This is a genomic window from Pseudomonas sp. Root401 (assembly GCF_001425105.1).
Lineage (GTDB): Bacteria > Pseudomonadota > Gammaproteobacteria > Pseudomonadales > Pseudomonadaceae > Aquipseudomonas > Aquipseudomonas brassicacearum.
In genome coordinates this window covers 1-56408 of record NZ_LMDO01000019.1, presented here as the reverse complement: position 1 = coordinate 56408, position 56408 = coordinate 1, and the positions used below count along the sequence as shown (strand labels likewise).

Below are 56408 nucleotides of genomic sequence, written 5' to 3'. Positions count from 1 at the left end.
GAAGTAGGGTCGGTATGGCGAGTAGAAAATCTTGCTGTCGGGGTACAGGCCGAATCCGCCGGACTTGCCCTCCATCATGTCCTTGGCTTTCTGGATCCGGTGTTCTGGCACGAAAGCGTTGTCGATGATCAACGTCTTGCTGCCACTGCCGCGCATGCCCACCGCGAACCAGTCATCGCGAATCGCATAGTCGCTGCGCGGCAGCACCGCAAAGCAATAGTCCTGGGCACCTTCGGCGTTTTTCCGGCGAAACCCCACGATCGCCCATTCGGCAAGATCGCAGCCGCTGCTCCAGCCCATTTCACCGCTGAACATCACACCGCCCTCGACTTCCTCGGTGCGGCCAAACGGCGCGATGCTGCTGCTGGCGGTGGCATCGGGATCATCGCCCCAGATTTCCTGCTGGGCCTTGGCCGGGAACATTGCCAACTGATGGCTGTGGGTGCACAACAGGCTCATGGCCCAGGCCGTGCTGGCGCAGGCACCGGCCAGCAGCGCGATGCAATCGGCAAACTGCGGCAGGGAAATCTCCATGCCACCGTAGGGTTTCGGTTGGAAGGCCCGGTGCATGCCGATGCTTTTGAGCAAGGCTATATTCTCGGCAGGCACGCTACGGTCTTTCTCCGCCTGGAAGGCGTTGGCGGCAATGACCGGCAGGATGGGCTTGAGGTCTTCGAGCAGCGGGTTTGGCTTTTTCATGGACAGGCTCTTTTATTATTGGCATCTGCCGATCCCGCCTCTGCCCGGCAACCTGAGGTTGCACAAACAGCGGGATCAGTGATTAAGGCCGGTCCAGTATGGGCAATCACAGGCGGATGAAAAATGCACCTTCCAGATTCAAAATTGTACTTTTCATGGGCAGGTTTCGGCTCCATGACGCGCTCGGTCAAATACCCCGGCACGGATGATCAAGACAGGTGCCCCCATCCGGGCTCTTAATAGGGCCATCCCCTGCAATGCCTTGCGTAGGCGTTGCAACGGAGTTTCCTTTCACTTTGTCAGGTTGCGTCATGATCAATATCGAAACGCCCACCTATTACACGGCCACCAAGAAATACAACCTCAGCTTCCCCACCCTGGAACAGGACGTGGAAGCCGATGTTGTGGTCATTGGCGGCGGTTTCTCCGGCATCAATACCGCGCTGGAGCTCGCCGAAAAAGGCATCACCAACATCGTGGTGCTGGAGGCGCGTTACCTGGGGTTCGGTGGCACCGGGCGCAATGGCGGGCAGATCATGGCCGGTATCGGTCATGACCTGGAAAAGATCAAGCAGGATGTGGGTGAAGACGGCCTGCGCCAGATCTTCGAGATCAGCGACCTGGGTGCCGACATCATCAAGGACCGTATCGCCAAGTACGCCATCGATGCCGACTTCTGCCACGGCTACGGCTACATGGGCTTCAACGCGCGCCAGGAGAAAACCCTGCGGGCCTGGGAAAAAGACTTCAAGTCAGTCAACAGCAAACACGAGATCCGCTTTCTCGGCGGCTCCGACGTGCAGCAGATCATCGGTTCCAAGGCCTACGGCAGCGCGTTGCTGCACATGGGCGGCGGGCATGTGCACTCACTGAACCTGTTACTGGGTGAAGCCAAGGCCCTGGTCAGCCACGGCGTGCGGATTTTCGAGAACAGCCCGGCCCTGGAGGTCAGTTATGGCGAGCGCATCACCGTGCGTACCGGGCGTGGTTCGGTCAGGGCCAGCAAGTTGCTCTGGGCCTGTGACAGTTTCCTCAACAAGCTGGAACCGGAGCTGCATCGCTCGACCATCAACACCTACGCCTTCCAGATGATGACCGAGCCGTTGTCGGACGAACTGATCCAGCGCATCAGCCCGATTCGCGGTGCCTACAGTGACATTCGCCCGGTGATCGACTACTACCGCGTCACCAACGAAAACCGCCTGCTGTTCGGTGCCGCGACGCCGTTGGTGGAGCACATCCCCCAGGATCTGAAGGGCTGGAACCGGCGCCTGATGCTCAAGATCTTTCCGTACCTCAAGGACGTGAAGATCGACCTGGCCTGGGGTGGCCCGATGGCGTGCAGCCCGAACCTGTTCCCACAGATCGGCACCCTGCCCGGCCGCAGCAACGCGTTTTTCGTCCAGGGTTACTCAGGCTTTGGCGTCACCCCGAGCCACATCATCTGCAAGGTGCTGGCCGAAGGCATGAGCGAAGGCTCGGCGCGCTACGACCTGGTCAGCTCGATCCATCGCCCGACCATCATCGGCAAAGACGCCATTCGCCCATTGCTGCTGACCGCCGGCAAGTCCTGGCATCAGCTGTCGGGCTACTGGAACGGCCGTCGCTGAGATGAGCGACTGAACATAAGCCCTGTGGCGGGGGAACCCCCCCGCACCGCCGAACCGGGCCGTAGGAGCTGACGAGTGAAACGAGGCTGCGATCTTTCCCTTGACCATTGAGTTGAAAGCGAACGATCAAAATCAAAAGATCGCAGGCTTCGCCAGCTCCTACAAGTCCAGCGGTGCGATGTGATGGTTCATCAACCCCCACGTCACAAAAGCCCCACCCAACCTCGCTGTTTTTTTTAATCATCAGGAGTCACTGCAATGCCCCTTATCACCCTCGAAAAAGACATCCAGCTGTCCGACCTGGACGCCTGGGGCACCGTCGCCGATCTCGGTTCGCAGATTCTCGAAGGCGAAGTCAAAGCCTTCGGCAAGATGACCTTCGGCGCACCGACCGATCCCGTCAGCAGCGCCTACTTCGGCACCACCCAAGGCAAGTTCCGGATGGTCTACCCCTTCGCCGAACAAGCCACCGTGGTCACCGGTGAAGTAGTGCTCACCGACGAGGCCACCGGCCAGAGCACCCGCTACAAGGCCGGCGACAGCTGGTTCGTGACCAAGGGCACGCCAGTGCTGTGGGAAGTGGTCAGCGAGAGTTTCGTCAAACACTACTTCGCGGTAGCCTGATCGGACTTGGCTGCCGGCCCCACCGGCAGCCCTCTCGGCGAAGGTGCGACCATGAACGTCATCCCCACCCAGGACATCGCCGGCCAGTGCCTGCACGCCTTTACCCAGCTGGTTCCCGTCAGCCGGGCGGCGTTCTACTGCGTTGATCGGCAGCTGCAGGTCCATGACTTCAGCCTGCATAAGATGAGCGGCGAGATGCACCGCGACTACCTGGACAACTATCGCCAATTCGACCCGCTGCACCCGCGCCACTGCGTGTCCAGCGAGTTGGCCGTGGTGCCGTTGGGCCTGGCGATGGCCCGCCAACCGCGACGTGACAACCATCGTTATCACGACTTCCTGCAGCGCTACGGCGTGGTCGACGTGGTGGAAGTCTTCGCCCATCGGGACGGTCAGCCCCAAGCCGCGATTTCGTTGCTGCGCACCGCCGAGCAAGGTGTATTCACCAGCCAGCAGTTGAGTCAACTCAGCGCGTTGCAGACTTTGCTGCAACTGGCCGTGGCCCATTTACCAGCCCATGAGGACCCACTGGGCGACCTGACGCCCAAGGAGCGCCAGATTGCCTGGCTACTGCGCCAAGGCGTCAGCAACAAGCAATTGGCCCGGGAGCTGGAAGTGGGCTTGCCGACCATCAAGACTCACCTGATCCACCTGTTTCGCAAGGTTGGCGTGAGCAGCCGTACCGAGTTGGTCAGCGCACTGTTCCTCTGATCAACCATTTGGTTGATAGGCTGCCGTTGCCCGGCACCGCATGATCCGAGTGGCTAATTCAACCACCGGAGCCTTGCAATGAGCACATCTTCAGACTGGATCACCGTCGGCGCCCTGGCCGATGGCTTTGCCCCCGAAGCCTTCATCCTGCCAAACCTGGCCGACCTGGACGGCAAGACCTTCACCCTGCATTTCGCCAATGGCTGGCAGATCGAGCATCGCTTCGAGCAGGACACCGTGTCCTGGAACGCCGCCGATGGGCACTCCAGCGGCACCGCGACCTACCGGGCCACATCCGTACGCCCGGGCCTGTACCTGGTGGACTTCATCAAGCGCGAAGGCGAGCTGACGCTGTCGGTAAGCCTGGTGCTCGATACCGCCAGCGCCGCCTTCACCGCCGTGATCGGCCGCATGCCGAGCCAGCAAGAAACCGGCGAAGGCCTCTACAGCCGGGCGCTGGCCGGCAAGCCCCTGACCTCGGTTCAAGCGCAGTTCCTGCACGGCAGCCTCGATCGTCCCTGGCAGCCTGGCCTGTGCCCGCACGCACCGACCACCGAACTGGTGGGGCTGCGCAACCTGTATCGCTACAGCCCGAGCGAAGTCTACGAACACATTTACCTCAACGACCAGTTCTACTCGTGGCAGTGCCTCAAGGGTGTTGAACAAGGCCTGTGTGACACCGACCGCTGCGACACCTACAAGATCGCCGATCAGCTGTATCTGTTCGTATGGCGGGAAAAAATCATCCCGACCCTGGGCCTGGTGCTGATCGACCTGCAACAGCATCGCAGCGACGGCAAGATCTTCGGCTACGCCGGTGCATCGTTCGATGAGTTCTCCAATTTCCCGGTCAGTTCGTACTGCCAGGTGCTCAACCAGACGGAGTATCCCGATGCCTGAATTACGCACCGTCGTGATCACGGGGGCCGGCACCGGTATCGGCGCAGCTTGCGCCCGCCTGTATGCCGCCGAAGGCGCCAACCTGGTGCTGATCGGTCGACGCCGCGAGCCCCTGGAAACACTCGCCGAGGACATCGGCGGCCTGGTGCTGGTGGGCGATGCAGCCTGCCCGGCCACCTGGGACAGCTTCGTCGAGCAGATTCGCACGCGTTATGGCCGACTCGACGTGCTGCTGGCCTGTGCCGGTGGCATGGGCATGGGAAGCGCCACCGAGACTCAGCCATCGACCTGGGAAGCGGCCTTGCGCAGCAATCTCGACAGTGCCTTCTACAGCGCCCGGGCGTGCCTGCCCCTGCTGCAGGAAAGTGCCGGCAACATTGTGCTGATCGCCTCCATTGCTTCCTTGGCGGCAGGCCCGCACGTGTGCGGCTACACCACCGCCAAGCATGCGCTGTTGGGCCTCAACCGCTCCCTGGCAAGGGATTACGGGCCTCACGGCGTACGAGTCAATGCGATCTGCCCAGGTTGGGTCCGCACGCCCATGGCCGATGAAGAAATGCAGGCATTGATGCAGTTCCATGGCGAAACGTTGCAACAGGCGTATGACCGGGTCTGCGCCGACGTGCCGTTGCGCAGGCCGGCCAGTGCGCTGGAAATCGCTAACGTCTGCCGTTTCCTGGCCTCGCCTGAGGCGTCGATCATCACCGGGGCGACGCTGGTGGCCGATGGCGGCTCCAGCATCGTCGACGTACCGACACTGGCCTTCAGCCGGATGGAGGCCAGCGATGCCTGAGGATCTGGATTTCAGCGGCCAGACCGTACTGGTCACGGGCGGCGCCCAGGGCATTGGCCGGGCCATCGTCGAAGCGTTTGCCCTGCGAGGGGCTCGCGTGGTCATTGCCGACCTGGGCCTGGCCCGGGCCGAAGCAGTGGCCGGCGAATTGACCGCCGTGGGCTGTCAGGTGCAAGCGCTGGGGGTTGACCTGGCCGACGCAACGGCGGTCTTCGGGATGATGGCCGAGCTGGAACAACGCTTGGGAAGGCTGGACATCCTGGTGCACAACGCCGGGTATTTTCCGCTGACACCGTTCGCCGAGATCACCCCGTCGATGCTTGAGCGAACGCTGGCGGTGAACCTGTCGGCGCTGTTCTGGCTGACCCAGGCGGCGTTGCCGATGTTCCGGCGCCAGGGCCAAGGCTGCGTGCTGGTGACCTCCTCGGTCACCGGCCCGCGGGTGGCGTATCCAGGGCTCAGCCACTACGCGGCCTCCAAGGCCGGGGTCAATGGTTTCATTCGCAATGCCGCGCTGGAGCTGGCGGCCGAGAATGTCCGCGTCAATGGCGTCGAGCCGGGCATGATCGCGACACCGGCCATGGCGAATCTTGGCGACGATGAGGTCAACCAGGACATCGCCCGCCGGGTGCCGCTGGGTCGATTGGGCCAACCGAGCGACATCGCTGGCGCCATGCTGTTCCTGGCATCGAGCCTGGCCAGTTATGTGACCGGGCAGACTTTGGTGGTCGATGGGGGTTCGACTTTGCCGGAGGTGTGAACCTGTGTGGGGGTGAGTCAGTTTGTGGTGAGGGTGGATGGACCACCGTCATCGCGAGCAGGCTCGCTCCCACATCTATCCCGCCTACCTAAACCCTGTGGGAGCGAGCTTGCTCGCGATAGCGGTCGTCCAGCCAGCGACGACCTTGCTCAAGCCACCCCCTGCCCCACCTGCAAACGACTGGAACGAAACTCCTTGGGCGACAGCTCGAACTGCTTCTTGAACGAACGGCTGAAATGCGCCGAATCGGTAAAGCCCCACTTGTAGGCAATCGAGGTGATGGACTCGTCCCGCAGGAACGGATTGGTCAGGTCATCAGCGCTGCGCTTGAGCCGGGCCCGCTGGATATAACGGCAAACGCTGTCATCCTGCTCTTCGAACAAACGATACAGATGCCGCACCGAAATATTCAGCCGATTGGCCAGGCCCACCGGGCTGAGGCCGGGCTGGGTCAGTGATTCGTCGATGACCTTCTGCACATAGCTGCGCAAGTGACTACCCTGCAACGCCACCCCTTCGTCACGGCCATCGCTACCCTGTTCAAGGGCCGAGCCCAACAGCGAAACGAAGGCACTCTGCAAGGCTTCACCCTCTCCCGCCGCGCCCTCGCCGTCCGGTGTATCCCTGCATAGCTGGTCCATCAAGACATGCAGCATCCGCCCACACGCCTTGCTGGACGAAACCTTGCCGAAGGTCTTGGCTTGCCCGCCCAGTTGCCTCGACACGTCCTGGCGAGACAAGGACAGCACCGCGTGCTCGATCAGGCCGAACGGGCTTATCTCAAGCGCGCCCACGGAATCCATCAACAACAGTTCACCGGGCGCCAATTGGAGGCTCAGGCCGTTCTGGGTAATGCGGCAGTAGCCGCTGCGCTGACTGACCAGGAAGCAATCCTGGTCATCATCGTGATCGGCGTTGGGCGAGTGACGCTTGATGCTGCCGGCGTTGGTACGCAGGTTCGCGAGGGCAAGGCCACCCCGATGGAAGTTCGACACTTCACCGATAAACAGCGAACGATTGAAGGCCAGCTCGGTATCGAAGTGGCCGCAAGTCGCCCGCAGATCCCGGTTCCAGATGTCCAGACCGTCCTGCCCAACCTGTTGCATGCTCATGGCATTCTCCGCAGTGGCTTATTGTTTTTGTACGGCAATAGTTAACATGTTATCTATATGCGCGCAACAAGTACCTGATCGCCAGAGCAGTAGCAGGAATGATGCCAGGGTAGAACAAAGGAATCAGAGCGTTGCCAACACCCGCTGCAGGCCGCTCAAGGTCGCCAGCAAAACAGTGCGCTGCTCCCGGCTCAACGGGATATAGCGACGAAAGGCCGGCATGCGATTCACCACTTCGCTACCGCCCATGTGCTCCAGGCGCACGCACCACTGGCGTCCTTGCAGATCGATGCGCAGACGCTTGAAATCCAGCGGCATGAGCGCCTGGTACAGCACAGGATCCTGCTCCACGGCCACCTGCAACCGGGCCGCCAGGTCACTGCGCCCGTCCCGCTGCCGGCAACGAATGCCGCTACGCCGGACAGCCCCGCCGTGGTGCAGTTCCAGGCGCGCCGTGCCCTCTCGGGAGGCAGGCACGCGCAGGACGAACTCGGTCATCACCAGGTGCATCAACAGCTGCGACTCGGTGCGTTCGACAATCTCCAATTGCAAGCTGCCGTCGTCGGTGGCTGCCGTCGCCGTAGCCGGACCCACCACCTCGAATCGCGCCAGCGCCAGGTTCCGTCGCAAGTGTTCCAGGGTCGCCCCAGGCCGATAACCGGCCGGGGCGCGCTGGGCGCTGAACAACTCAGACAGTTTTTGCAGCAGGGTCGACAAACTCGCCCGCAGGTTGCCCTGGCTCATGGGAGAACTCCTTGGCCAGCACGTCATCTACCGACGCTGGCTTGAATGGATTGACCTTCTGCACCGCCAGGGTCCAGAACAAGGCATACGCCGCGGTGCCACCGAGCATCACCGCGAAGGGCACGTAGATGTCTGCCGGATTCATGCCGGGCGGGGTGATGAACCACATGCCCAGCACAATGCCGACACTGGACAGGATCTGTGGCAACGGGAACCACGGCGAGCGATAGGCCCGCGGCAGATCAGGGCGACGAATCCGCAGGCTGACCACCGACACGGTCACAAGCAGGTAGGCAAAACTCCAGGCGCACACCGCCGCCAGCACCAGGTGCATGATGTTGTCGGTATTGCCGCCCAGCCACCACGCATGCAGGCACGGAATCAACATCGCCACCAGGATGCACAGCAACGGCGTCTTGAAGCGTGGGTGCAGATAGGTGAAGACTTTCGGCAGAGCACCGTCCACCGCCATGCCGTAGAGAATCCGCGGTACGCCAGCCATCAGGGTGTTGATGGTCGCCGCACCGGCAAACAGAAAGCCGATCCCCAGCCACATCGGGCCGATATCGCCCATGACCTGTTCGGCGAAGCGTGGAATCGCCATGGGGGTGTCGAGCAGATGCACGCCAGTGGTGGCATCGAGCAGCACGTTTTCCACCTGGCGCTTCATCGCCGCACCGTAGATGAACATGCAAGTGGCGACGCTGAACAAGCCCAGCATCATCGCCCGAGGCATGGTCCGGGCGGACTGGCGCAGGTCCGGCGCCAACGGTGTGACGAATTCGCAGCCGACAAACATGAACATGGCCATGCCCACCAGCGACAGCACCGTGACCATATCGGTGCCCACCACGGACGCGCCGAACCAGCCCTCCAGTTCCACTGCCGGTGCGGCGATCAGGCCCAGCACGCCGAACACCATCAGGGTGGTCCACATGCCGAACGTCAGGATGATTTCGGCCCGGCCAAAGGCACTGACACCGAACGCATTGAGTACGCCAAACACCACCACGAACCCCACGCCCAGCAACCAGGAACCGCCTGCCGATTCGGCCAGGGTGTTGAGGTGTTCGAAGTTCACCAGGGCCATGACCCCGGCCAGGATTGTCTCGGCGGTGCCGGCGAACACATGGACAATCAGATAGGCCGACAACGTCCCGGTAATGGCGAAGAAACGGCCCATGCCACAGTTGATGTAGTCATAGACCGAGCCGGTGGTCGGGAGAATCGACGCCGCCTCGGCAAACGTCGTCGCCTGGGCCAGCATCATTACCACGGCGATCAGCATCGCCACGGCAAAGGCGCTGCCGCCAATGCCAAAGCCCATGGTCGCGGTGAGAATCACGGGGCTTGCCATGATCAGGCCAATGGTGCTGGCCAACGCGGTGGGAAAGCCCACCGAACCCCGGTTCAAGTGCTCGGTGAGCCTGTCATTGATCGACATGGTGCAAGGTCCTCGAAAGCGGATTTTTAGTATGGATGCCACAGCCGTCCAGGAACCGGCGATCATGCCTTCCCCAACCAGTCCCTGATCGAAACGGCGTTGCGTGCAGCCTTACTCTGCGCTGCCCCGCCCCAGGCGTCTTGCCCATGTCTGCCGCCGGTTTTGTTGCTGCCTGCCAACACCGCCGCGCTGGCGGCCTGAGTCAACTCGATGGCAGGCAGGTGAAAGACTTCCCCGGGTACCACTCCCCTTAATGCGCGCTCTACTGTCCTATAACACTGGGGAATCCACCATGGAGCACACACGTCGTACACCTTTGCTGCGCAACGCCATCGGCCTGGGCATTGCCCTGCTGGTCGCCGATTCATCAGCCCAGGCCTATGAGCTTTACACCGACGAAGACACCACCGTCACCGGCAACTTCCTGGCGGTCTACGGGCTGTTCAACAGCCGCAAGAACTACGACGGCACCGCCGGCGGTTCGAGCTGGCGCGAAGGTTTCATCAAGTATGGCCTGAGTATCGACCAGACACTCGGCGGCCTGGGCAGTGTCTACGGGACGGCCAACCTGGTCAGCTCCGGCACTTGGGGCGATGGCGACGCAGCCGGCTTGAGCGACGGCTCCGAACGCACCACCAAGTTCGATGAAGCCTTTGCCGGCTGGCGTTCGGGGGAGCTGTTCCCGGCATTGGGCAAGGACGGTGTCGACCTGTCCTACGGCCGCCAGGTGATCACCCTCGGCGACGGCTTCATCATCAACGACGATGGCCTGAACCTGGGCAAAGGCGTGGCCGATGGCGAGCTCAACCGCGGTGGCGCCTATTACCTGGCGGCCCGGCATGCCTTCGACGAGACCGCTGTCGTGCGCCTGGGTGGCAAGGAAGGCGTGCATGGCAGCCTGATGTGGATCAAGTCCGACAACCGCGCCCAAGCCAACACCGAAATGGCCGCTGGCACCCTGGAATACACCGCCGCGCCTGGCACCCTGGGGCTGACCTACATCCACGGCATCAAAGTCGATGACCGCTACGCCAGCGACTTCCAGAAACAGCGCGAAGGCATGGACATCTACAGCCTGCGCGGCGCCGGGAATGCTGGCATCGAGAATGCCCACTTCTCCTTCGAGTATGCCTGGCAGGACAAGGACGCGGGCCCGGAGAAAGCCTGGTACACCGAAGCCGGCTACACCTTCGCCGACCTGCCCTGGACGCCGGACCTGACCTATCGCTACAGCCGCTATTCCAAGGATTGGGACTCGATGTTCAACGGTCAGAACCGCGGCTATGGCACCTGGTTCCAGGGTGAAGTGGCGGGCAACTATGCCGGCCCGTTCAACAGCAACACCGCCATCCAGCACGTGGGCCTCAAGCTCAAGCCGGCAGAGACCGTGACCATTGGTGCACTGTTCTTCGACTACCAGACCCTGCATACCCGTGAAGCGCTGAACCTCGATGCGCAGGAGCTGGACCTGTACGTGGAATGGGCGGTGAATGAACACCTGATCGTCACGCCGCTGGTGGGCCTGTACAAGCCTGAGAAGGATGCGGACAGCGGTGGCAATCAGGTTGGCGGCAACGGCACCAACGTCTACAGCCAGTTGGTGGTGGCGGTTCCGTTCTAGACGACCGACCGTAGGAGCTGCCGTAGGCTCGGGCCGCGTTCGGACGATCTTTCGCTTGGGACTCAAGTGTCCGGGGAAAGATCGCAGCCTCGTTGCACTCGTCAGCTCCTACACAGCTCCTACGCGGGTCCTACGCAGCCCCTACGGGATAGCGATTGGTCTGTTATTTGTGCTGATGCAACATGGTCTGGATCTGATGGGTCGCCTGCCGGGTACTCTGCGCCAGCTTGCGCACCTCATCGGCCACCACTGAGAAACCGCGCCCGACATCTCCGGCCCTGGCCGCCTCAATCGCGGCGTTCAAGGCGAGCAGATTGGTCTGGTCGGCAATGCCCTTGATCACCCCCACCACGGTGGCAATCTGGGCGTAGGTCACCTGGTTCTGTTCGAGCATGCGCTGATGGGTGGACTGGGCCGAGCGCTCATCGCTGATATCACGCACCGCACCAATGACTCGCACCAGTTGCCCATGCGGGTCGCGTACCGCCCGACCGCGTTCGCGGCACCAGATGTAATCCCGGGTCTTGTGGCGCATCCGGTATTCGAAGACGTATTCACCGCTGCCCTGGGAGCCAAGGATTTCCCGGTCGAAAATGGCCATGATCTTGGGTAGGTCGTCCGGGTGGGTGATGCCGACCTGGGCATCCCAGCCATCGGGCAAGTCGTCCGGCCCATAGCCCAGCAGCGCACGGAACTGACTGGAAAAGCGCATGCCACTGGCCGGGTGCTGGAGATCACCGTTGACGACCGTGATATCCCAACAGCCTTCTGTCAGGGTCGACTGCAGCAACTCCCAGATCTGCGCATCCTGGCGTTGTTGCTGCAGCTGCCTGCTGAGTTCGTCCAAGCGAATTTCAAGCACCTGCTCGCGCTCAAGGGTTTGCTCCAATTGCTGGCGAACCCTGTGCAACTCACGCTCGTCGTGCTGCCATTGCAGGGTTTGCGCCTGTACTTGTGCTTCGACCTGATGCAGATGTGCAGTCGCGCTCGCCATCTGCCGTGCATGCTGCTCAAGGACGGTGCGCAGTTGCGGATACGCGTCGAGCTGCGGCGTGTCCTCCGTTTCGCCGGTCAGCACGCGTTGCACCTGTGCAGTCAACGCCAGTTTCTGTTTGTTGGTCTGGAGAAACATCGCCCGCCCCTATGCCATCAAGTCGAAACCCGGATCTGATCGCAAACCGTCCGGGCTGGCTTGTCCCTGCCTGCACGGGGCCTTGCTCCTGGCTGCCAACCACCCAGGTTGGCAGCCACAGACATACGGCGCGGCAGGCACAGTCAAGCTGGACGGTCCTGCCGGGATTACCCTCGGAGCTTTCCCTATTCATGATCAGGAAACCCTCATGAGCGATATTGCCCTGCTGCCTCAGGTCGAAGCCTTCCTCGGTAGACATCACGCCCTGTTCATCGACGGTGGCTACGTCGAAAGCCAGAGCAACCAGACACTGGACGTCGTCAACCCCGCCACCGGCCAAGTCATCGCCCAGGTCAGCGACGCCACTCCCGGCGACATTGATGCGGCGGTGGAGTCGTCCCGCCGCGGCTTCAAGCAGTGGTCCCAAACGGCACCCGCAGTCCGCGGCCATGTGCTGCTCAAGTTGGCAGACCTGCTGGAACGCAACCGCGAAGAGCTGGCGCAGATCGAGACCTGCCAGTCGGGGAAGATCATCCACATCTCCCGGGCCTTCGAAGTCGACCAGGCCGCCCATTTCCTGCGTTACTACGCTGGCTGGGCGACCAAGATCAACGGCGAGACGATCACCCCATCACTGCCCTCCTTCGCTGGCGAACGCTACACCGCATTCACCTTGCGCGAACCGGTCGGAGTGGTGGTCGGTATCGTGCCGTGGAATTTTTCCACCATGATCGCCATCTGGAAACTGGCCTCAGCCCTGGTGACCGGTTGCAGCATCATCATCAAGCCCAGCGAGTTCACCCCGCTGACCATCCTGCGCGTCGCTGAACTGGCCATCGAGGCCGGCCTTCCAGCCGGCGCGCTGAATGTGTTGACCGGCGGCGGACAGGTGGGCAAAGGGCTGATCGAGCATCCGGGCACCAACAAGGTCTCGTTCACCGGTTCCGTGCCCACCGGCCTGGCGGTGGGCCAAGCGGCCATGGGTGCCGGGTTGACCCGTGCAACCTTGGAGCTGGGCGGGAAGAATGCGGCGGGATTCCTGCGTGATGTCGATCCCGAGGTAGCGGTCAACGGCATCATCGAGGCGGGCTTTCTGCATTCGGGACAGATCTGCGCTGCAGCGGAACGGTTCTTTGTCCATCGCTCGCAGATCGAGTCGATCATGGACAAACTGGCCCAGCGCCTGAGCAAACTCAGCATCGGCTCGCCTCTGGACGAACGCACCGAGTTCGGCCCCGTGACCAACCGCCAGCACCAGCACAAACTCGCAGAATTCTTCGCCAAGGCCCGCGCACAGAACAACACCATCGTCCACGGCGGCAAGCTGATCGATGGACCGGGTTGCTATGTCGAGCCGACCATCATCCTCGCCAATCGCCGCGACGACAGCCTGCTCAACGAAGAAACCTTCGGCCCGATCGCCACATTCTTCCCTTACGACAGTGAAGAGGAACTGCTGGAGCTGATGAACGACACCCCCTACGGCCTGAGCGCCAGCCTCTGGACCAACGACCTGGGCAAAGCCCTGCGCATGGTCCCCGCCATCGAAGCGGGCACGGTCTGGGTGAACATGCACACCCTGCTCGACCCGGCGGTGCCTTTTGGCGGCAGTAAATCTTCTGGGATAGGCCGTGAATTCGGCAGCGCATTCATTGATGACTACACCGAACTGAAGTCGGTGATGATCCGTTACTGACTTTCAAGGGCTCTGGGACAACCCCAGAGCCCTATCCAGCAAAAATCCCCTTGTGGGAGCGAGCTTGCTCGCGATAGCGGTCTATCAGCCAGCGATGATGCTGGATGTGCCGACGCCTTCGCGAGCAGGCTCGCTCCCACAGTTTTTTTCCGAGTCGCCCAAGACACCAGCGACCACCACAAATCCCCACTGTGGGAGCGAGCTTGCTCGCGATAGCGGACTATCAGCCAACGATGATGCCGACTGACCCAACGCCTTCGCGCGCAGGCTCGCTCCCACAGTTTTACCGCCGGCAGGCGTTGACCGGTGGGACTCGGCCGCGCCAGGGATGGGCGCGTTCCAGTTGAGCGGCCAGGGCCAGCAAGGTGCTTTCCTCGCCAAAGCGACCGGCAAAATGCGCCCCCATCGGCAGGCCATTGACGCTCCAGGACAACGGCACCGACATCGCCGGCTGACCGCTGGCATTGAACAACGCAGTGAACGGCGCATAGCTGTGGTAGCGCTCGTGCAGTTGATCCAGGCTCATGCACACATCCTGCAGATCCAGTTCGCCAATCGGCATCGGTTCACGGGTCAGGACCGGGGTCAGGATCACGTCGTAATCCTGCATGAACACCGCCAACTGCCGGCCGAGGGCATGAATCCATTCCACCGCCGCGACATATTGGGCGCCGCTGACGTTGCCCTTGTCCCGCAGGATGATCCGGGTACGCACCTCCAGTTCTTCGGCCTGCACGGCGAACCCACGCATCTGGCCCAGCAAATCGACATAGCGACGGGTGCTTGCACCAATAATGCTGAACACGTGGTCGAGAAACTCCAGCAACCCTACCGGCAGGCTCACCGGTTCGACACGGTGCCCCAAGGACTCGCACAGCCGCGCGGCCTCGCCCACCGCCTGAAGGCTCTGGGGTGACGTAGGCCAGGGCTCGAGTTGCTCGACCAGGGCAATGCGCAGCGGCTTGGGATCAGCCTGCACCGCCATCACATACGGCAACGCCTGGACCGGTGCGGCGTACGGCGCGCCCAGGTCCATCCCGGCGGTGGCATCCAGCAGCGCCGCACTGTCGCGCACCGACACAGTGATCGCATGAGGCGTGCCCATCCCCGCCCAGCCCTCGCCCATTATCGGCCCCGACGGCATCAGGCCACGGCTGGGCTTGAACCCGAACACGCCACAGCAAGACGCCGGCACACGCAATGAACCGCCACCGTCGTTGCCGTGGGCAAACGGCACCACGCGGGCCGCCACCAGTGCCGCCGCGCCACCACTGGAGCCACCGGCGCTATGATCGGTGCTCCAAGGGTTGCGGGTGGCGCCGAAGCGCGCGGATTCAGTGGTGTACGAGGTGCCGAACTCCGGAGAAGTACTGGTGCCCATCACCTGGCACCCGGCACGCCGCAACCGCGCCACGACTTCCGATTCAAAATCCGCACGACAGTCGCCCAGCGCCCGCGAACCGTTAGTCATCGCCGCACCGTCGACTGGTGAAAACAGGTCTTTGATCAAGGTCGGCACGCCCGCCAGCAGGCCTTGTGCAGCCTGAGGCTTGCGCGCCGCCTCCCGGGCCGAATCGTACAAGCGCTCGGCCACCGCATTGAGCTGCGGCTCGACCCGCTCCAGGCGCTCGATGGCCGTTTCCAGCAGTTCGCCGGGCTGAACCTCGCCACGCCTGACCCACTCGGCCAGCGCCGTAGCATCTTCAGTGTCCATCAGGTGGTGGATGTCTTGCATACCCATGTCTCAGGTTCCTTATGTCATGACGATTGATGTGATCCGAGAGTGCTTGCCTGCCCCTGGCCCCGTGCTCGCAGGCCGGCAACGACCCAGAGCAGCGCCAAGGCAAGACTGGCCAGGGCCAGCCACTGGATGGCGTGACGCAGGTCACCGGCGAAGACAACCACCAAGGCCACCACCAACGGACTGACGAACTGGCCGATATACAGGCATGAGGTAAACCCGCCCAAACCGCGGCCACGGGTGCTGGCGGTCAAGGCATTCATCACCGGCGCCATCACGTTGGGCACCAGCAGGCCGGCCCCCAGGCCCTGGATGAAAACCGCCACCAGCACGGCGTTGTAGCTCTGCCCGCGCATCAGCAGCCACAGCCCCAGGCCCATCAGCCCGAGCAACAGTGCGTTGCAACCAGCGATGCCGAAGCGGCGGCGCAGCAACGGCCACATCAGCGAACCGCCCAAGGTCGCCAACAGGCTCAACCCCGCGGCCAGGCCGATCATCGTGCTGGAGGTGATACCCAGGCTGACCAACAGCATCGGCGCCTGGATCGGCATGACGAACGTCAGGACCATGCCGCCCAGGATCATCAGGTAACCGACCAGCAGTTGCCGCACGGCGACCTTGGCCGGTCCCGACTCATCGACGCGCTGCTCGACCCTCTGTAGCTTCGCCACCGGCGGTTCCCAGAGCACTTTCATCATTACCGGCACCAGCAGCAGTGGCAGCAAATACAGGAGGAACGGCGCACGCCACGAATGCTCGCCGAGCACACCGCCCACCACAAAAAACAGCGCCCCCACCAGGCCGATGGTCACCACCTGCCGATTGACGTAGCGCAACCGCTCCTCGCCTTGCCAATAGTCCGCGATCAAGGTTGCGCAGCAGGTCATCACCGCCGCCTCCGTGCAACCGAACAACAGCCGCGCACCGACAATCGACGGCAGGCTATCGAGTAGCGCCGGCAAGGCGCCGAGCAAGGCGTAGAGCACCGTGGCGATCACCAGCAAGGCTTTGCGCCCGACGCGGTCGGCCAACCAGCCAGCCAACGGTGCGCACACGGCAATCGCCAAGGCCGGGCCGGTAATCGCCAACGGCACCAGCAGATCGGCGCGCGGTTCCAAGGGCCCAAATTCGGCGCCCAACCTGGGCAGGATGGGCGTGACCATCACCGACCCCATGATCGTCAGGCTGCTGCCCAGCATCAGCACCAGCCCTTCACGCCAACTGGCCTGGCGGGACGGGGTGGCCGCCGTTGAAACGGAACTTGATTGGTTCATGGCGAGCCCCTTTTAGAAACTTTGAGAAATACGCAGCGCCGCGGTGTAGCCCTCGGCGCGGTTTCGCGCATCGAGCTCCTTGTAGACATGCAGCCACACCGGGGGGATGCCGGGCTTGAAGTAGCCCACTGCCGGCCCGACCGCCAACACCCGGGCGCGATTGCCCGCTTCCAGGCCCGGCGCATCGTCATCGGTGAATTGCCGGTAGTAATAGCCGCCCACACCCACGGTCCACGGGCCAACGTGTTGACCCACGGCGAATTCGTGGCGGTACTCGACGCCATTCTTGTAGTCGGTGGCGTGGTTGCGGGTGTTGATGTCGGCTTCGAAACTGGAAGACACCTCGAAGCCGCTGTCGGAGAGGTAGGTAGCGTTGAGGATCGGCGAGAAGGTCCAGTGGTTGACGCCCGGCGAGATCAAGCGATTCTTGTCGTAGTCGCCTGTGGGGGTCTGGATCTGGAACTGGGCGTTGACGAACAGGTTCGGCGACAGGGTCCATTGCAGGATCACCGGCAACACCTGGATATCAGCCAGGCGAAACGGATCGGCCGCAAGGTCCAGCGGGCCGACAGGCGTCTGCACCTGTACCGAGGCATCCATCTGGAAAAACGGCACGACGGCGCCGAAGCCATACTTGGCGCCCAGCACGGTGTAATCGGTCATGCGCATGTAGGCGACGGCGATGGACAACACATCCAGGGATAAATTGTTGTCCACGGACTTGCCGTGGCGATCTTTCTGCACGTTGGCCGAATAGAACGCGGTGCGCAGGCCGACAGTGCCAAAGGGCGTGGCCGGCGGCATCATGCCCGCACCGAAGTCGTAGACCCCGACCGCCGTGGTCGGCGCGCCGTTTTCGGTGCCATGGGCAGCGCCACAAACAGCAATCAACCCCAGGCTTAACCAGGTACAGCGCAAGACGTTGGTTTTATAATTTTTTTGATACATCGAATGCCCCTCCAACCAAGTGGTGTTGGGGTCATCCTAGGGAGCTGGCCGGTCAGCCGTTATCCGTTTTCAGCACAGATGCGTGCGACGCAGGGTTTGTGAAGGGGTCTCGCCGAACAGCACCCGATAGTCGCTGGAAAACCGGCTCAAATGCCAGAAGCCCCAGCGTGCCGCCACCTCCTGTACACCCCGGGCATGGCCGCCGCTACGCAGTTCACGACGCACGGCATTGAGGCGCAACGCCCGCAAATAGGCCACGGGGTTGATGCCCAGCGTCTCCTGGAAGCAATACTGCAGTTTTCGCCGGCTGGCACCGATGTGGTTGCACAGGTCGAGGATCGACAGCGGCTCATCGACATGGGTCAAGGCATATTCCCGGGCACGGTCGACCATGCGCTTGCGCGCAGTGGGGTTGAGCGGCGGCGCCTCATCCGGTGCCACCAGTTCCAGTATGTGCAGCATCACCGTGTCACGCAGGCCACGGCGAATCGATTCGTAACCCAGCAATGAATCACGCCCCTGCCCGTCGCCTTCAAGTTCATCGAACAACGCCGCAAGCTCGGCTGGCAGCGTCGAGTTGCCGAGACGGTAACACTTGGGAAGATCGGTAATTCGAAAGCGACTGCCCTGTCGTTCCAGCACATGCTTCAACGCCTGCTCTTCGATGGCAACACTGAGCAGATCGAGATGCTGGGGCGTGCGCAACTCGGGCAGATTCTGGCCACGGGCGACCATCAGGCTGGGCTCGATGATCGGGTGCCCGGAGCAAAAGACCGGCCCATCGGCACTCAGTGGCACGCTGAAGGTGATGGCCCCCTCCCAGGCCATGCCTTGCTTGGCCAGTGCCTGATTAGAGCGGTCGCGCACCAGTTGCATCCAGTCCGAGCGGAACTCGACCAACTCGCCTTCGAAGCGTCCGGGGGTCAACTGGTCATAGCAAACCTGCCAGCCGCCCATGTTGCGGGCGTGCTCATCGATGTCTGCGGTGCGGAACCGATTGATCGGCAGCGTCGGCAACAGGTCCGACGAGATCGCTGGCTGCGCCATGTTGGAGTTGTTCATTGACCCGACCTTTGAGGATTCCAGGGCTGATGGACCAAAGCTCAGGCAAGTTCCATTCCGCCCCGCGGGCCGGTCGTTCAATTGTGCCGAAAACGGATAGACTCCCTGATCGTCCCTGAAGAACCCAGTGCGAAACGACCATGAACGAGATGACCCTGGATGTCGGCATCGCCGCCGAGCCCATTTCCCAACCGCGCACACTGGTATTCCTGGCTTATCCGCAGATGGGCCTATTGGACCTGACCGGTGCCCAGACCGTTTTCTGGGCCGCCACCAAAGCCATGACTGAGCGCGGCCTGCCCGGCTACACCCTGCACACCGCAAGCCTGAAAGGCGGGTTGACGCAGACCGCCGAAGGCTTGGTCGTGGATACCCGCGCCCTGCACGAGCTCGACGGAACGCTCATCGACACGTTGATCGTGCCTGGCGCACCGGACATACGGCAGGCGATGATTGACTGCATCGACCTGGTGCAATGGCTGCGCAACGCCTCGGTCAAGGCCCGGCGCACCGCATCGGTATGCAGCGGCACCTTCCTCATGGCCCAGGCTGGTTTACTGGACGGACGCCGCGCCGCCACCCATTGGGCCATGTGCGACATGCTCAAGAGCGGCTTCCCGTCGATTGAAGTGGACCTGGACGCGATCTTCATCCAGCAGGACGCCGTGTGGACCTCGGCCGGGGTCAGCGCCGGCATCGACATGGCCCTGGCACTGGTCGAAGCCGATTGTGGGCGCGACGTGTCCCTGCAGGTGGCCCGTGAGCTGGTGGTGTTTCTCAAGCGCCCCGGCGGACAAGCGCAGTTCAGCCAACTGTTGCAGTTGCAGATGCAGGACAGCGCCGGGTTCGACGAACTGCACGCCTGGATGACCGAACACCTGGATGACGACAACCTCACCGTCGAACGACTGGCCCGCCAGGCAAGGATGAGCCCACGCAATTTTGCCCGGGTCTACAAACGCCAGACCGGACGAACCCCGGCCAAAGCCGTCGAGATGTTCCGACTTGAAGCCGCGCGTCGAATGCTCGAAGACTCCCGGCGCAACATCGACCAGATCGCCCGATCCTGCGGCTTCGGTGACGAGGAACGAATGCGTCACACCTTCCAGCGCCATCTCTCGATTTCCCCCCGGGAGTATCGCAACCGGTTTTCTCGCTGAGCGCGAATTCCTTACGGTACGGTCCCGTCAGGCCACTCTCCTCGAGTGCTCCCGCGGGTCGGCCTGCTCGGCCAGGAACGCGCTGCAACGCGAACGCAGCCAGCGCTCCCCCGGATCATTGTGCGAGGCGCCGCGCCAGACCATGGAAAGCTCGTACTGTGGTAAGCAGATCGGGGCCGCTTGCGCCCTCATGCCGGTCGTCACCGCCATCGCCTGGGCAACGTAATCGGGCACGATGGCGATCATGTCGCTCTGGGCCAACAGCACGGGCAAGGCGCTGAATTGCGGCACGGTCAATACCACCCGGCGCTGTCGGCCCATCAGGCATAACGCGCGGTCCGAATCATCGATGACATTGCCCATGGACGACACTATCGCATGGGGCCGACGACAGAACTCGTCCAGCGTGAGTTCACCGGGCTGCGAATCAGCGCGCAACAGCATCGGTCGAATCGGCCGCAGCAGTTTGCGTCGGGCATTGGCCGGCAGCTCCAGCGTCGGACTGATACCCAGGGAAATCTCGCCGCAGGCCAACAGCTGGGACACCTGCCATTGATCGGCCCGGCGCACCACCAAGGTGGTACCCGGTGCCTCGACCCGAAGGCGGCGCAACAGCTCCGGCAGCAGTGCGTACTCGACGTCATCGCACAGCCCGATATGGAAGGTCGCCTCGCTGGTGGCCGGCTCGAACGCCTGGCAATGGCTCAAGGCGGCAGCGATGCCGTCCAGCGCCGGTGACAGATTGGAGAAGATTTCCTGGGCCCGGGAGGTCGGTTCCATCAGCCGTCCCGAACGGATAAACAACGGATCATCGAACATCAACCGCAAGCGCGCCAGGGCACTGCTGATCGTTGGCTGGCCGAGAAAGAGCTTTTCGCTGACGCGGGTAACGTTTTGCTCGTGCATCATGGTTTCGAAGACCACCAGCAAACTGATGTCAGCACGACGCAGATCATTTCTGTTCATCATAGTCGTCGCCCCAGGCGCCAGGCCATTGAGTCAGGAGTGGACAAGATCATCGCCTGCGCCCGCCATCAAGGCCTACGGCGACGAGGTGTTGAAAGCGTAATCCCCGAGGCTGGCCAGTGTCTGTCGTACGTGGGGACACTCGACTCACCCTTTGGGCGGCGTCATCGATACTTCGGTATACACCCTCGCCACAAAGGAGGTGGCACGGCTTGGCGGGATTTCAGGGTTTTATGTCCTACCTCAGATAAAGGGCCGCTTCTAAGATACGAACCGATGCTCTGTCTCCCCGACATCCCAGAGCGAGACCCCGTAAAAACAAAAGGTCTGCCAGCGTGCCCCTACCCTCCGCGATGCTCAAGAACGCCTATGACAGCCTTCGATACACCCCATGCCAGGGCGGGCCGCGACCGTCGATGGGCATCAGTAGTCACCCGCTGGTCAACGCCCTCGGCTGGTTGGTAGGCCTGGTGGTGGCCTGCGGGATTGTCATTATCAACTCCGAAACCCATTCCGACCTGGCCCCGACGCTGCTGTACATCACCTTGTTGTTGATGGCGGCCAACTTGTTTTCAATCAACTTGGTGATCGCCGTCGCGCTGATGAGCATGTTCCTGCTCACCGCGATGTTCTTGTACAACGGCGGCTATCACCGCTGGGAATCGACCACCGGTTTCTTCCGCTGCCTGACCGCATTGTCGGCCATCGCGTTCCTGGCCTTGCGCAGCAAGCAGGCGTCCGACAGCCTGCGGCATAACGAGGCTTACCTGATCGGCGCCCAGCGCCTGAGCCAGACCGGCAGCGTGGGCTTTCGCGGTGATCGGAAAGAGATGTCCTGGTCGGAGGAGTCGGCACGGATCTTCGAATACCCACCCAGCAGGACGCCGACGGTGTCGATGATGCTGGAGCGTACCCATCCTGAAGACCTGGAGTTGGCACGCGGGGTTTTCCAACAGGCCGCCGCTGGCGAGCCGCAGATAGAGGTCAAGCTTCGGCTGCTGATGCCTGATGGGCGCATCAAGCACATCCACATGATCGCCAGCCCACTGCTCGTCCAGCATGGCCGTTTCCAGTACCTCGGCGCACTCATGGACGTCACCGCCAGCAAGCTGGCCGAAGAAGCACTGTTCCGCGCCCAGAGCCAACTGGCCCACGTCACTCGCTTGACCTCCCTGGGGGAAATGGCCGCGTCCATTGCCCACGAGGTCAACCAGCCACTGACGGCCATCACCAGCAGCGGTGAGGCCTGCCGCCGATGGCTCGAACGTCCGGAACCTGATCTCGATGAAGCCCTGGATTGCCTCGACCGGATCGTCGCCAACGGCTGTCGTGCCAGCGAGGTCATCAGCGGTATCAGGGCGCTGTCGCGCAAATGCGACCCGTTGCGCCAACCCGAACGGCTGGACGACATCGTCCGCGAGACTCTGAACCTGGTCCAGCAGCAACTGACGCATCATAAAGTCCGGGCGAAACTGGACCTGGCAGCGACGGACGGCCAGGTCAGCGCAGACCGGGTGCAACTGCAGCAAGTGATCATCAACCTGATCATCAATGCCTGTCACGCCATGGACGGGGTCAAGGTACACGCACGAATCCTGCACATACGCACCTGGACAGAGGATGACGAAGCGCTGCTGGAGGTGACCGACCACGGAACGGGCATTGCTCCCGAGGCCCTGCCGTCCTTGTTCAATGCGTTTTTTACCACCAAGGAAAACGGCCTGGGCATGGGCCTTTCCATCTGCCGGTCCATCATCGATTTCCATGACGGCAGGCTCTGGGCGACCAGCGAAGCCGACCAAGGCACCTCGTTCAGATTCGCGCTGCCGCTGCTCGCTTGCACCACCCTGGCGGGGAACGCCCAATGAACCCACCACACACACCCCACCCGGTCATCGGCGATGCCCCCGTCGTCTACATCGTCGACGACGACGCACCACTGCGCCAATCCCTCGGCAGCCTGCTGCGCTCCATCGGCATGCAGGTCCACTTGTTCGGTTCGGTCGCGCAGTTCATGAATCATCCCCGGCTCGACCTGCCCAGTTGCCTGGTACTGGATGTGCGGCTGCAAGGCACCAGCGGCCTGGATTGCCAGCGCGAACTGGCCGCGGCCAACGTTCACCTGCCAATCGTGTTCATGACCGGTCACGGTGACATCGCCATGACCGTGCGGGCAATGAAGGCCGGTGCCGTGGATTTCCTCGCCAAACCGTTTCGCGAGCAGGACCTGATCGATGCCGTAGCCGCCGCCCATCAGCAGGACCGGCTGCGGTACGAATCCGAACGCAGCCACCAGCAACTTCTTGATCGCTACGCCGCATTGACGCCCCGGGAGCAGCAGGTCATGGCGCTGGCAGCGTCGGGCTTGATGAACAAGCAGATCGCCGGGGAAATAGGCTTGAGTGAAATCACGGTCAAGATTCACCGCGGCCACGCCATGCGCAAAATGTGCGCACGTTCGTTCGCCGATCTGGTGCGCATGGCCCAGATACTGGAATTGCGTGGCGAGCAGTAGAAAGTTCATACCCACGTATACTTGGCGGGCCCATTGGACGGCGTATCTTGCACTGATAACGGGCGCCTTTATGGCTACCTGATATCACCCCAGGTATCGACATGTCCAACACCGCAATCATTTCAATTATTGATGACGATGAATCAGTTAGAATTGCCCTGGATGGCTTGTTACGTTCCCACGGATATCGGGTTGAAACATATGCCAGCGCCTTGGACTTCTTATCTTCCTGCGAACTTGAAAATACAGCCTGCCTGATATCGGATATACAAATGCCCGGCATGACGGGTATTCAGATGTACGATCAATTGTCGACCCTGGGCATTCATATCCCGATCATTTTCATCACCGGATACCCTGGCGTGCCACCGCGTGTCAACGCTGATACGCCCGAGCTGGTGGCGTTTTTCCCGAAACCCTTCGACTGCGCTGAATTGATCGCCTGTATCGAATCGGTACTGGCCCGGTCTGCTTGACTGCGCCCCCTCATACCTTCGTATAGATCATACCTACCCAAGCATGGGCCCGATGACCTTATGTAGAAGTGTTAAACACAGTCCCGGCCAATAAGATTTTCTACAGCGAACCGAAACTGAATGTGCTTGATGTGAATACATTGGAGCCAGGCGTTTCTGGAGTACTTCGCGCCACGGTCACGCTGAAAAGTTTAATTCATTCAACGTATCGATTTTGTCTTCGGGAGCAAATCATGAAACAGCAAATTCTGGTTATTGGTGCTGGTTTCGGCGGAGTATGGAGCGCATTGAGCGCGGCCCGCCTGCTGGACCAGCATGATCGAAATGACGTGCAGATTACTGTCCTGGCACCCCAGGCGGAATTGCGCATCCGGCCTCGTTTCTATGAGCCGGACGTCCACACCATGATGGCTCCGCTGGACGGACTGTTCGATGCAGTGGGCGTGAAGTTCGTACAGGGCTCGGCGAGCAGTATCGACGTCGAGGGCAAACAGGTCGGCTACGTGGACGTATTCGGTACCCAGGGCAGCCTGGGTTACGACCGATTGGTACTGGCGGCGGGCAGCAAACTGTTTCGCCCCGATCTCAAAGGCATGCTCGAACATGCCTTCGACGTCGATGAGATCGAACAGGCAACGCGCCTCGAAGCCCACATCAAGTCCCTCAAAAACCTGCCGGACAGCCCAGCCCGCAACACCGTGGTGGTAGCCGGCGGCGGCTTCACCGGCATCGAAACCGCCACCGAAATGCCAACCCGCCTGCGGGCCGCCCTGGGTGAGGACGCGAACATCCGGGTCATCGTGGTGGATCGCGCGCCGCAGATCGGCGCGTCGTTGGGCGACGGCATTCGCCCCTCCGTGATCGAAGCGTCCGATCACCTGGGCGTCGAGTGGATCCTCAATGCTTCAGTCGACTCGGTGGATGCCGGCGGTGTCACCCTGTCGAACGGCCAGCGTATCGAGTCCAATACCGTGATCTGGACCGTGGGTTTCCGTGCCCACCCGCTGACCCAGCAAGTGCCAGCCCCCCGTGATCATCAGGGCCGCCTGCACGTCGACGGCCATCTGAAAGTGTTGGGGCAAAACGACATATTCGCCACCGGTGACGTGGCCTATGCCGCCACCGACACACTGGGCAATTACGCGGCGATGTCTTGCCAGCACGCCATCTCCCTGGGTCGCTACGCCGGCAACAACGTCGCGGCCGACTTGTTGGGTGTGGCGCCGATGCCCTACAGCCAACCCAAGTACGTGACCTGCCTGGACCTGGGCGCCTGGGGTGCGGTGTATACCGAAGGCTGGGATCGCCAACTCAAGCTGGTCGGGCAGGAAGCCAAGGATCTCAAGACCCAGATCAACAGTGTGTGGATCTACCCACCCGCCGCCGACCGCGCGGCGGCCCTGGCGGCGGCTGATCCGTTGATTCCGGTGGCCTGACCCTTGCTCCCTACCCCGGCCAGTCCCTCCTTTCTGTGCCGGTCTTTCCCAGACGCCTGCCAATGACTCTTCGGCAGGCGTTTTTTTGGGCTGGCTTCTCCCCAAGCCAGTCTGAATATCGTCACTGCCCAGCAAAATCCGTATCAATGCCCGCCCCCGGCCCCCTGAGCACAAGGTAAGGTAGGCAGAAACCATCCGGATCGAGGTGTGCCGTGGCGTCCTATTCCCTGCGTCAGCTGAAATACTTCGTCACCACCGTCGAATGTGGCAGCGTCGCCGAAGCATCCCGCAAGCTGTACATCGCCCAGCCATCGATTGCCACCGCCATCAAGGGGCTGGAGGACAGCTTCGGCGTGCAATTGCTCATCCGTCATCACGCCCAGGGCGTATCGTTGACGCCCGGTGGCGCACGCTTCTATCGCAAGGCCCAGGAGCTGTTGCGCATGGCCCGGGAGTTCGAGCAGAACGCCCTGGCCGATAACGATGTGGTCAGCGGGCAAATCGACATCGGCTGCTTCGAAACCGTCGCCCCGCTCTACCTGCCGCGCCTGATCGCCGGCTTTCGCCAGCGCTTCCCGGGGGTGGAGATCCGCGTGCAGGACGGCGAGCAACAGGAACTGGTGCAAGGCTTGACGGGTGGACGTTTCGACCTGGCGATTTTTTATGAGCACGACCTCGACAGCACCATCGAGACCGAGGCTCTGACGGCACCGCAACGACCCTATGCGTTATTGCCGGCTGGGCATCGCTTCGCCGATCAGGCCCAGGTCTCGCTGCGCGACCTGGCGCTGGAACCGATGATCCTGCTGGACGTGCAGCCCAGTCGGACTTATTTCGTGAGCATCTTCGAGGAGCTGGGCCTGACGCCCAACATTGTGTTCAGCTCGCCTTCCATCGAGATGGTCCGTGGCATGGTCGGCCAGTCTTTCGGTTTTGCCGTGCTGGTGACCCGCCCGCACTCCACCTGCACCTACGATGGGCAACACCTGGTGTGCGTCGACATCGCCGAGGACGTGACCGGTTCAGCCTTGGTGGCGGGTTGGCTCAAACGCACCCACCTGACCAAACCGGCCCAGTTGTTCGTGGATTATTGCAAGGAACAGTTCAGGCAATGGCTGGCCTGACACCCAGTCAAACACCGAACCCTGTGGCGAAGGAACAAGCTCGCGCCACCCCCTGTAGGAGCCGCGTAGGAGCTGTGTAGGAGCTGTCGAGTGCAACGAGGCTGCGATCTTGTTCCAGACAATTGAGTCGAGAGCGAAAGATCAAAATCAAAAGATCGCAGGCTTCGCCAGCTCCTACACGGCTCCTACACGGCTCCTGCGCCCCCGGCGCGAGCTTGCTCCCGCGCCACAAGGGCGGTTCAGTGCCTAGCGAGCCGCCCAGGCGTTGAAGCGTTGTTCCAGCTCCTCGCCATGGTCGACCCAGAACTCCGCATCCACGGCTTGCGCTTCAGCCAGGTTGGCCTCGGCGGTGGGCAATTGTTCCTGTACCGCCGTCGGCAACAGCGCCAGCGTCTTGCGGTGCACCGGCCCATAAGGGATGTTTTCCGAAAACACCTTCTGGGTCTGCGGCTGGCTGGCAAAGGCAATGAACTGCTCGGCCAGGGCCTTGTTCGGCGTGCCCTTGACCACGGCCCAGTACTCCGGGTCGTACAGGCTCTGCGGCCAGACAATGCTCAGCTTCATGCCTTCCTTTTGCGCCGACGCGATGCGCCCGTTATAGGCGGCACTCATCGCCACGTCCCCCGCCACCAGCCATTGCGCCGGTTGGGCGCCGGCTTCCCACCATTGGATATTCGGCTTGATCTGATCCAGCTTGGCGAAGGCCCGGGACACGCCCTCCGGGGTGTTCAACACCTTGTACAAGTCCTGCGACTTGACCCCATCGGCCAGCAAGGCGATCTCCAAGGTGTACTTGGCCCCTTTGCGCAGCCCGCGCTTGCCCGGGTACTGGGCAACGTTCCAGAAGTCCGCCCAGGAGCTGGGCGCCTTGGCGAGCTTGCTCTGGTCATAGGCCAGGACCATCGACCAGACGTAGGTTGCGACGCCACACTCATTGAGTGCGCCGGGCACATAGTTGGCCGGGTCGCCAAGGCCGGCCAGGTCAAGCTTCTCGAACAAGCCTTCCTCACAGCCTCGCAGCAACTCGGGGCTTTCCACTTCGACCACGTCCCAACTGGTGTGACCGGCCGCGACCATGGCTTTGATCTTCGACAGCTCACCGTTGTATTCGCCGGCCACGATGCTTCCTGCACCGCTGGCGTTGAAGGGTTGGAAGTAGGCCTTGTCCTGGGCCTGCTTGGTGGCGCCGCCAAAGGAAATCACGGTCAAGCTCTGGGGCGCGGCCATGACGCTGGAACTCAACAACGCCAACGCACACGCAATATTGCAACGCAAGGATCTGGACATGAAGCGGTTCCTCGAAAATGCCGGCTCGCCCGCACGAGCCGACGACGGGACTCAAGGGTGGCCGTAAGCGCGGGCGGAGTGGTCTACAGCAATAAGGCTCTTGTCGGCCCATTCGTGGATGTCGGCACGACTGGCCGCCAGGATTTTCCTGATGTTGAAATCGTTCACCTTGGACACCTCGTGGTCACGGCCCATTGGGTTCAGCGAGATAGCTCGCCAACCGATCCATCAAGCGATCGCAGGCGGCCATCTGTTCAACGCTCACGTATTCGTCGGGCTTGTGCCCCTGGTCCATGCTGCCGGGGCCACAGACCACCGTTGGCACGCCGGCCCGGTGAAACAGGCCGCCTTCAGTGCCGAAAGCGACGGTGCTGAAAGCGTCACTGCCGCACAGTCGCGCAACCAGTTGTGCAGCAGCGCTGTCAGGCGAGGTCGCCAGCCCTGGGTAGGCGGACAGCGGTTCAAAACCAATCGCCGTATCACCCGCCACCGCCTGCATCGCCGGCAGCAGTGCCTGTTCGGCAAAGTCCTGCAATTGCTCGGCCACCACCTGGGGATTGAAATCCGGCAAGGCGCGCACTTCGAAATCGAAACGGCAATCGGCCGGGACAATGTTCAGCGCCGTACCGCCTTGGATCACCCCGACCTGAACCGTGGAAAACGGTGGATCGAAGCGCGGGTCATGCCGTGATGGTTCGGCCAGCTGTGCACCGATCTCGCCCAAGCGACCCATCAGGCGCGCCGCCTGCTCGATGGCGTTGACCCCGTAAGGTGCATAGGCCGAATGACAGGCCGCCCCTCGGACATGACAACGCATCGCCAGCTTGCCTTTGTGCCCCAGCACCGGTTGCAGTTGGGTGGGTTCGCCAATCAGGCACAGCGCTGGTTGGGGAATTCGTCGAACCAACACGTCCAACAGGCTGTGAACGCCCAGGCACCCCACCTCTTCGTCATAGGAAAACGCCAGGTGCAGCGGTCGACGAAGCGCGCTGGCGAGGAACATCGGCACCGCTGCGAGCACCGATGCCAGGTACCCCTTCATGTCCGCCGTACCGCGCCCGAACCATTTGCCGTCCCGCTCGGTCAGGCAGAACGGATCGACCGTCCAGGCCTGCCCATCCACCGGCACCACGTCGGTATGCCCGGACAACACCACGCCACCGGGCACCGCTGGGCCAATGCTCGCCAGCAAGTTGGCCTTGGTTCGCTCGGCGTTGTAGATCAGCTCGCTATCCACGCCCAGCCCTTGCAAGTAATCGCGCACGAACTCGACCAAGGCCAGGTTCGACTCGCGACTGACCGTGGCAAAGCCCACCAGTTCGGCAAGCAGGGCGCGACTGCGCAGCTCACTCATCGCCCGGCACTCCATAACTGGGCGCCAGCGTCGGGTTGAGCGCGCGGGTCAGGTAATCCTGCAATTGCGGCTGATAGGCGAGCCAGAGTTTTTCCAGTTCGCCGATGGGGTTTTCCTCAGCCCAGTCCACCCGCAGATCGACGATGGGCCAGGTCAGGTCATCGACCACCGACAGCGCCGCCGAATGCACCGCCCCGGCCTCCCCGCCCGCCGCCTGCCCGGCCTGCAACGCGCTCACCAAGCGTGCTGCAAGACAGCCGGCGCTATGCTCGAAGGCCGCGACCATGGCCTCGATCACTGCACCGTTGGCCAACAGATTCCCGGCCGCCACACATTGCTCACCGGCCACGGCGTTGTGGGTGCCCAGGGTATGCTCGCCACTGAAAATCGCCGTGCGCCCCTCGGCATCGATCACCGCCACCTGGCGATACTGGCTGTAGCCATTGCGTGCCAGGGTCCGCTCCAGCGCCGCTTGGGCCACCAGGCCGCCGGCCAGTTCGTCAAGAATCTGCGGCCCCAGGGCCGGCAGGGTAATGTTCTGGCTCGACACCGCGCCGACGCCCGCGCGCAACCAGGGGCAACGGGCGCCGACGGCAATGCTCGAGGAACTGATGGCGATGCCCAACTGGCCGGTTTCGGCACAGCGTCCAACGATGGAAAAAGTCATGCTCCGCTCCTTATTCAGGGATCACCGCGATCACGTCGATTTCCATCAGCCACTGCGGCTGGCCCAGGGCACTGACCACCAACCCGGTGGAGATCGGAAACACCCCCTTGAGCCACTTGCCGACCTCTTGGTACACCGGCTCGCGGTAACGCGGGTCGATCAGGTAAGTGGTGGTCTTGACGATATGGCTCAGGTCACTGCCGGCCTCTTCCAGCAATTGCTTGACGTTGCGCATGGCTTGCTCGGCCTGGGCGCGAGGATCGCCCAGGCCCACCAGTTGACCGTTGAAATCAGTGCCGACCTGGCCGCGCACATAGACGGTGTTGCCGGCACGCACGGCCTGGCACAGGTCGTTGTCCAGCGTCTGGTTCGGGTAGGTGTCCTTGGTGTTGAACATGCGAATACGTGTGTGAGTAGGCATCAACGGACTCCCGAGAGACTGGTTTTCGAACGATACGAATCGCTGTCGCGCGCAGGGGCCTGGCGCTGGGCAGCATCTTGATAGGCGAGGTAAATGCGTTGCTTCACGATGTGATCGGCAATATGCCGGGCGTCATGCCAGACGCCCCAGATGAACGCCGAGCCTCGTCGCGACAACCAGGGCAAGCCGACGAAATACAGGCCCGGTTCGCTGGAAACGCCGCGCTGATGCCGAGGCTTGCCGTTGGCACCCAGGGCGTCGACCTTCAGCCAGCTGTAATCCACCGAGTAGCCAGTGGCCCAGATGACGCTGGTCACACCGGCGGCGACCAGGTCCAGTTCCAGGATCGGCTGGGTCAGGCATTGCGGGTCGGGCAGTTGGTCGCGGGCTTGAGGTTCTAGCGGCAGGTCCAGGCCATTGCGGGCAATGTAGGCGTCAGCGGCATCCAGCAGCGCCAGATAATTCTCGTCGCCACGGGCGATGTTTTCGGCGAGATTCGGCTCAAAGCTCACCACGCGCCCGTTGAACGATTTCGTCAGCCCCACCAGGGTGATGCCCTCGTGGGCCAGCCGGCGAAAATCCACGGTATGACCACCACGGGCGCCGCTCACCGCAATGGTGACGTGCTCCTTGCCGGGCTGGACCGCTTCCGCATCCCACTCGCCCAACACGCCTAGCCACCAGCAGAAATCGCGGTTGCGATAGGCCCGTGGCGGACGATCATGAGCACCCACCGAGAGATAGACCTGCTTGCCAGCGCGCTGCAGCTCATCGGCGATCTGCACCCCCGACGACCCGGCCCCCACCACCAACACCGCACCCTCAGGCAATTGCCCGGGGTTGCGGTACTGGGCCGAGTGCAACTGGGTAACCGTCGCCATATCGGGTGCAATCGGTGGAATCACCGGCCGCTGGAAGGGCCCGGTGGCGACAACCACATGAATCGCCTCGATCAAGCCTTCAGAGGTTTCAACGGTGAAACCCGGACGGCCGACATTGCGCTCGACTTTCCGGACGTCCACGCCGGTACGGATCGGCGCGTTGAACTTGTTGGCATAGGCTTCGAAATAATCGGCCACCTGGTCCTTTGTCGCGAAGTCATCTGGACCGAGCCCGTCGAATTCCAACCCCGGAAAGCGGTCATGCCAGGCCGGCCCGTTGGCCACCAGCGAATCCCAGCGTGATGTGCGCCAGGCTTCGGCAATGCGGCTTCGCTCCACCACCAGATGCGGCACGCCTTGCCGGCTCAAGTGCTCACTCATGGCGATGCCGGCCTGGCCGGCGCCTATAACAAGCGTATCGATGCGTAGGGTTTCAACGGGCATGTCTGTGCACTTCCGGCAGTAGGTTTGGTTCAGGCCGGCATAGCGCCGCCTCGGGTTCTGATTTTTTGTTGTTCTGCGCTTGCAGCTATCGAGATCAGGTGTCGAGGCGATTGTGTTGGCGGGGGGAGATTTGCGAAACGAGGGTTTTTATCGTTGCAGGGAAGGAAAAAAATGGGCTACTGCGCGATGATGGGAATGCATCCGGTGACGCTCTGCGTCACACTCCAGAAGCGGAACGCGGAGCGTCCCTGGCGACGTTCCCACGCAGGAGCGTGGGAACGATCGAAAACGATCGACTGCGCCTACGTCATCCGCGCCGGAAACGCCTTGAGTTCCAGTTTTTCCATCACCAACCCAATGAATGCCGAAACCGCCAGCGGCAACTGCCGCCGGCTCGGATAGAGCACATTCAGGCCGAAGCCGATGCGCCGGTATTGCGGCAACACACGCACCAGCCTTCCGGCTTCCAGGTCGAGGCTGCTCAGCGCCCCCGGCAACACGGCGATGCCCAGGCCGGCGACGGTCGCCCTGCGCAACGCCTGGGCGGTGTTGGCGTGGAAGCGGCTGGCGATCTGCACCTGTTCCTCGATGCCGTCCGGGCCAACGAATCGCCAATGGGCCGTGCCGCCGGGATGAGCGAAACTCACGCCGTCGTGGTGAGCAAGGTCCTGCAACGAAAGCGGCGTGCCGCGCGCGGCAATGTACGCGGGACTGGCAACCATGCCGTCGCCGTCGTTCTTGAGCAGTTGACGACCGACATACCCCGAGTCCTGCAAGGGACCGCCGCGAAAGGCAACGTCGATGCGGTCGGCAATCAGGTCGACCCGGGCATCGCTGAGCACGAAATCAAGTTGCACCCGCGGATGCGCGGCTAAAAAGTCGGCCACCCATTCCATCGGGAAGAAATCGAAAAAGTCCGCCATCGCCGCGATGCGCACCAGGCCGCTGGGCTCCTCGCTGCCCATCATCAGTTCCTGTCCGGCATCCATCAGGCCATCCACGGCATCCACGCAGCGTTCATAAAACCCCTGGCCCGCATGGGTCAGCGTGAGTTTGCGGGTCGAGCGCTGCAAAAGTCGCGATTCCAGTTGCACCTCCAACTGCTGGACCCGTCGGCTGACGGTGTTGGAAGGCATGCCCAAGCGCCTGGCGGCTTCGGCGAAGCTGCCGCTGCGGACCACCTGGACAAACAGCGCAACATCGTTGAGATCGAGCATGGCGCTGACATTCCTTCGTTTTATGGATGAGTTCAATCCGATTGTATCGGCTAATCAATCTATTGGCAGGCACTTATCCTTCTCGCATCGAGGCTCAACGCCCAAGACTTGGAGGCAACCCCATGAACAGCATCGTCGCAGCACCGCCGCGCGCCATCGCCCATCGCACCTGCGGCAGCAGCCATGGACCGATCACCCGGCTCATGAGCCCCGGCGACCTGGGCCAGCTCTGCAAGCCATTCGTGTTTCTCGATCACTTCGCCTTCAACGCCGATGCCATGCAAAGAGGTTTCGGCATGCACCCTCATTCCGGGATCGCCACGCTGACCTACATGATCGAGGGCCAGGTGATCTACGAAGACACCACGGGCCAATCAGGCACGCTGCCCAGCGGCGGCATGGAGTGGATGCAAGCCGGTAACGGCGTGTGGCACAGCGCCCGGCCGGTCGCGGGTTCGCCGATCCAAGGCTTCCAGCTCTGGGTTGCACTGCCGGCGGCAGAAGAAAATGCCCCGGCCCGCAGCGTCTACCTGGCGCCCTCCGAGATCCCCCGGGAAGGTCCGGCGCTGGTGTTGCTTGGCCAATACGGCGCAGCCCGCAGCGGCGTCGCCTCCCCGGCGGGCATGAATTACCTCGCCGTGCAGTTGCAGGACAACGAGCACTGGCGCTACACGCCGCCGGCCGGGCACACCGTCGCCTGGCTGGCAGTCAACGACGGCAGTCTCGATGCTGGCGGCCACGTCAATGCCGGAGAAATGGTGGTATTCGAAGCGTCCGGCGAGGTCATCGACATCGTTGCCCGGGGCACGACCTCCTTCGTGCTCGGTTCGGCGGTCAAGCATCCCCATGACCTGGTGATGGGCTACTACTCGGTGCACACCAGCGAGGCCGCCCTGGAAAAAGGCGAGAAAGAAATCCAGCGCATCGGCGCCCTTTTGCAACAAGAGGGCCGGTTGGCTTAGCCGACCCTCTACTCAATCCCTAATTCATACCCGATCCCTTAGAGGTGAATCATGACTGACATCGGTCTCGATCTTCTGTTGTCCCGCACTCAAGTCGGCAAGCTGTCCCTGAAAAACCGCATGATCATGGCGCCAATGACCCGCAGCCGCGCAGGTGCTGGCGATGCCGCCACGCCCCTGATGGCCGAGTACTACAGCCAACGCGCCAGCGCCGGCCTGATCGTCAGCGAAGGCTCCCAGGTGTCGGCCCAGGGCAAGGGTTACCTGAGAACGCCAGGGATCTTTACCCCTGAGCAGATCACCGGCTGGAAACAGGTGACCGACGCGGTCCATGCCGAGGGCGGGCAGATATTCTTGCAGCTCTGGCACGTAGGCCGTCTTTCCCATCCGTTGGTGCAGGTCAACGGCGCCCAACCCGTGGCTCCCTCGGCAATCAAGGCCGATGGCGAGATCTACACCCCCGAAGGCCTCAAGCCCTATGAGCTGCCACGGGCCCTGGAGCTCGATGAAATCCCCGGTGTGGTCGCCGACTTCCGCCAGGCCGCGGCCAACGCGAAGCTGGCCGGCTTCGACGGCGTGGAAATTCATGGCGCCAACGGCTACTTGATCGACCAGTTCCTGCGTGACGGCACCAACCAACGTACCGATGCCTACGGCGGCTCGATCGAGAACCGTGCACGTTTGCTCAAGGAAGTGGTCGAGTCGGTGATCGAAGTCTTCGGCGCCAGCCGCGTCGGCGTTCGCCTGTCGCCGATCTTCAGCTACTTCTCGATGAGCGACAGCAATCCGCAGGCGACTTTCGACTATACGGCCAGGATGCTCAGCCGCTATGGCCTGGCTTACCTGCACATCGTGGAATTGGGCGAAGGCCCGTTCGACTTCCTGGAACTCAAGCGTCGCTTCGGCGGGACGTACGTTGCCAATGGCGGCTACAGCGCCGAACGCGCCGCCACTGCCATAAGCCGTGGAGAAGCAGACCTGGTGGCATTCGGCACGCCGTTTTTGGCAAACCCGGACCTGGTGGAGCGCTTCAAACGAGGCCAGGCGCTGAACACCCCTGACGCATCGACGTTCTACCAGGGCGACGAGCGCGGTTATACGGACTATCCGACCTTGGCCGGGGCTTGACCCCAGTGTCCAGCGCGTGCCTCGCTTGGACTTGTACAAAATAGCGAAATTACTTGTACAAAAAACTTTAATTTGTACAAGGCGTGCAGTAGGCTTCTGAAAACTTGTACAGGAATCATTTCCTGTACAACAATCGGAGCCTATGCATGTCCGTCTACCTCCAGCGTTTCGCCCACGCTTTCGCCGAGCTGGACGCCAGTCGCCTGGCTGAGCTCGATGAGCTCTACAGCGCCGACATACAGTTCCAAGACCCTCTGCACCGGATCGAGGGCCTGCCGGCCCTGCGCACTTACTTTGCCCAGTTGTACGCCAACGCCAGCAACCTGCGCTATGACTTCCACGCCTTCGATGAAGTCGGTCCCGGAGAGGGCTATCTGCGCTGGACCCTGCATTTCAGCCATCCCCGCCTGGCGCGAGGAGCACCCATCGCGCTGCAAGGCTGCAGCTATCTGCGTTGGAATGATCGAATTCGAATCTACCTGCATCAAGACTTTTTCGACGCAGGCGCCCTGCTCTACGAACATCTGCCGCTGTTTGGATCGGTGATTCGCTGGCTCAAGCGGAGGTTGGCATGAGCCGTGTCTGGCTGACCGGCGCCAGCAGCGGCATTGGCGCGGCATTGGCGGCAGTCCTTCTGGAACAGGGACATCTCCTGGCTGTGAGCGCGCGCCGGAGCCAACCCCTGGAGACCTTGGCCACACGCTATCAAGACCAGATATTGGTGCTACCGGGCGACCTGACCGACCCGCATCAGGTCGCCACGATCTGCCAGCAGATTGACCTTCATTGGGGGGCGCTCGATCTGGTGATCCTCAATGCCGGCACCTGCGAATACCTGGAGCCGGGCCACTTCGACACCCGCCTGGTCGAACGGCTCATCAACACCAACCTGCTGGGTACTTGCCATTGCCTGGAGGCTGCCCTGCCCTTGCTGCGCCGGGGCCAGCGTCCACATCTGGTGGCGGTGAGCAGTGCGGTCACCTCGCTGGCCCTGCCTCGCGCCGGCGCCTACGGTGCGTCCAAAGCCGCGTTGCGTTATCTGATCGAATCCTTGCGCATCGACCTGGCCACCGAGGGTATCGATGTCACCCTGGTCAGTCCCGGCTTCGTCGACACGCCACTGACCCGACGCAACGACTTTCCCATGCCCATGCGCTGGTCGGCGAAACGAGCCGCCCGCCATATCGCGCGACGCCTGCCGGCGCGCCCGCTGGACATTGCGTTTCCGTGGTCCTTCACGCTGGTCCTGCGCCTGCTCGGGCATTTGCCCGCCCGCTGGCAGCTGGCCCTTGGCCAACGCCTGGCACGCCCTTCCAAGGAGTCTTGAAGCATGCGCATCGCGATCATCGGCAGCGGCATTTCCGGGCTGACATGTGCTTACCTGTTGGCCCGCAGGCACCAGATTACCCTGTTCGAGGCCGACGACAGGATCGGTGGCCACACCCACACCGTGGATGTCGATTGGCAGGGACAGCGCTATGCCGTAGACACAGGCTTCATTGTGTACAACGACTGGACCTACCCGAATTTCATCCGTCTGCTGGACCAGTTGGGCGTCGCGTCTCGCCCCACTGAAATGAGCTTCTCCGTGCATGACCCGGCCACCGGCCAGGAGTATAAGGGCCACACCCTGCGCAGCCTGTTCGCCCGCCGCCGCAATCTGTTTTCGCCCGGGTTCTGGGGCATGCTGTGGGACATACTCAGGTTCAATCGGCAGGCCACCGCCGACCTCCAGGCGCAGCGCATCGACCGTAGCGCCCGGCTCGGCGACTACCTGCACAGCCAAGGGTATAGCCAACGTTTCATCGATCACTACATCGTCCCCATGGGCGCAGCAATCTGGTCGATGTCGCCCGCCCGGATGCTGGAGTTCCCGCTCGAGTTCTTTGTGCGCTTTTGCCACAACCACGGCCTCATGTCGGTCAATCAGCGCCCTCAATGGCGCGTGATCGCGGGCGGCTCCCGTGGCTACCTCGAGCCTTTGTGTGCAGCCTTTCGCGAACATATCCGGCTCAATTGCCCAGTGCAGCGTGTCAGTCGCAACGTTGCCGGGATTAGCGTGACCAGCAGCGCTGGTACCGAGCATTTCGACAAGGTGGTGTTCGCCTGCCACAGCGACCAGGCCCTCGCCCTGCTCGAGGCGCCAAGCATGGCAGAGCGTGAAGTACTCGGCGCCCTGACCTACGCCAGCAATGAAGTGCTGCTGCACACCGACACCCGCCTGCTTCCCCAACGCCCCCAGGCCTGGGCGAGCTGGAACTATCGCCTCGGTGGCCCTGCGCAAGCACCTGCCGCGGTGACCTACAACATGAACCTGCTCCAGGGCCTGGATGCCCCGGTGACCTTCTGCGTAAGCCTCAACCAAGGCGACGCGGTCGACCCGGCCAAGGTGCTTGCGCGCTTCGATTATGCGCACCCTCAATACAGCCTCGCCGCCATTGCCGCCCAGGCCCGCCAAGGTGATCTGCAAGGGCAGCAGCACAGCTATTTCTGCGGCGCCTACTGGGCCAACGGCTTCCATGAGGATGGCGTGGTCAGCGCGCTCGCCGTGGCAAAGCATTTCGGAGAACAGCTTTGAACAGCAGTGTGTGTCGCGGCTGGATTGATCATCGGCGCCATACGCCGCGAATCCACGCCTTCCGCTATCGGATCGGCATGCTTTACGTGGACCTCGCCGAACAGGAACACATGCTGGGGTTGTCGCGCCTGCTACGGCCCTGGTCCTGGGCTCCCCTGTGCTGGCGCGAGCGCGACTACCTGCCATCGCACACCCGCCTCGGGGTTTCCCTGGTCGATGCTGTGCGCCAGATCCTCGATGAAGCCCTAGGTGCCGCTCCCCAAGGGGCGATTCACCTGCTGACTCAGCCGCGCAGTTGGGGCCTGTCGTTCAACCCGGTGAGTTTCTATTTCTGCCATGAAGCCAACGGGCGCCTGGCGGCGATCCTCTGCGAAGTGCGCAACACCCCATGGCGCGAGCGCTATCACTATGTATTGCCGGTGCCTCCCGGCGAGTCCTGTGCCTTCAAGGTGGCCAAGGCGTTTCACGTATCGCCGTTCCTGCCTCGGGATATGGACTATCACATGGGGTTCCTGGTCCAGGACACGCACATCCGCATACGCATGGAGAACTGGCGCGACGGCCACAAGGTGTTCGAGGCCGACCTGGCACTCAAGCGCCAACCCCTCGATGCCTCTTCGCTGCGCCGACATGTCCTGGCCTATCCCTGGATGAGCTTGCGCACCGTAAGCGCTATTTACTGGCAGGCCCTGCGCCTGCTTTTCAAACGCACGCCCCTCTACGCCCATCAGGCCAGCGAAGACGGCCTGAGTCTGGGTCAAACCGCTCACAAGGATCCCCATCATGCCCGAACCGACCCTGAGCGCTACCAAGGCAGGTAGTTGCGACCTCTTTAACGGAGGTTTTTTCAAGCAAGCCGTGCTGGGTCAGTTACGCCGCCTGCGTCACGGCCACCTGCGGCTGCTACTCAATGGCGATCCATTGAGCTTCGGTGACCTGGCCAGCCCCTTGATGGCCGAGGTCGAGATCCTCGACGACGCGGTCTGGGGCATGGTTGCCTGCAACGGCTCCATCGGCGCTGGCGAGGCTTATGTCCACGGCTACTGGCGCAGCGGCGACCTGACGGCTGTGACGCGCCTGTTCGTTGCCAACCTGGATGTGCTCGATGCCATGGACAGCGGCCTGGCGCGCGTCGGCCGCCCGCTGCTGCGCTGGCTGCACTGGCTCAACCGCAACAGCCGACGGGGCTCGCGGCGCAATATCATTGCCCATTACGACTTGGGCAATGCTCTGTTCGAGCGTCTGCTCGACCCCACCATGATGTATTCAGCCGCCCTGTTCGAAGGCCCCGAACAGAGCCTGGAAGAGGCCCAGCTCAACAAGCTCGCCCGAATCTGCCACAAACTCGACCTGCGCCCCGGCGACCATTTGCTGGAGATCGGCACGGGCTGGGGCAGCCTCGCCATCTACGCAGCCAGCCATTATGGCTGCAAGGTGACCACCACCACGCTGTCCCAGGAGCAATACACCCACACCTGTCGACGTGTCGAAGAATTGGGCCTGCAACAGCAGGTGCAAGTGTTGCGCAAGGACTACCGAGACTTGCAAGGGCGCTACGACAAGCTGGTGTCCATTGAAATGATCGAAGCCGTCGGGCATCGCTATCTGCCCGAGTACTTCCGGCGCTGCGCCGCGCTGCTCAAGGATGACGGGCTGATGCTGCTGCAATCGATCACCATCCGCGACCAGCGTTATGAGCAGGCCCGACGCTCGGTGGACTTTATCCAGCGCCATGTTTTTCCCGGTGGCGCGTTACCGTCACTGTCGATCCTGCTGAAGACTGCCAGCACCCAGACGCCGCTCAACCTCTTGCATCTCGAGGATTTCGGCGCGCACTACGCCCGCACACTACGGCACTGGCACGACAACTTTCGCCAATCGCACCAGGCCTTGGCGCAGCTGGGCTACGACGAAACCTTCCAGCGCCTGTGGGAGTTCTACCTGTGTTACTGCGAAGGTGGATTCATCGAGCGTGCCATCGGCGTGGCCCAACTGCTCTTCGCCGGGCCCGGCGCCCGTCGACCCGCCCTGCTGGAGTACCAGGATACGTGATGAGCCGCAGCGGCCTGATCGTCAATGCCCTCTGGTTGCAACTGGGTTGGTGGGGCTGTGTGCTCGGGGCACAGGATCCGTGGTGGCTGTTGCCGGTGGTCGTCGGATTGCTGGCCCACCTGTGGCTGTGTCCTGCTCCCCGGGCAGAGCTGTTTGCGGTGATGCGTGTCGGGCTCAGTGGCATGCTGCTGGACTGGAGCCTGGGCACGCAAGGCTTGTTCATATTCAAGCAAACCCCGCTGCCGCTCTGGCTGGCACTGCTCTGGCTGGTGTTTGCCACAGGCCTGCGTCATAGCCTGGCCTGGGCCATGCGGCCGGTATGGCGTGGTGTATTGCTGGGCTTGGTCGGTGGCCCGCTGGCTTATTGCGTGGGGGCGCCACTGGCGGGCGTCGCCTTGCCACTGGGAGTCGTTGGCACCGCCCTGTTCCTGGCACCGCTATGGGCGTTATGGCTACCCCTGGCGCTGCGTCTGGCCGAGCCGAACTGAACTGAACTGGCCCCAGAACGCCGTCGCTACCAGGGCTCGTCGAGGAAAAGCGGCATGCGCAGCGGCTCGATCGGCCCCTCGCGCTGGCCACACATCTCATCATGGACAACCTGTTGCACCAGCGTGCAGGGCAGCCGCGGGACGAAACGCAACAGCTCACGCAAATGGGTGGTGGAACGTATATGCAACGTCTTTCCCGACTCATCGAGCAACGTACGCAGGCCACCGTCCAGTCGGGCGCGCAACACGTAGATGCCACCCTCCAGAGACATCAATTCCAGTTCATGGATCCGCCCGTCGACGGCCAACTCGGTAAGCGCCTGCAAGTTCATGGCGAGCTCACGGCCTGACGACGGAAAAACAGGGTCACCTGCCCCAATTCGACACCCAGCTTGCTCATGCTGGAGCGATTGATCAGCGTGTCCTCATCCATCAGGTACATCCAGTCATCAAACTCCACCTCGTAGGTCGAGCCATCAACCGGCAGGTTCAACCGATAACGCCAGCGCAGGGCATTGCCGGCCACTTCTCCTCGCGCCAGGCCGATCACATCGTCAGCACGACCACGCCACAGGCCGGGTCCCTCGGGAGTCAGCGTCCAGACCCGTCGCTGACGGCTGCCGTCGCTATAGAGAAAGCGCTCATCGAGGATCAGGTGCTCTCCCTCGAGACGGCTGGAAATGTCCACCTCAAAGCGCTTGATCACTTCGCCCGAGCGCTTTTGATAGATCCCCCAGGCCTTGACGGGTTGGCTGAAGAAGCGCTCCAGATCCAGTCGGGGTTGCTGGTCGGCATAACGCTCGACATTCACATTCCCGCAACTGGTCAGGCCCAGAATCAGCAGTAATGCCATCAGAAAATGTCTCACTGGTCATCTCTCCCTTCACTTGAGGTTTGAATTCCAAGCAATTGATTTCTAAGGATAGGTTCTCGAGTTCGAGGATCGAGCCAGATGGCAAAAAATGCTCGGGCGAATAGCGGGTCCGTGACCGCCAGAGACAGTTTTTCACCCACATAGAAACGACAGCCCTGCCCCGGCAGGTACAGGCCAGTGATACGACTTCCAGGCTTCACATCAATAAAGGCACGGCGCATTTGCGCGGCCCATTCGTCCCGGCGCTTGGCGTCCAGGGGCGCACCGTTGAGGCGCTGCATTTCCTTCAGGCTCGTTTCGACCAAAGACTCTTTGTCGATGGCGCGTCGGTAATTGAGTTCCAGGGCAAACGCCGTTTCCAGGCTTGGCGCAGCGGCCGCACTCCAGAGCCTGGCCTGATAGAGGTCGAACCCATACCAGTCGAAATCGGCTTGCCCGACCAGGCGCGCGCCTGGCAATACGCCGCGCCAGTCCGACAAGGCTTGGGGGCAATAAAGCGTAAACATGCAAAGCGCTATGGCGACCAGGCTTTTCCTGAGCGCGAACGACCGGGCCATGAAGGCGTTACCCGTTTATCAAGGGAGCCTTTATAGTTGTACAGGAATCTAGATTTGTACAGCTTTTCAAGAAGACATCGCTTTAGTGGTCACGATGCTCATTTCGCAGAATGAATAAACCGGATCGAATGTTCCGCTATACGCTTTCCGATACATCAATCTGAAGCGACACCACCCGCCTCGGCGCCGGGCCTGGCGACGTGGCAGTCGCCGCTTCCACCAGGGCTTCGACTGCCTGTTCGGCCATGGTCACGACGGGATGAGAAAGTACCGCCTGGACCAGCCCCGTCTTCAACGCTTCGCGTGTCAACGGCGTCAGGTCGTGGCACACCACCACTGGCAAGCGAATCTGCTGTTCCTGGAGGCTGCGCAAGGCCCGCAACACGCCGGCGATGCCACCACCGGCCACATAAAGCCCCACCAGGTCAGGCTCTGCGGTGAGCAAGTCCAGCGTGTTGCCATACGCGAACTCATCGTCCTCCAGCGTCAAGCGCGACGCGAGCAGCTCCCATTCGCTGGAGTGCTCGGCCAGATAACTGCGAAAGCTCAGCTCACACAATTCCTGGCACTGGAAACGCTGGCTGCTGAGCATGACGGCCGCCGCCCCGGGCTGCCTCGCCAGACGGCTGATGAACCAGCCTGCCGTGCGGCCCGTGAGTCGATTGTCCAACCCGACATACCCCGTGCCGCTGGCGCTGGACAGCTCCGACAGCAGCGCCACCACCGAAACACCTGTCTCGCGCAATTGCGCAACCGCCTCCCGGACCCGGGGATGATCCACCGCCACCACGCCCAGCCCGTCCACTTGATCGCGCAGGGCCAGGATGCGTTGCGCCACGATGACCGGGTCGAGGTCGTCCAAATAGCCGATGACCACGCGGATCCGTGCTCGCGTGCAGGTCGCGGCAGCGTTCGACAACGCGTGGGCAAGCCCTTGGTAAAAAGGCACACCACTTTTCTGCAACAGGAAGCCAAGCCGCAAGGTCGGGCGGTCGTTGAGCACCCGCTGTTCGATAACGCCCTTGGCATGGAACCCCAACCGCGCGGCCGCCGCGGCAATGCGTTGGGCCGTGTCGGCGCGCACGTCGGCGCGCAGGTTCAGCACCCGGTCGACGGTCGACAGGCTGACCCCGGCTTCCCGGGCGACATCAGCCATGGTGGGGCGAAGCATTCGGCGTGGCTTTTCTGACATGTTTTGACACCTCCGCCAGGCATCATGAGGGGTTTTGACAGATTAAGCCAACACCCCATGGCCCCCTCCCCGGCAACGCAATAGCATCAGGTCCAGCCCCTAACAATAGACACAGCCGGAGTGCTTCCATGGCCATTCACATCTGTACAGCGCCCTGCTGTTGGGGCGTCGATGACGTCAAGAATCCTTTTCTGCCACCCTGGCCTCGCGTGCTCAGCGAAGCGGCCGAGGCCGGTTACCGCGGCATTGAACTGGGGCCCTATGGTTACTTGCCCCTGGACGCCGAAGGCGTAGGCCCGGCCTTGTCCGAACATGGCCTGCACGTGGTTGCCGGGACGATTTTCGACGACTTGGTCAACCCCGCCAACCTGCCTGAACTGCTGCGCCAGGCCCACGACATCTGCACGCTGCTCAAGCAGTTGCCCCCCATGGAAAAACAGCTCGGCCAACGCTTCGCCGGGCTCTACCTGGTGATCATCGACTGGGGCCACGAGGTGCGCGACTACGCCGCCGGTCACTCGGACCGCGCCCCGCGCCTGGACGATGCACGCTGGAACACGATGATGGCGCACATCCGCGCCATCGCCGACATCGCCTGGCATCAATACGGCATCCGCGCCGTCATCCATCCCCACGCCGGTGGCTACATCGAGTTCGCCGACGAGTTGGCGCGCCTGGTGGACGACATTCCCGATGAGGTCGCCGGGCTGTGCCTGGACACCGGGCATCTCTATTACGCGGGCATGGACCCGGTCGCGTCGCTGCGCACCTACGCCCATCGCCTGGACTACCTGCACTTCAAGGACATCGACCCGGTGGTGTTCGACCAGGTGCTGAACGAACACATTCGCTTCTTCGCCGCCTGCGCCCGAGGCGTGATGTGCCCCATCGGGCGCGGCGTCATCGATTACCCGGCGCTGCACAGCCTGGTGCATGAACTGGGTTATGTGGGCTGCATCACCGTCGAACAGGAGCGTGACCCGCGCAACGCCGGGAGTAGCCTCGACGACGTGGCCGCCAGCCGCGCCTACCTGGCCCGCATCGGTTTCTGATCACACAAGGACAACGTCATGATCAACGGCAGCAAAACAATCACGCGGCCCATCCGTTGGGCCATGGTCGGTGGCGGCGAGCACAGCCAGATCGGCTACATCCACCGCTCGGCCGCCCTGCGCGACCGGAATTTCGAGTTGGTCGCCGCGGCGCTGGATATCGACCCTGCACGCGGCCAAGCCTTTGGTGAGCAACTGGGTATCGAGCCCCAGCGCTGCTATTCGGACTACCTCAGCCTGTTCGAGCTGGAAGCACAACGTCCCGATGGGATTGAAGCGGTGTCGATCGCCACGCCCAATGGCACCCACTACGCCATCACCCGGGCCGCCCTGGAAGCCGGGCTGCATGTGGTCTGCGAAAAGCCGCTGTGCTTTACCCTCGAGCAGGCCGAGGCGCTGCGCAGCCTGGCGCACGCCAAGGGACGCATCGTGGGCTTGACCTACGGCTATGCCGGGCACCAGTTGATCGAACAGGCCCGGGCGATGATCGCGGCGCAGGCACTGGGCGAGATCCGCATGGTGCACATGCAGTTTGCCCATGGTTTTCACAGCGCACCGGTGGAGGCGCAGAACCAGGCCACCCAGTGGCGCGTCGATCCGCGCCAGGCCGGGCCCAGCTACGTGCTGGGGGATGTCGGCACGCACCCGTTGTATTTGTCCAAGGTGATGCTGCCCGATCTCAAGATCAAACGCTTGATGTGCAGCCGACAAAGCTTCGTCGCCAGCCGCGCCCCGTTGGAAGACAACGCCTACACCTTGATGGAATACGAAGGCGGCGCCATGGGCATGGTCTGGTCCAGCGCCGTGAATGCCGGTTCCATGCACGGGCAGAAAATCCGCGTGATCGGCTCCCGGGCCAGCCTTGAATGGTGGGACGAGCGGCCCAACCAACTGAGCTTCGAGATCCAGGGCCAACCTGCGCAGAACCTGGAACGCGGCATGGGCTATCTGCACGCCGACGCACTGGAGGACGACCGCATTGGTGGCGGCCACCCCGAAGGGCTGTTCGAAGCCTGGTCCAATCTCTATCGCCGCTTCGCCCTGGCCATGGATGCGGCGAACCGTGGCGACAGCGAGGCGCTGGCCGCCCTGCGCTACCCCGACATCGACGCCGGCGTGGAAGGTGTGCGTTGGGTCGAACGCTGCGTGGAGTCAGCCGAGAAGGATGCTGCGTGGGTCGCCTATTGACCCAATGCCAGTCAGTCAAATAACCCTGTGGCGAGGGAGCTTGCTCCCGCTGGACCCGTAGGAGCTGGCGAAGCCTGCGATCTTTTGATCTTTCGCTTGAGATTTAAGTGTCTGGGGAAAGATCGCAGCCTCGTTTCACTCGACAGCTCCTACACAGCTCCTACACGCAGTCCAGCGGGAGCAAGCTCCCTCGCCACGGTAATAAGCGTTGCTTAACGGAGAACAACAATGAAAATCGCCCTCGACCCCTACATGCATCGCCACCTGAGCCTGCCGGACCTCTGCCGCAAGACCGCCGAACTTGGCTACCAGTACCTGGAGCTGTCACCACGGGAAGATTTCCTGCCCTGGTGGGTACGCCCTCGTGCCCACAAGGAACGCATCGCCGAATTCAAGAAAGCCCTGCGCGACCACGATCTGCAACTGGCCTCGCTGCTGCCGATGTATCGCTGGGCCAGCCCCCACGAAGACGAGCGCCGGGCAGCGGTGAACTACTGGAAGGAGGCCATCCAGATCGCCGTGGAAATGGGTTGCACGACGATGAACTCCGAGTTTGGCCGCGGGCCATCCCCTGATCGTGGGCATAAAGTCAGTTGCTGCGGCGGCCTGCACAGCCATGAGTCGAGCGAAGCAGCCTGGTGGCGCTCGATGGAGGAACTGGTGCCGATCCTGGAAAGCGAGGGGGTCACGCTGAACGTCGAACCTCACCCCGAAGACTGGTGCGAAACCCTGCACCCGGCCCTCGACATGCTCAAGACCCTCGGTTCGGACAACGTCAAGTTCCTCTATTGCACGCCGCATACCTTCTATTTCGGCGATGACATGAAAGCCATGATCGCCGAGGCCGGGTCAATGATCGCCCATGTCCACATCGCCGACACCTACAACCACAAGGCCTCGTCCGGCCTGCGCTACATCGTCAACCCGCCCGGCGCCAAGGTCACCGTCCACCAGCACATGGACATGCACCAGGGGGAGATCGACTGGGACTTGTTCTTCAGTGAACTGGCCAAGACCGGCTTCGACGGCATCGTCACCGCTTGCGTGTTCGGCTGGGAAGAACGGGCGGATGAATCCGGGCGCTTCATGCGTAAGGAAATCCAATCCTACATCGACAAATACTTCAAGTAAGCGTGTCCATCACTCCAGCAACCGGACCAGCTGCGGCTCGATCGCACTAGCGCTCACCTCGACCAACGCCAGCGTCACCGGCAGCGTGAACCGCCGCCGGCCGGCGCTGCCAGGGTTCAGGTACAGCCGGTCGCCACGCCATTCGATGCCCGGTTTGTGGGAATGGCCGCTGATCACCCACTTCATGCCGGGGTCGAGCGAGTCCTGTACATCGGCGATGTCGTGAACCAGCAATACCTGCCATCCACACAGGTCGAATTGCAGGCGGTCAGCAAGCGGCCCAGCCCAATCGGCCCCCAGGTCGTTATTGCCGCGCACCACGTGCAATGGCGCAATCGACGCCAATTGATCCAGAATCTCGGGGCCACCTATATCACCGGCATGGATGATCCGCTCACACCCCTGCAATGCCGCCAGCGCCTCCGGGCGGAGCAGACCGTGGGTGTCGGAAATGACGCCAACTTTCATGAAACCTTTCTCCCCAATCGTGTATCGCGGGTTGTACCTGCTTCGTCGTAGCGAGCTAACGTGCTGAAATCGAATAAGATAGGCTGCGCATCAATAATGCGTAGACACGTCGTAAAAGGATATGTTGATGCTCGGACGCAAACGGCCAGAGCCAAAGATTGAAAACACTGATGAGGACTTTTCTCCCCAGAGCGCACGGGCTGGAGCGGCATTGCGACTGACCGTGAGTTTCATGCTGGTGGTCATCATCGCGTTTCTGGCCGTCGAAGGCTGGCGCACCTGGCGCGATTATCGCGCGGCCTTTTCGTCCGCCCGGGATTCGGTGACGAACCTGGCACGGGCGACGGCCCAGCACGCCGAAGATACCATCCGACAAGTGGATGTGGTCACCGCCGCCCTCAGTGAACGAGTGGAAGGCGATGGCCTGCAGAACATGGACGTCCCACGCATCCATAAGCTCTTGGTGCAACAGGCCGCCATCATGCCGCAACTGCACGGGTTGTTTATCTATGGCCCGGATGGCCAATGGCTGGTAACGGACAAGGAAGTCATTCCGGAAACGGCGAACAACGCCGACCGCGACTATTTCCAATACCACCGTACCCACGAGGACCGGGGCGTGCGCATCGGCGAAGTGATCAAGAGCCGGTCCACCAACGACCTGATCATTCCGGTGTCCCGTCGCTTGAACAATCCCGACGGCTCGTTCGCCGGTGTGCTGCTCGGAACGGTCAAGGTCAGCTATTTCGTCGACTACTACGGCGACTTCAAGATCGACGACAAGGGTGCTCTGGTCCTGGCGACACGCAGCGGAACCATCCTGGTACGGCGCCCCTTCGTCGAATCGGTGATCGGCAAGAGCCTGGTCAACAGCGTGATCTTCAGGAACTACCTGCCCACGTCGAACCAGGGCACCGCGCAGGCCAGGGCCGTGATCGACGATACCGAGCGCCTGTATGGCTTTCGGGCCTTGACCACCTACCCGTTGGTGGTGGAAGCCGGGTTGTCGCGCGAGTCCATCATCGCTCCGTGGCGGCGCGACCTGTTCAAGACCAGCATCGTGCTGATTTTCCTGATCATGATCCTCGTCGGCTTCGGGCTCATCGTGCTGAGCCAGTTGCGCCACCGGATGACCATGGAAAAGCAGATTCGCAGCGCCCACCAGACCATGCGCGACATGGCGCTGACCGACAGCCTGACCGGGCTGGGCAACCGCAGGCGGCTGGACATCGCGTTGGCCGACGAGATTCGCCTGGCCAAGCGCCAGGGTTCGTCCCTGGCGTTGATCATGCTCGACGTCGACTACTTCAAGCGTTTCAACGACAGATACGGCCATGCTGCCGGCGACGACTGCCTGCGCGCGATTGCCGCCGCGGTCAGACAGACCATCAAAAGGCCGGGCGACCTGGCGGTCCGATATGGCGGTGAAGAGTTCACCGTGTTACTGCCCAACACCCATAGCACGGGTGCCGCCAAGGTCGCGCAGCAAATCCTCGAAGCCGTCAGGGCCCTGAACATCGAACATGGCGATCATCCCTTGGGCATCGTGACCATCAGCGCGGGCATCACCACCAGCCAGCCGAGCGGAGAGGACATAGCCCCGGCCATGCTGATCAAGGCGGCGGACGCCTTCCTGTACCTGGCCAAGAACACCGGGCGCAACCGTTGGTGCAGCGCCGACTCGACACCTGGGTGAAGCCCGCGGGACCGCCGCGCATCGGTCCAGGTCGTGCAAACCCAAGTCCACAGGTGCCTGCAAGGCGCCTGGCGGCTACAATGCTCGCTTCGACCGTGATCAGCCTGACTAAAAACAAATGTCCTTGCCCAAACATCATCTGGAATTGCTCAGCCCCGCCCGCGACGTGACCATCGCCCGCGAGGCCATTCTGCATGGCGCCGACGCCGTGTACATCGGTGGCCCGAGTTTCGGCGCGCGTCATAACGCCTGCAACGAGGTGGGCGATATTGCCCGGCTGGTGGAGTTCGCCCACCGCTACCACGCCCGGGTGTTCACGACCATCAACACCATCTTGCACGACAATGAACTGGAGCCGGCCCGCCAGCTGATCCACCAGTTATACGATGCTGGCGTCGATGCGCTGATCGTCCAGGACCTGGGGGTGATGGAGCTGGATATCCCGCCCATCGAGCTGCACGCCAGCACCCAGACCGACATCCGCACCCTGGCCCGGGCAAAGTTCCTCGACCAGGCCGGTTTCTCGCAACTGGTATTGGCCCGTGAGCTGAACCTGCAGGAAATCCGCGCCATCGCCGACGAGACCGACGCGGCCATCGAGTTCTTCATCCACGGCGCGCTGTGCGTAGCGTTTTCCGGCCAGTGCAACATCTCCCACGCCCAGAACGGCCGCAGCGCCAACCGTGGCGACTGCTCCCAGGCCTGTCGCCTGCCCTACACCCTCAAGGACGACCAGGGCCGGGTGGTCGCCTACGAAAAACACCTGCTGTCGATGAAAGACAACAACCAGAGCGCCAACATCCGCGCCCTGGTCGAAGCCGGTGTGCGTTCGTTCAAGATCGAAGGCCGCTACAAGGACATGGGTTATGTGAAGAACATCACCGCCTATTACCGCCAGCGCCTGGACGATGTCCTCGAAGACCGTCCGGACCTGGCCCGCGCGTCCAGCGGCCGCACCGCGCACTTCTTCGTCCCCGATCCGGACAAGACCTTCCACCGTGGCAGCACCGACTATTTCGTCAGCGAACGCAAGATCGACATTGGCGCCTTCGATTCGCCGACCTTTACCGGCGTGCCGGTGGGCGTGGTGGAAAAAGTCGGCAAGCGCGACCTGCAAGTGGTGACCTTCGATCCGCTGTCCAACGGCGACGGCCTCAATGTGCTGGTCAAGCGCGAAGTCGTCGGTTTCCGCGCCAACATCGCCGAGCCCAAGGGTGAGTTCGAAGAGGACGGCCAGAAGCGTTACCGCTACCGCGTCGAACCCAACGAGATGCCGGCCGGCATGTACCAGTTGCGCCCCAACCATCCGTTGAGCCGCAACTTGGACCACAACTGGCAGCAGGCGTTGCTCAAGACTTCCTCCGAACGCCGCGTCGGCCTGGCCTGGGTTGCGCGCCTGCGCGAAGAGCGCCTGGAACTGACCGCCACCAGCGAAGAAGGCATCAGCGCCAGCGTCGCCCTGGATGGGCCGTTCGGCGTGGCCAACAAGCCGGAACAGGCCCTGGAGCAATTGCACGACCTGCTCGGCCAACTGGGCACCACCGAATACCACGCTACCGCGATCGAGCTGGATGCGCCCCAGGCGTTCTTCATCCCCAACTCGCAGCTCAAGGCCTTGCGCCGCGAAGCCATCGAAGCCCTGACCGCCGCCCGCATCGAAGCCCACCCACGCGGTGGCCGCAAGGCCGAGACCAGCCCGCCGCCGGTGTACCCGGAGTCGCACCTGTCGTTCCTGGCCAACGTCTACAACCAGAAGGCCCGGGACTTCTATCATCGTCACGGCGTCAAGCTGATCGACGCGGCGTTCGAGGCCCACGAGGAAACGGGTGAAGTGCCGGTGATGATCACCAAGCACTGCCTGCGTTTCTCGTTCAACCTCTGCCCCAAGCAGGCCAAGGGCGTCACTGGCGTGCGCACCAAGGTGGCACCGATGCAGCTGATCCACGGTGACGAAGTGCTGACGCTGAAGTTCGACTGCAAACCCTGTGAAATGCATGTGGTCGGCAAGATCAAGGGACACATCCTCGACCTGCCATTGCCCGGCAGCACCGCGCAACCGGTGGTCGGCCATATCAGCCCTGAAGACCTGCTCAAGACGATCCCCCGCGCGCCGCATTGAGCAATGCGCACCTGAGGGAGCGAGCTTGTTCGCAATAGCGGTGGGCGTGCTTGCATTGATGTTCAATGTATCGCCGTCATCGCGAGCAAGCTCGCTCCCACAGTGGGTTGCGGGTGTTCACAGCACTTATGTCCGCCACCGATCTTCTGTGGGAGCGAGCTTGCTCGCGATAGCGGTGGGCGTGCTTGCAATCAGGCGTTTGATGGCCCTGCGCCATTTTTCATTTCTGCGCCGTTTTTGCTTCGCGGTGCGACAGATTCCCCTGCAGGACTCCCCCACCACTTCCTCGCGGTGTTAGGTTGCAACGGTTTGTGTCATCAAATCAGACACGTCCCCCCTACCGCCTGCAAAGGAATGCCAGCAATGAACTTCTCGCTCAAACACCTGGCCGTGACCACCCTGCTGTTGTCCAGCCTCGCTTCGATCACCACACCAGCATTCGCCAACATCAGCGCCCAACAGGGTGCAGCCATCGTCAAAACCTTCTCCAACACCTCAGTTACCGATTTCAGGCAGTTCCTGGCCGACGTGGCCAAGAGCGACCTGGGCAAAGCCGCCAACCTCGGCCCAGCCATCAGCGCATTCCAAGGCAACAAACCCCTTTCGGCTGAACAGCAGAATGAAATCCATCGCCTGCTGGGCCTCTATGCCCGAGTGAAATACGGCCAAGCGGCCACCGAGACGCTGAAGGAACTGGTCGCCATCCCGACTTTTCGCAAGGACGGCGTTGCCCAGCACGAGAACCCGGAATTCCTCAAGATCGCCGACAAGATCAAAAACCTGGCCGAGGCGTTCAACCTCAACTTCCGCAATGTCGACAACCGCGTCTATGAGATTTCCCTCGAAGGCAGCGGCGACGAAGTCGTGGGCATTCACGCCCATGCCGACGTGGTGCCGGTAACGCCGGAAAACTGGGTGTTGAAAGATGGTACCCGCCTCGACCCGTTCAAGGTCACCCTGGTGGGCGACCGCATGTATGGTCGCGGTACCGAAGACGACAAGAACGGCATCGTGGTCGCGCTCTATGCGATGAAGATCATCAAGGAAGAGAAACTGCCGCTGGCGCGCAACTTCAAGCTGCTTGTCGACACCACCGAGGAAACCACCGGCGACGCCATCCCCTATTATTTCGAACGCAACCCGACGCCCAACTACAACCTGGCGCTGGATGGCGGCTACCCTGTGGTGATTGCCGAGAAAGGCTATGGCACCGTCATGGCGAACTTCACCCGGCGCGCTGCACAGGGCAAGGGGGCAGAAATTACCGCGTTGACGGGCGGCCTGGCGACCAATCAGATTCCATCGACGTCCGTTGCTACCTTCGCCAGCGACAAGCCCGCCGAACTGGCCGCCAGCCTGCTCAAGGCCGCTACCGACTATGCCAAGCGCAACGGTGGCAACTTCGAAGTGACCAGCCAGGTCGTCGGCAAGGACGTCAATCTGACCTTCACTGGCGTTTCCGCCCACTCCTCCGAGCCCGAGACAGGCGTCAACCCGGTGGCAAGGATGCTGGACTTCATCAATAGCCTCGACGGCAAGGTCGCGCTCAAACACAACCACATCACCGACGCCGCCCGCTATGCCGCCGACAACTGGGGCCTGGACTATCTGGGCAGCAAACTGGGAATTGGTTTTTCCGATGCTTTCATGGGCCCGCTGACCGCGTCCCTGACCTACGTCGGCATGGATGAGAAGACCTTCAAGCTGGCGGTCAACCTGCGGGTGCCAGTGGGCAAGACCACAGAAGCCCTCAAGACTGAAATCGCCGACAAACTGGCCGCCTGGACCAGGAAGGCCCACGTTGCGGTGGCCTTTGACTATTCCATTGACGAGCCGATGTACCGCAACCCTGAGGGTGAATGGGTCAAGGCACTGTTGGCTGTGGCCAGTGAAAACCTGGGTATGGAACACAAATACGGCACCTCTGCCGGCGCCACTTCGGTTCATGACTTACCCAATGGCGTGCAGTTCGGCCTGGCCATGCCCGACGTCAAGTACACCGGGCACAACGACAACGAGTTCAAGACGGTCGAGCAGTTCCTGCTGGACTTGCAGATCGTGACCGAGATGATGGGGCGGATCGGGCAGTTGCCGAAGTTGTAAAACACCGTGCCCTGAGAATGCTGCCGCTATGACGTAGGAGCTGTGCAGGAACTGTGTAGGAGCTGTGTAGGAGCTGTGTAGGAGCTGTGTAGGAGCTGTGTAGGAGCTGTCGAGTGAAACGAGGCTGCGATCTTTCCCCAGCCACTTGAATCTCAAGCGAAAGCGAAAGCGAAAGCGAAAGATCAAAAGATCGCAGGCTTCGCCAGCTCCTACAGAGCCCAGCGGGAGCAATCCCTCGCCACAGGTTTACCCTTATTCCTTCAAGTGAGTGGCGCTTGGATCGATGACCTTGGCGGTAATGTCGACCAGCTCCAGCCCCCAATCCCCGTGCAGGTACCAATCCTCTCCGATCATCTCGGCCGGGTGCATCGTTCGATCGGCGCCGTTGCCGCAGGCCAGCGCACTGGTCGGACAGTAACGATCACAACCCCAGCAAATGCGCTCGGGATGTTTGGGACTGATGGGAAAGGGCTTTGCCATGACGACCCCGTATAACTGATGGGTGTACCCGCACCCTACCGTGTCGGGGCGCCGTGCCCCTTGATCCCGATCAAGAACAACCGCGCAGGAACCAGTCGGCATTCGTCGTTGGAAAATTCGCGCTAAAAATTGACAAGAATCATTATTATTCGCAGCAAAGCTTCCTAGACTCGGCGCCATCATTTAGCCAACCAGGAAGTCATCATGCGCACACTTGCAACTCTGCCTCTGGCCTTGCTGTTTCTCGCACCGCTGGCCCAAGCCAAGGAATACCCCATCGGCGAACCGCAACTGTGCCCAGGGCTGGAGGTCGGGGCTGTGTATTTGCAGCCGATTGAAATGGCCCCGGCCGGGATGATGCGAGCCACGGCCGATTCCGACGTGCACCTGGAAGCCGATATCCGCGCCACGGCGGACAATAAGCAGGGCTTCCAGGAAGGCAGTTTCGTGCCCTACCTCAATGTGTCGTTCCAACTGAAGAAACAAGGCAACGACACCGAGCTCAAGGGTGACTTCCACGCCATGGTTGCCAACGACGGGCCGCACTATGGCGACAACGTCAAGCTGCTCGGCCCTGGCAAATATCAACTGACATTCACTGTCCTGCCGCCTGACGGCCATGGCTCCCTCGGTCGTCATACCGACAAGGAAACCGGCGTGGCGCCATGGTTCGAACGCTGCGAACTGCATTACGAATTCGTCTACGCCGGGATCGGTAAAAAAGGCGGGTACTGAGCATGCGCCGCTCATCCTGCCCACGGCACGTCACGACTCATCGACGCCTGGCCTGGTTGACGCTGGCCGGTTTGCTGCTGCCCTCGATCGCCCAAGCCGAACTGCCGACCTATGAGCTGAGCATACGCGACGGGCATTTCACGCCGGCGCAACTGGAAGTGCCGGCCGGGCAACGGTTCAAGATCGTGCTGAAGAACATCGGCCAGGGCCCGGCAGAGTTCGAAAGCACGCCTTTGCGCGTCGAGAAAGTGCTCTCGCCCGGCGTCACGACTTTCGTGGTCATCCACCCGCTGCGCCCCGGGCACTATCCGTTTTTCGACGAATTCAATCCGCAACTGCCCGAGGGCGGGATTCTCGCCCAGTAATCGGTCAGCAGGAGGCGTTTGCATGACTCAATCGATGTTTATTGTCTGGCGCGAAAGCGTCGAGGCGTTGTTGGTGATCGGGATTCTCCAGGCCTGGGTCAGCCGGCAACAACAGGCCAGCCAACTGCTGCGCTATGTATGGGCTGGCGCAGCGTTGGGCTTGTTGCTTTCCGGCGTGCTCGCCGGGCTGATCCTGCTGGCCGGCGAGGCCATGAGCGGGACGGCCAATGAATGGTTCCAGGCGTCGCTGGCACTGGTCGCCAGCCTGCTGATCGTGCAGATGGTCGGCTGGATGCACCGAAACGCGAGGACGCTCAAGCATGACCTGACACGCCACGCCGACCAGCGCCTGAGCCGTCAGGGCGGCCTGGGGCTGTTGGTGCTGGCGCTGCTGGCGGTCAGCCGCGAAGGCAGTGAAACCGTGGTGTTCCTGTATGGCGCCAGCGCGCGCCTGCAAGGGCCGCAACTGGGCTTGTTCGCCGTCGGTGCGCTGGCCGGGCTGGTGCTGTCGCTGTTGACCGTCTCCTTGCTGCACAGCAGCCGCCGGTTCATCTCATGGCCGCGTTTCTTTGCCATCAGCGAAGCGATCCTGCTGCTGTTGGGGGCGGCGTTGCTGGTCAGCGGTATCGAGCGGATCGGCGGGCAACTGCTCGCGATGGATTGGCCTGAGGCGGTGTATCGCGGCATTGGCGACGCGCTGTGGGACAGCAGCGCGATACTCGACGACGGCCATGGCTTCGGCGGGTTCCTGGCGGACTTCACCGGGTATCGGGCCAGCCCGAGTGCGATGACGCTGCTGGTGTGGCTGGGCTATTGGGGCGTCGTCGCGGGCTGGCTGCGGCCGCGCAAGGCGGAAAACCTGCCATGCCCGACCTGAACCCCTGGCTTCAACGCCTGGGCGACGGCATGCGGCGCCACGGTGCAACCATTCGTGCCGTGCAATGGGCGGTGGTGCTGTTCTACGCGGTGCTGCTGGTGGTGCCGGCCCTGCTGCCATTACCCAGCGGCCAGGCACGCCTGTTCGACAATCTCACGCTGCTGGCGCAGTTTCTGTTCTGGGGCCTGTGGTGGCCGTTCGTGTTGCTGTCGATCGTGTTGTTCGGGCGGCTCTGGTGTGGCGTGCTGTGCCCAGAAGGCGCCTTGAGCGAATGGGCCAGCCAGTATGGCAAGGGCCTGGGAATGCCGCGCGGATTGCGCTGGGCTGGCTGGCCGACCTTGGCGTTCTGCCTGACCACCCTCTACGGTCAACTGATCAGCGTCTACGACTACGCCCAGGCTGCATTGCTGATCCTGGGCGGCTCCACCGTCGCCGCAGTGATCGTCGGCCTGTTGTTCGCCCGGGGCAAGCGGGTGTGGTGCCGTTACCTGTGCCCGGTCAGCGGCGTTTTTTCCCTCCTCGCTCGCTTGGCGCCAGTGCACTTTCAGGTGGACGAACAACGCTGGCTGGAAAACCCCGCGCCGCGTCGCCCTCCTCCCAACTGCGCGCCCTTGCTGGACATCCGCCGCATGCGTGGCGCCGCCGATTGCCACGCCTGTGGTCGCTGCAGCGGCCAGCGCGATGCGGTGCGCCTGATTGCCCGCTCCAGCAGCGAGGAAATCCTGCTCTCGACGGCTGACACCCTCTCGCCCTGGGATGTTCGCTTGCTGTTGTTCGGTGTCATCGGCCTGGCCATGGGCGCCTTCCAGTGGACTGTCAGCCCATGGTTCATCGACCTCAAGCAAAGCCTGGCCCAATGGCTGGTCAGTCATGATTGGCTCTGGGCGCTCCAGGACAATGCGCCCTGGTGGCTGTTGACGCACTATCCGCAACTCAATGACAGTTTCAGTTGGCTCGACGGTTTTTGCATCGTCGCGTACCTGGGCATGAGCGCGCTGCTGATAGGCACTTCGCTGATGCTGCTGATGCGCCTGGCGGCACGCCTCTCGGGTGACAGCGCACAATATCCGCCCTTAGCCATCACCCTGACGCCCCTCGGCGGTGCTGGATTGTTCCTCGGCTTGTCGGCCACCACGGTCAAACTGCTGCGCTATGAAGGACTGCTGCTGGAATGGGTACAACCGGCTAGGGCCGGATTGCTGATAGCGGCGATAGCCTGGAGTTTATGGCTGGGCTGGAAGCGCCTGCAGCAGACCCAGACTCCAGCGATCCAACGATTGCCAGCCATGGCATGCCTGGTCATGGCCAGCAGCCTGGTGGGTTATGGCTGGTGGCTGCAGTTCTGGGGATGGTGATGTGTTCACAACACCCTGTGGGAGCTTGCTCGCGATGAGTCCGGCACATCCAACATCACCGCAAACTGACACATCGTCTTCGCGAGCAGGCTCGCTCCCACATCTATGGTTACCCCCTTTTCTGCAATACTGTTCTTGATGCGTGTTTGGCTTGCTTTCATCTATCCGGCGTCTGAGTGGGGTATAGGC

53 protein-coding genes and 2 pseudogenes (1 of these 55 running past the window's edge) are annotated in these 56408 nt (G+C 62.1%); 32 read left to right on the top strand and 23 right to left on the bottom strand.

Annotation, left to right across the window (positions count from 1 at the left end; translation table 11 throughout):
• Window positions 1-699, bottom strand: the 5' portion of a protein-coding gene (locus ASC85_RS16015; RefSeq protein WP_057450414.1) for a p-hydroxyphenylacetate 3-hydroxylase oxygenase component. The gene continues 471 nt to the left of window position 1, outside the view; 699 of the gene's 1170 nt are visible here — the first part of the coding sequence; its start codon is at window positions 697-699; its stop codon lies beyond the left edge, outside the window.
• 311 nt (window positions 700-1010) lie between these two features.
• On the opposite strand from ASC85_RS16015, the gene ASC85_RS16010 reads away from it, so the two are divergent.
• The 6 genes from ASC85_RS16010 to ASC85_RS15985 all read left to right on the top strand — a co-directional run bounded on the left by ASC85_RS16010 (window position 1011) and on the right by ASC85_RS15985 (window position 6097).
• Entirely contained in the window at window positions 1011-2309 is a 1299-nt protein-coding gene (locus ASC85_RS16010; protein WP_057450412.1) for an NAD(P)/FAD-dependent oxidoreductase, read from the top strand.
• Between the two features lie 258 nt (window positions 2310-2567).
• Window positions 2568-2933 carry a cupin domain-containing protein gene (locus tag ASC85_RS16005; protein ID WP_046065473.1) on the top strand — a complete coding sequence of 122 codons (366 nt, stop codon included), beginning with the start codon at window positions 2568-2570 and terminating at the stop codon, window positions 2931-2933.
• 51 nt (window positions 2934-2984) lie between these two features.
• Complete coding sequence (locus ASC85_RS16000; RefSeq protein ID WP_057450410.1) at window positions 2985-3644, top strand: helix-turn-helix transcriptional regulator; 660 nt, start codon at window positions 2985-2987, stop codon at window positions 3642-3644.
• 78 nt (window positions 3645-3722) lie between these two features.
• On the top strand, window positions 3723-4544 hold the full coding sequence (locus tag ASC85_RS15995) for a molybdenum cofactor biosynthesis F family protein (RefSeq protein WP_057450407.1): 822 nt from the start codon (window positions 3723-3725) through the stop codon (window positions 4542-4544).
• Window positions 4537-5337 (top strand): SDR family NAD(P)-dependent oxidoreductase, encoded by an 801-nt coding sequence (locus tag ASC85_RS15990; RefSeq protein ID WP_057450404.1) that lies wholly within the window; start codon window positions 4537-4539, stop codon window positions 5335-5337. The genes ASC85_RS15995 and ASC85_RS15990 overlap by 8 nt, the downstream gene beginning before the upstream one ends.
• Window positions 5330-6097: an SDR family oxidoreductase gene (locus tag ASC85_RS15985; RefSeq protein ID WP_057450403.1), complete on the top strand. Its 768-nt coding sequence runs from the start codon at window positions 5330-5332 to the stop codon at window positions 6095-6097. Before ASC85_RS15990 ends, ASC85_RS15985 begins: the two co-directional genes overlap by 8 nt.
• 149 nt (window positions 6098-6246) lie before the next feature.
• Here ASC85_RS15985 and feaR read toward each other — a convergent pair whose 3' ends face one another.
• The 3 genes from feaR to ASC85_RS15970 all read right to left on the bottom strand — a co-directional run bounded on the left by feaR (window position 6247) and on the right by ASC85_RS15970 (window position 9397).
• Entirely contained in the window at window positions 6247-7209 is a 963-nt protein-coding gene (gene feaR / locus ASC85_RS15980; protein WP_057450401.1) for a transcriptional regulator FeaR, read from the bottom strand.
• A gap of 123 nt (window positions 7210-7332) precedes the next feature.
• A complete protein-coding gene (locus ASC85_RS15975) occupies window positions 7333-7953 on the bottom strand; it encodes a DUF3156 family protein (protein WP_057450400.1) in 621 nt (206 codons plus the stop codon).
• A complete protein-coding gene (locus ASC85_RS15970; protein WP_057450398.1) occupies window positions 7898-9397 on the bottom strand; it encodes an APC family permease in 1500 nt (499 codons plus the stop codon). The genes ASC85_RS15975 and ASC85_RS15970 overlap by 56 nt, the downstream gene beginning before the upstream one ends.
• A gap of 292 nt (window positions 9398-9689) precedes the next feature.
• Here ASC85_RS15970 and ASC85_RS15965 point away from each other — a divergent pair, with 292 nt between their 5' ends.
• The gene (locus ASC85_RS15965) at window positions 9690-11018 is read left to right on the top strand and encodes an alginate export family protein (protein WP_057450396.1); all 1329 of its coding nucleotides are present in this window, start codon (window positions 9690-9692) and stop codon (window positions 11016-11018) included.
• A gap of 172 nt (window positions 11019-11190) precedes the next feature.
• Here ASC85_RS15965 and ASC85_RS33855 read toward each other — a convergent pair.
• Together ASC85_RS33855 and ASC85_RS33850 are read right to left on the bottom strand one after the other, a co-directional pair.
• Window positions 11191-11460, bottom strand: a pseudogene (locus ASC85_RS33855) (methyl-accepting chemotaxis protein); the annotation flags it as partial.
• Window positions 11440-11730 (bottom strand): annotated as a pseudogene (locus ASC85_RS33850) (PAS domain-containing protein); the annotation flags it as partial. The pseudogenes ASC85_RS33850 and ASC85_RS33855, both read right to left, overlap by 21 nt.
• 628 nt (window positions 11731-12358) lie before the next feature.
• Between ASC85_RS33850 and ASC85_RS15955 the strand changes: the two are divergent.
• A complete protein-coding gene (locus tag ASC85_RS15955) occupies window positions 12359-13846 on the top strand; it encodes an aldehyde dehydrogenase family protein (RefSeq protein ID WP_057450392.1) in 1488 nt (495 codons plus the stop codon).
• A 283-nt stretch (window positions 13847-14129) separates the two neighbouring features.
• Here the strand turns inward: ASC85_RS15955 and ASC85_RS15950 are convergent, their stop codons facing one another.
• From ASC85_RS15950 to ASC85_RS15935, 4 genes are all read right to left on the bottom strand, one after another.
• Window positions 14130-15587 (bottom strand): amidase, encoded by a 1458-nt coding sequence (locus ASC85_RS15950; RefSeq protein WP_057450390.1) that lies wholly within the window; start codon window positions 15585-15587, stop codon window positions 14130-14132.
• Window positions 15588-15604: 17 nt separating this feature from the next.
• Window positions 15605-16861 carry an MFS transporter gene (locus ASC85_RS15945; RefSeq protein ID WP_057450388.1) on the bottom strand — a complete coding sequence of 419 codons (1257 nt, stop codon included), beginning with the start codon at window positions 16859-16861 and terminating at the stop codon, window positions 15605-15607.
• Window positions 16862-16873: 12 nt separating this feature from the next.
• Window positions 16874-17809: a SphA family protein gene (locus tag ASC85_RS15940; protein WP_057450386.1), complete on the bottom strand. Its 936-nt coding sequence runs from the start codon at window positions 17807-17809 to the stop codon at window positions 16874-16876.
• A 69-nt stretch (window positions 17810-17878) separates the two neighbouring features.
• Window positions 17879-18871, bottom strand: coding sequence for a helix-turn-helix domain-containing protein (locus ASC85_RS15935; protein ID WP_057450384.1), 993 nt, complete (start codon window positions 18869-18871; stop codon window positions 17879-17881).
• 149 nt (window positions 18872-19020) lie between these two features.
• Here ASC85_RS15935 and ASC85_RS15930 point away from each other — a divergent pair, with 149 nt between their 5' ends.
• Complete coding sequence (locus ASC85_RS15930; protein WP_057450382.1) at window positions 19021-20031, top strand: GlxA family transcriptional regulator; 1011 nt, start codon at window positions 19021-19023, stop codon at window positions 20029-20031.
• Window positions 20032-20058: 27 nt separating this feature from the next.
• Here the strand turns inward: ASC85_RS15930 and ASC85_RS15925 are convergent, their stop codons facing one another.
• A complete protein-coding gene (locus ASC85_RS15925; RefSeq protein WP_057450380.1) occupies window positions 20059-21000 on the bottom strand; it encodes a LysR family transcriptional regulator in 942 nt (313 codons plus the stop codon).
• A gap of 413 nt (window positions 21001-21413) precedes the next feature.
• Here ASC85_RS15925 and ASC85_RS15920 point away from each other — a divergent pair, with 413 nt between their 5' ends.
• From ASC85_RS15920 to ASC85_RS15900, 5 genes are all read left to right on the top strand, one after another.
• Complete coding sequence (locus ASC85_RS15920; RefSeq protein WP_057450379.1) at window positions 21414-22865, top strand: sensor histidine kinase; 1452 nt, start codon at window positions 21414-21416, stop codon at window positions 22863-22865.
• Complete coding sequence (locus ASC85_RS15915) at window positions 22862-23512, top strand: response regulator transcription factor (RefSeq protein ID WP_057450377.1); 651 nt, start codon at window positions 22862-22864, stop codon at window positions 23510-23512. The genes ASC85_RS15920 and ASC85_RS15915 overlap by 4 nt, the downstream gene beginning before the upstream one ends.
• Window positions 23513-23613: 101 nt before the next feature.
• Window positions 23614-23988, top strand: coding sequence for a response regulator transcription factor (locus ASC85_RS15910; RefSeq protein WP_057450375.1), 375 nt, complete (start codon window positions 23614-23616; stop codon window positions 23986-23988).
• 233 nt (window positions 23989-24221) lie between these two features.
• A complete protein-coding gene (locus ASC85_RS15905) occupies window positions 24222-25424 on the top strand; it encodes an NAD(P)/FAD-dependent oxidoreductase (RefSeq protein WP_057450373.1) in 1203 nt (400 codons plus the stop codon).
• A 212-nt stretch (window positions 25425-25636) separates the two neighbouring features.
• Window positions 25637-26548, top strand: coding sequence for a LysR substrate-binding domain-containing protein (locus ASC85_RS15900; RefSeq protein WP_003201562.1), 912 nt, complete (start codon window positions 25637-25639; stop codon window positions 26546-26548).
• A gap of 246 nt (window positions 26549-26794) precedes the next feature.
• Here the strand turns inward: ASC85_RS15900 and ASC85_RS15895 are convergent, their stop codons facing one another.
• The 6 genes from ASC85_RS15895 to ASC85_RS15870 all read right to left on the bottom strand — a co-directional run bounded on the left by ASC85_RS15895 (window position 26795) and on the right by ASC85_RS15870 (window position 32819).
• Window positions 26795-27775 carry an ABC transporter substrate-binding protein gene (locus ASC85_RS15895; RefSeq protein WP_013693282.1) on the bottom strand — a complete coding sequence of 327 codons (981 nt, stop codon included), beginning with the start codon at window positions 27773-27775 and terminating at the stop codon, window positions 26795-26797.
• A 244-nt stretch (window positions 27776-28019) separates the two neighbouring features.
• Window positions 28020-29189, bottom strand: a complete 1170-nt coding sequence (argE, locus tag ASC85_RS15890) for an acetylornithine deacetylase (protein WP_057450371.1) — start codon at window positions 29187-29189, stop codon at window positions 28020-28022.
• Complete coding sequence (locus ASC85_RS15885) at window positions 29182-29856, bottom strand: DUF1028 domain-containing protein (protein ID WP_057450368.1); 675 nt, start codon at window positions 29854-29856, stop codon at window positions 29182-29184. Before ASC85_RS15885 ends, argE begins: the two co-directional genes overlap by 8 nt.
• 10 nt (window positions 29857-29866) lie before the next feature.
• The gene (locus ASC85_RS15880; RefSeq protein WP_003201555.1) at window positions 29867-30277 is read right to left on the bottom strand and encodes a RidA family protein; all 411 of its coding nucleotides are present in this window, start codon (window positions 30275-30277) and stop codon (window positions 29867-29869) included.
• Window positions 30277-31602, bottom strand: coding sequence for a flavin-containing monooxygenase (locus ASC85_RS15875; RefSeq protein WP_057450366.1), 1326 nt, complete (start codon window positions 31600-31602; stop codon window positions 30277-30279). Before ASC85_RS15875 ends, ASC85_RS15880 begins: the two co-directional genes overlap by 1 nt.
• Window positions 31603-31904: 302 nt before the next feature.
• Window positions 31905-32819 (bottom strand): LysR family transcriptional regulator, encoded by a 915-nt coding sequence (locus ASC85_RS15870; RefSeq protein ID WP_057450364.1) that lies wholly within the window; start codon window positions 32817-32819, stop codon window positions 31905-31907.
• A 122-nt stretch (window positions 32820-32941) separates the two neighbouring features.
• On the opposite strand from ASC85_RS15870, the gene ASC85_RS15865 reads away from it, so the two are divergent.
• From ASC85_RS15865 to ASC85_RS15830, 8 genes are all read left to right on the top strand, one after another.
• Window positions 32942-33781, top strand: coding sequence for a pirin family protein (locus ASC85_RS15865; RefSeq protein ID WP_057450363.1), 840 nt, complete (start codon window positions 32942-32944; stop codon window positions 33779-33781).
• Window positions 33782-33832: 51 nt separating this feature from the next.
• Window positions 33833-34909 (top strand): alkene reductase, encoded by a 1077-nt coding sequence (locus ASC85_RS15860; protein ID WP_057450361.1) that lies wholly within the window; start codon window positions 33833-33835, stop codon window positions 34907-34909.
• 146 nt (window positions 34910-35055) lie between these two features.
• On the top strand, window positions 35056-35484 hold the full coding sequence (locus ASC85_RS15855) for a nuclear transport factor 2 family protein (RefSeq protein ID WP_057450359.1): 429 nt from the start codon (window positions 35056-35058) through the stop codon (window positions 35482-35484).
• A complete protein-coding gene (locus ASC85_RS15850; RefSeq protein WP_057450357.1) occupies window positions 35481-36236 on the top strand; it encodes an SDR family NAD(P)-dependent oxidoreductase in 756 nt (251 codons plus the stop codon). Before ASC85_RS15855 ends, ASC85_RS15850 begins: the two co-directional genes overlap by 4 nt.
• 3 nt (window positions 36237-36239) lie before the next feature.
• Window positions 36240-37487 (top strand): NAD(P)/FAD-dependent oxidoreductase, encoded by a 1248-nt coding sequence (locus ASC85_RS15845; protein ID WP_057450355.1) that lies wholly within the window; start codon window positions 36240-36242, stop codon window positions 37485-37487.
• A complete protein-coding gene (locus ASC85_RS15840) occupies window positions 37484-38308 on the top strand; it encodes a DUF1365 domain-containing protein (RefSeq protein ID WP_057450354.1) in 825 nt (274 codons plus the stop codon). Before ASC85_RS15845 ends, ASC85_RS15840 begins: the two co-directional genes overlap by 4 nt.
• Window positions 38271-39539, top strand: coding sequence for an SAM-dependent methyltransferase (locus ASC85_RS15835; RefSeq protein ID WP_057450352.1), 1269 nt, complete (start codon window positions 38271-38273; stop codon window positions 39537-39539). Before ASC85_RS15840 ends, ASC85_RS15835 begins: the two co-directional genes overlap by 38 nt.
• Entirely contained in the window at window positions 39539-40027 is a 489-nt protein-coding gene (locus ASC85_RS15830) for a DUF2878 domain-containing protein (RefSeq protein WP_057450350.1), read from the top strand. Before ASC85_RS15835 ends, ASC85_RS15830 begins: the two co-directional genes overlap by 1 nt.
• Window positions 40028-40053: 26 nt before the next feature.
• Here ASC85_RS15830 and ASC85_RS15825 read toward each other — a convergent pair whose 3' ends face one another.
• From ASC85_RS15825 to ASC85_RS15810, 4 genes are all read right to left on the bottom strand, one after another.
• Window positions 40054-40359, bottom strand: coding sequence for a DUF6482 family protein (locus tag ASC85_RS15825; protein WP_057450348.1), 306 nt, complete (start codon window positions 40357-40359; stop codon window positions 40054-40056).
• On the bottom strand, window positions 40356-40880 hold the full coding sequence (locus ASC85_RS15820) for a DUF3833 domain-containing protein (protein WP_057450345.1): 525 nt from the start codon (window positions 40878-40880) through the stop codon (window positions 40356-40358). Before ASC85_RS15820 ends, ASC85_RS15825 begins: the two co-directional genes overlap by 4 nt.
• Window positions 40881-40891: 11 nt before the next feature.
• Complete coding sequence (locus ASC85_RS15815) at window positions 40892-41458, bottom strand: chalcone isomerase family protein (protein WP_057450343.1); 567 nt, start codon at window positions 41456-41458, stop codon at window positions 40892-40894.
• Between the two features lie 136 nt (window positions 41459-41594).
• Window positions 41595-42650 (bottom strand): LacI family DNA-binding transcriptional regulator, encoded by a 1056-nt coding sequence (locus ASC85_RS15810; RefSeq protein WP_027911721.1) that lies wholly within the window; start codon window positions 42648-42650, stop codon window positions 41595-41597.
• Between the two features lie 128 nt (window positions 42651-42778).
• On the opposite strand from ASC85_RS15810, the gene ASC85_RS15805 reads away from it, so the two are divergent.
• The 3 genes from ASC85_RS15805 to ASC85_RS15795 all read left to right on the top strand — a co-directional run bounded on the left by ASC85_RS15805 (window position 42779) and on the right by ASC85_RS15795 (window position 46021).
• The gene (locus ASC85_RS15805; protein ID WP_057450341.1) at window positions 42779-43702 is read left to right on the top strand and encodes a TIM barrel protein; all 924 of its coding nucleotides are present in this window, start codon (window positions 42779-42781) and stop codon (window positions 43700-43702) included.
• Between the two features lie 18 nt (window positions 43703-43720).
• Complete coding sequence (locus ASC85_RS15800; protein WP_057450338.1) at window positions 43721-44890, top strand: Gfo/Idh/MocA family protein; 1170 nt, start codon at window positions 43721-43723, stop codon at window positions 44888-44890.
• Window positions 44891-45118: 228 nt separating this feature from the next.
• A complete protein-coding gene (locus ASC85_RS15795; RefSeq protein ID WP_057450336.1) occupies window positions 45119-46021 on the top strand; it encodes a sugar phosphate isomerase/epimerase family protein in 903 nt (300 codons plus the stop codon).
• 9 nt (window positions 46022-46030) lie between these two features.
• On the opposite strand, the gene ASC85_RS15790 is transcribed toward ASC85_RS15795, so the two are convergent.
• On the bottom strand, window positions 46031-46489 hold the full coding sequence (locus ASC85_RS15790) for a metallophosphoesterase family protein (protein WP_057450335.1): 459 nt from the start codon (window positions 46487-46489) through the stop codon (window positions 46031-46033).
• 127 nt (window positions 46490-46616) lie between these two features.
• Here ASC85_RS15790 and ASC85_RS15785 point away from each other — a divergent pair, with 127 nt between their 5' ends.
• From ASC85_RS15785 to ASC85_RS15775, 3 genes are all read left to right on the top strand, one after another.
• On the top strand, window positions 46617-48185 hold the full coding sequence (locus tag ASC85_RS15785) for a sensor domain-containing diguanylate cyclase (RefSeq protein ID WP_057450333.1): 1569 nt from the start codon (window positions 46617-46619) through the stop codon (window positions 48183-48185).
• A gap of 118 nt (window positions 48186-48303) precedes the next feature.
• Window positions 48304-50304 (top strand): peptidase U32 family protein, encoded by a 2001-nt coding sequence (locus tag ASC85_RS15780; protein WP_057450332.1) that lies wholly within the window; start codon window positions 48304-48306, stop codon window positions 50302-50304.
• 363 nt (window positions 50305-50667) lie between these two features.
• Window positions 50668-52407 carry a dipeptidase gene (locus tag ASC85_RS15775; protein ID WP_057450330.1) on the top strand — a complete coding sequence of 580 codons (1740 nt, stop codon included), beginning with the start codon at window positions 50668-50670 and terminating at the stop codon, window positions 52405-52407.
• 252 nt (window positions 52408-52659) lie between these two features.
• Here ASC85_RS15775 and ASC85_RS15770 read toward each other — a convergent pair whose 3' ends face one another.
• Window positions 52660-52887 carry a DUF3079 domain-containing protein gene (locus ASC85_RS15770; RefSeq protein WP_028237016.1) on the bottom strand — a complete coding sequence of 76 codons (228 nt, stop codon included), beginning with the start codon at window positions 52885-52887 and terminating at the stop codon, window positions 52660-52662.
• Between the two features lie 204 nt (window positions 52888-53091).
• Between ASC85_RS15770 and ASC85_RS15765 the strand changes: the two genes are divergently transcribed.
• From ASC85_RS15765 to ASC85_RS15750, 4 genes are read left to right on the top strand one after another with little or no spacing between them, the layout of a single operon-like run.
• The gene (locus ASC85_RS15765; RefSeq protein WP_057450328.1) at window positions 53092-53622 is read left to right on the top strand and encodes an iron transporter; all 531 of its coding nucleotides are present in this window, start codon (window positions 53092-53094) and stop codon (window positions 53620-53622) included.
• A 2-nt stretch (window positions 53623-53624) separates the two neighbouring features.
• A complete protein-coding gene (locus tag ASC85_RS15760; RefSeq protein ID WP_057450326.1) occupies window positions 53625-53987 on the top strand; it encodes a cupredoxin domain-containing protein in 363 nt (120 codons plus the stop codon).
• 22 nt (window positions 53988-54009) lie between these two features.
• A complete protein-coding gene (locus ASC85_RS15755) occupies window positions 54010-54864 on the top strand; it encodes an FTR1 family iron permease (protein ID WP_057450319.1) in 855 nt (284 codons plus the stop codon).
• Window positions 54852-56219: a 4Fe-4S binding protein gene (locus ASC85_RS15750; RefSeq protein ID WP_057450317.1), complete on the top strand. Its 1368-nt coding sequence runs from the start codon at window positions 54852-54854 to the stop codon at window positions 56217-56219. The genes ASC85_RS15755 and ASC85_RS15750 overlap by 13 nt, the downstream gene beginning before the upstream one ends.
• Window positions 56220-56408 lie beyond the last annotated feature (189 nt).

What these genes read in the sequence shown, in the direction of transcription:
- ASC85_RS15815 (WP_057450343.1), bottom strand. Translation starts at nt 41,458, where the DNA reads ATGGCCCGGTCGTTCGCGCTCAGGAAAAGCCTGGTCGCCATAGCGCTT.
- ASC85_RS15805 (WP_057450341.1), top strand. Translation starts at nt 42,779, where the DNA reads ATGGCCATTCACATCTGTACAGCGCCCTGCTGTTGGGGCGTCGATGAC.
- ASC85_RS15755 (WP_057450319.1), top strand. Translation starts at nt 54,010, where the DNA reads ATGACTCAATCGATGTTTATTGTCTGGCGCGAAAGCGTCGAGGCGTTG.
- ASC85_RS15920 (WP_057450379.1), top strand. Translation starts at nt 21,414, where the DNA reads ATGGGCATCAGTAGTCACCCGCTGGTCAACGCCCTCGGCTGGTTGGTA.
- ASC85_RS15845 (WP_057450355.1), top strand. Translation starts at nt 36,240, where the DNA reads ATGCGCATCGCGATCATCGGCAGCGGCATTTCCGGGCTGACATGTGCT.
- ASC85_RS15905 (WP_057450373.1), top strand. Translation starts at nt 24,222, where the DNA reads ATGAAACAGCAAATTCTGGTTATTGGTGCTGGTTTCGGCGGAGTATGG.
- ASC85_RS15835 (WP_057450352.1), top strand. Translation starts at nt 38,271, where the DNA reads ATGCCCGAACCGACCCTGAGCGCTACCAAGGCAGGTAGTTGCGACCTC.
- ASC85_RS15760 (WP_057450326.1), top strand. Translation starts at nt 53,625, where the DNA reads ATGCGCCGCTCATCCTGCCCACGGCACGTCACGACTCATCGACGCCTG.
- ASC85_RS15945 (WP_057450388.1), bottom strand. Translation starts at nt 16,861, where the DNA reads ATGAACCAATCAAGTTCCGTTTCAACGGCGGCCACCCCGTCCCGCCAG.
- ASC85_RS15985 (WP_057450403.1), top strand. Translation starts at nt 5,330, where the DNA reads ATGCCTGAGGATCTGGATTTCAGCGGCCAGACCGTACTGGTCACGGGC.
- ASC85_RS16000 (WP_057450410.1), top strand. Translation starts at nt 2,985, where the DNA reads ATGAACGTCATCCCCACCCAGGACATCGCCGGCCAGTGCCTGCACGCC.
- ASC85_RS15895 (WP_013693282.1), bottom strand. Translation starts at nt 27,775, where the DNA reads ATGGCCGCGCCCCAGAGCTTGACCGTGATTTCCTTTGGCGGCGCCACC.
- ASC85_RS15950 (WP_057450390.1), bottom strand. Translation starts at nt 15,587, where the DNA reads ATGGGTATGCAAGACATCCACCACCTGATGGACACTGAAGATGCTACG.
- ASC85_RS15825 (WP_057450348.1), bottom strand. Translation starts at nt 40,359, where the DNA reads ATGAACTTGCAGGCGCTTACCGAGTTGGCCGTCGACGGGCGGATCCAT.
- ASC85_RS16005 (WP_046065473.1), top strand. Translation starts at nt 2,568, where the DNA reads ATGCCCCTTATCACCCTCGAAAAAGACATCCAGCTGTCCGACCTGGAC.
- ASC85_RS15790 (WP_057450335.1), bottom strand. Translation starts at nt 46,489, where the DNA reads ATGAAAGTTGGCGTCATTTCCGACACCCACGGTCTGCTCCGCCCGGAG.
- ASC85_RS15785 (WP_057450333.1), top strand. Translation starts at nt 46,617, where the DNA reads ATGCTCGGACGCAAACGGCCAGAGCCAAAGATTGAAAACACTGATGAG.
- ASC85_RS15830 (WP_057450350.1), top strand. Translation starts at nt 39,539, where the DNA reads ATGAGCCGCAGCGGCCTGATCGTCAATGCCCTCTGGTTGCAACTGGGT.
- ASC85_RS15820 (WP_057450345.1), bottom strand. Translation starts at nt 40,880, where the DNA reads ATGGCATTACTGCTGATTCTGGGCCTGACCAGTTGCGGGAATGTGAAT.
- ASC85_RS15850 (WP_057450357.1), top strand. Translation starts at nt 35,481, where the DNA reads ATGAGCCGTGTCTGGCTGACCGGCGCCAGCAGCGGCATTGGCGCGGCA.
- ASC85_RS15770 (WP_028237016.1), bottom strand. Translation starts at nt 52,887, where the DNA reads ATGGCAAAGCCCTTTCCCATCAGTCCCAAACATCCCGAGCGCATTTGC.
- ASC85_RS15865 (WP_057450363.1), top strand. Translation starts at nt 32,942, where the DNA reads ATGAACAGCATCGTCGCAGCACCGCCGCGCGCCATCGCCCATCGCACC.
- ASC85_RS15795 (WP_057450336.1), top strand. Translation starts at nt 45,119, where the DNA reads ATGAAAATCGCCCTCGACCCCTACATGCATCGCCACCTGAGCCTGCCG.
- ASC85_RS15925 (WP_057450380.1), bottom strand. Translation starts at nt 21,000, where the DNA reads ATGATGAACAGAAATGATCTGCGTCGTGCTGACATCAGTTTGCTGGTG.
- ASC85_RS15995 (WP_057450407.1), top strand. Translation starts at nt 3,723, where the DNA reads ATGAGCACATCTTCAGACTGGATCACCGTCGGCGCCCTGGCCGATGGC.
- ASC85_RS15855 (WP_057450359.1), top strand. Translation starts at nt 35,056, where the DNA reads ATGTCCGTCTACCTCCAGCGTTTCGCCCACGCTTTCGCCGAGCTGGAC.
- ASC85_RS15880 (WP_003201555.1), bottom strand. Translation starts at nt 30,277, where the DNA reads ATGCCTACTCACACACGTATTCGCATGTTCAACACCAAGGACACCTAC.
- ASC85_RS15935 (WP_057450384.1), bottom strand. Translation starts at nt 18,871, where the DNA reads ATGAACAACTCCAACATGGCGCAGCCAGCGATCTCGTCGGACCTGTTG.
- ASC85_RS15775 (WP_057450330.1), top strand. Translation starts at nt 50,668, where the DNA reads ATGAACTTCTCGCTCAAACACCTGGCCGTGACCACCCTGCTGTTGTCC.
- ASC85_RS15910 (WP_057450375.1), top strand. Translation starts at nt 23,614, where the DNA reads ATGTCCAACACCGCAATCATTTCAATTATTGATGACGATGAATCAGTT.
- ASC85_RS15870 (WP_057450364.1), bottom strand. Translation starts at nt 32,819, where the DNA reads ATGCTCGATCTCAACGATGTTGCGCTGTTTGTCCAGGTGGTCCGCAGC.
- ASC85_RS15765 (WP_057450328.1), top strand. Translation starts at nt 53,092, where the DNA reads ATGCGCACACTTGCAACTCTGCCTCTGGCCTTGCTGTTTCTCGCACCG.
- feaR (WP_057450401.1), bottom strand. Translation starts at nt 7,209, where the DNA reads ATGAGCATGCAACAGGTTGGGCAGGACGGTCTGGACATCTGGAACCGG.
- ASC85_RS15990 (WP_057450404.1), top strand. Translation starts at nt 4,537, where the DNA reads ATGCCTGAATTACGCACCGTCGTGATCACGGGGGCCGGCACCGGTATC.
- ASC85_RS15875 (WP_057450366.1), bottom strand. Translation starts at nt 31,602, where the DNA reads ATGCCCGTTGAAACCCTACGCATCGATACGCTTGTTATAGGCGCCGGC.
- ASC85_RS16010 (WP_057450412.1), top strand. Translation starts at nt 1,011, where the DNA reads ATGATCAATATCGAAACGCCCACCTATTACACGGCCACCAAGAAATAC.
- ASC85_RS15970 (WP_057450398.1), bottom strand. Translation starts at nt 9,397, where the DNA reads ATGTCGATCAATGACAGGCTCACCGAGCACTTGAACCGGGGTTCGGTG.
- argE (WP_057450371.1), bottom strand. Translation starts at nt 29,189, where the DNA reads ATGAGTGAGCTGCGCAGTCGCGCCCTGCTTGCCGAACTGGTGGGCTTT.
- ASC85_RS15885 (WP_057450368.1), bottom strand. Translation starts at nt 29,856, where the DNA reads ATGACTTTTTCCATCGTTGGACGCTGTGCCGAAACCGGCCAGTTGGGC.
- ASC85_RS15800 (WP_057450338.1), top strand. Translation starts at nt 43,721, where the DNA reads ATGATCAACGGCAGCAAAACAATCACGCGGCCCATCCGTTGGGCCATG.
- ASC85_RS15915 (WP_057450377.1), top strand. Translation starts at nt 22,862, where the DNA reads ATGAACCCACCACACACACCCCACCCGGTCATCGGCGATGCCCCCGTC.
- ASC85_RS15860 (WP_057450361.1), top strand. Translation starts at nt 33,833, where the DNA reads ATGACTGACATCGGTCTCGATCTTCTGTTGTCCCGCACTCAAGTCGGC.
- ASC85_RS15780 (WP_057450332.1), top strand. Translation starts at nt 48,304, where the DNA reads ATGTCCTTGCCCAAACATCATCTGGAATTGCTCAGCCCCGCCCGCGAC.
- ASC85_RS15930 (WP_057450382.1), top strand. Translation starts at nt 19,021, where the DNA reads ATGACCCTGGATGTCGGCATCGCCGCCGAGCCCATTTCCCAACCGCGC.
- ASC85_RS15940 (WP_057450386.1), bottom strand. Translation starts at nt 17,809, where the DNA reads ATGTATCAAAAAAATTATAAAACCAACGTCTTGCGCTGTACCTGGTTA.
- ASC85_RS15965 (WP_057450396.1), top strand. Translation starts at nt 9,690, where the DNA reads ATGGAGCACACACGTCGTACACCTTTGCTGCGCAACGCCATCGGCCTG.
- ASC85_RS15810 (WP_027911721.1), bottom strand. Translation starts at nt 42,650, where the DNA reads ATGTCAGAAAAGCCACGCCGAATGCTTCGCCCCACCATGGCTGATGTC.
- ASC85_RS15975 (WP_057450400.1), bottom strand. Translation starts at nt 7,953, where the DNA reads ATGAGCCAGGGCAACCTGCGGGCGAGTTTGTCGACCCTGCTGCAAAAA.
- ASC85_RS15750 (WP_057450317.1), top strand. Translation starts at nt 54,852, where the DNA reads ATGCCCGACCTGAACCCCTGGCTTCAACGCCTGGGCGACGGCATGCGG.
- ASC85_RS15955 (WP_057450392.1), top strand. Translation starts at nt 12,359, where the DNA reads ATGAGCGATATTGCCCTGCTGCCTCAGGTCGAAGCCTTCCTCGGTAGA.